The organism is Bradyrhizobium sp. S3.3.6 (assembly GCF_040546905.1).
In the GTDB taxonomy this organism is placed as follows: domain Bacteria; phylum Pseudomonadota; class Alphaproteobacteria; order Rhizobiales; family Xanthobacteraceae; genus Bradyrhizobium; species Bradyrhizobium cytisi.
Map to the genome: position 1 here is coordinate 57,672 of NZ_JBEPOT010000003.1, position 57,671 is coordinate 115,342.

Annotated in this window: 42 protein-coding genes and 4 pseudogenes (1 of these 46 only partly in view); 17 read left to right on the forward strand and 29 right to left on the reverse strand. The window is 62.4% G+C overall.

What is annotated here, in order from left to right; all coding sequences use genetic code 11:
• A protein-coding gene (locus tag ABID59_RS09145; RefSeq protein WP_354083174.1) for an SDR family NAD(P)-dependent oxidoreductase crosses the window boundary here: on the reverse strand, positions 1-626 show its 5' portion. It extends 127 nt beyond the left edge of the window; only the first 626 of its 753 coding nucleotides appear in the window; its start codon is at positions 624-626; its stop codon lies beyond the left edge, outside the window.
• A gap of 202 nt (positions 627-828) precedes the next feature.
• Between ABID59_RS09145 and ABID59_RS09150 the strand changes: the two genes are divergently transcribed.
• Positions 829-1,611: a helix-turn-helix transcriptional regulator gene (locus tag ABID59_RS09150; RefSeq protein ID WP_354083175.1), complete on the forward strand. Its 783-nt coding sequence runs from the start codon at positions 829-831 to the stop codon at positions 1,609-1,611.
• A 148-nt stretch (positions 1,612-1,759) separates the two neighbouring features.
• Here ABID59_RS09150 and ABID59_RS09155 read toward each other — a convergent pair whose 3' ends face one another.
• Together ABID59_RS09155 and ABID59_RS09160 are read right to left on the reverse strand one after the other, a co-directional pair.
• On the reverse strand, positions 1,760-2,098 hold the full coding sequence (locus tag ABID59_RS09155; protein ID WP_354083176.1) for a fumarylacetoacetase: 339 nt from the start codon (positions 2,096-2,098) through the stop codon (positions 1,760-1,762).
• Positions 2,099-2,143: 45 nt separating this feature from the next.
• Positions 2,144-2,389, reverse strand: coding sequence for a fumarylacetoacetate hydrolase family protein (locus ABID59_RS09160; protein WP_354083589.1), 246 nt, complete (start codon positions 2,387-2,389; stop codon positions 2,144-2,146).
• A 651-nt stretch (positions 2,390-3,040) separates the two neighbouring features.
• Between ABID59_RS09160 and hmgA the strand changes: the two genes are divergently transcribed.
• The gene (hmgA, locus tag ABID59_RS09165) at positions 3,041-4,354 is read left to right on the forward strand and encodes a homogentisate 1,2-dioxygenase (protein WP_354083177.1); all 1,314 of its coding nucleotides are present in this window, start codon (positions 3,041-3,043) and stop codon (positions 4,352-4,354) included.
• Positions 4,355-4,821: 467 nt separating this feature from the next.
• On the opposite strand, the gene ABID59_RS09170 is transcribed toward hmgA, so the two are convergent.
• From ABID59_RS09170 to ABID59_RS09190, 5 genes and pseudogenes are all read right to left on the reverse strand, one after another.
• The gene (locus tag ABID59_RS09170; RefSeq protein ID WP_354083178.1) at positions 4,822-6,501 is read right to left on the reverse strand and encodes an FAD-dependent monooxygenase; all 1,680 of its coding nucleotides are present in this window, start codon (positions 6,499-6,501) and stop codon (positions 4,822-4,824) included.
• A 747-nt stretch (positions 6,502-7,248) separates the two neighbouring features.
• Positions 7,249-8,451, reverse strand: a complete 1,203-nt coding sequence (locus ABID59_RS09175) for an MFS transporter (RefSeq protein ID WP_354083179.1) — start codon at positions 8,449-8,451, stop codon at positions 7,249-7,251.
• A gap of 190 nt (positions 8,452-8,641) precedes the next feature.
• Positions 8,642-9,925, reverse strand: a pseudogene (locus tag ABID59_RS09180) (methylase); the annotation flags it as partial.
• 182 nt (positions 9,926-10,107) lie between these two features.
• A complete protein-coding gene (locus ABID59_RS09185; protein ID WP_354083180.1) occupies positions 10,108-12,225 on the reverse strand; it encodes a ParB/RepB/Spo0J family partition protein in 2,118 nt (705 codons plus the stop codon).
• 107 nt (positions 12,226-12,332) lie between these two features.
• Positions 12,333-13,280, reverse strand: a complete 948-nt coding sequence (locus tag ABID59_RS09190) for an ArdC family protein (RefSeq protein ID WP_354083181.1) — start codon at positions 13,278-13,280, stop codon at positions 12,333-12,335.
• 1,366 nt (positions 13,281-14,646) lie between these two features.
• Between ABID59_RS09190 and ABID59_RS09195 the strand changes: the two genes are divergently transcribed.
• On the forward strand, positions 14,647-15,939 hold the full coding sequence (locus ABID59_RS09195; RefSeq protein ID WP_354037479.1) for a hypothetical protein: 1,293 nt from the start codon (positions 14,647-14,649) through the stop codon (positions 15,937-15,939).
• Positions 15,940-15,987: 48 nt separating this feature from the next.
• Here ABID59_RS09195 and ABID59_RS09200 read toward each other — a convergent pair whose 3' ends face one another.
• Positions 15,988-16,770 carry an enoyl-CoA hydratase/isomerase family protein gene (locus tag ABID59_RS09200; protein ID WP_354083182.1) on the reverse strand — a complete coding sequence of 261 codons (783 nt, stop codon included), beginning with the start codon at positions 16,768-16,770 and terminating at the stop codon, positions 15,988-15,990.
• Positions 16,771-16,902: 132 nt separating this feature from the next.
• A complete protein-coding gene (locus ABID59_RS09205) occupies positions 16,903-18,993 on the reverse strand; it encodes a molybdopterin oxidoreductase family protein (protein ID WP_354083183.1) in 2,091 nt (696 codons plus the stop codon).
• A gap of 252 nt (positions 18,994-19,245) precedes the next feature.
• On the opposite strand from ABID59_RS09205, the gene ABID59_RS09210 reads away from it, so the two are divergent.
• Genes ABID59_RS09210 through ABID59_RS09225 form a run of 4 tightly spaced genes read left to right on the forward strand, consistent with a single transcriptional unit; the run spans position 19,246 to position 23,510 of the window.
• On the forward strand, positions 19,246-20,202 hold the full coding sequence (locus ABID59_RS09210) for a tripartite tricarboxylate transporter substrate binding protein (RefSeq protein WP_354083590.1): 957 nt from the start codon (positions 19,246-19,248) through the stop codon (positions 20,200-20,202).
• A gap of 13 nt (positions 20,203-20,215) precedes the next feature.
• On the forward strand, positions 20,216-20,686 hold the full coding sequence (locus tag ABID59_RS09215; protein ID WP_148751191.1) for a (2Fe-2S)-binding protein: 471 nt from the start codon (positions 20,216-20,218) through the stop codon (positions 20,684-20,686).
• A complete protein-coding gene (locus ABID59_RS09220; protein ID WP_354083184.1) occupies positions 20,683-22,815 on the forward strand; it encodes a xanthine dehydrogenase family protein molybdopterin-binding subunit in 2,133 nt (710 codons plus the stop codon). The genes ABID59_RS09215 and ABID59_RS09220 overlap by 4 nt, the downstream gene beginning before the upstream one ends.
• Positions 22,812-23,510, forward strand: a complete 699-nt coding sequence (locus tag ABID59_RS09225) for a molybdate ABC transporter substrate-binding protein (RefSeq protein WP_354083185.1) — start codon at positions 22,812-22,814, stop codon at positions 23,508-23,510. The genes ABID59_RS09220 and ABID59_RS09225 overlap by 4 nt, the downstream gene beginning before the upstream one ends.
• 9 nt (positions 23,511-23,519) lie before the next feature.
• On the opposite strand, the gene ABID59_RS09230 is transcribed toward ABID59_RS09225, so the two are convergent.
• The 10 genes and pseudogenes from ABID59_RS09230 to ABID59_RS09275 all read right to left on the reverse strand — a co-directional run bounded on the left by ABID59_RS09230 (position 23,520) and on the right by ABID59_RS09275 (position 35,523).
• Entirely contained in the window at positions 23,520-24,326 is an 807-nt protein-coding gene (locus tag ABID59_RS09230) for an SDR family NAD(P)-dependent oxidoreductase (RefSeq protein ID WP_354037468.1), read from the reverse strand.
• 85 nt (positions 24,327-24,411) lie between these two features.
• The gene (locus tag ABID59_RS09235) at positions 24,412-25,704 is read right to left on the reverse strand and encodes a TRAP transporter large permease (protein ID WP_354037467.1); all 1,293 of its coding nucleotides are present in this window, start codon (positions 25,702-25,704) and stop codon (positions 24,412-24,414) included.
• On the reverse strand, positions 25,695-26,243 hold the full coding sequence (locus ABID59_RS09240) for a TRAP transporter small permease (protein ID WP_354037465.1): 549 nt from the start codon (positions 26,241-26,243) through the stop codon (positions 25,695-25,697). The genes ABID59_RS09235 and ABID59_RS09240 overlap by 10 nt, the downstream gene beginning before the upstream one ends.
• 64 nt (positions 26,244-26,307) lie before the next feature.
• A complete protein-coding gene (locus ABID59_RS09245) occupies positions 26,308-27,279 on the reverse strand; it encodes a TRAP transporter substrate-binding protein (protein WP_148751185.1) in 972 nt (323 codons plus the stop codon).
• A gap of 575 nt (positions 27,280-27,854) precedes the next feature.
• Positions 27,855-28,583, reverse strand: a complete 729-nt coding sequence (locus ABID59_RS09250; protein WP_148751183.1) for a Crp/Fnr family transcriptional regulator — start codon at positions 28,581-28,583, stop codon at positions 27,855-27,857.
• Between the two features lie 285 nt (positions 28,584-28,868).
• Positions 28,869-29,071: pseudogene (locus ABID59_RS09255) on the reverse strand (hypothetical protein); the annotation flags it as partial.
• 29 nt (positions 29,072-29,100) lie between these two features.
• Positions 29,101-29,505, reverse strand: coding sequence for an IS630 family transposase (locus tag ABID59_RS37400; protein ID WP_502916456.1), 405 nt, complete (start codon positions 29,503-29,505; stop codon positions 29,101-29,103).
• Entirely contained in the window at positions 29,492-29,956 is a 465-nt protein-coding gene (locus tag ABID59_RS37405; RefSeq protein WP_502916455.1) for a hypothetical protein, read from the reverse strand. The genes ABID59_RS37400 and ABID59_RS37405 overlap by 14 nt, the downstream gene beginning before the upstream one ends.
• Before the next feature lie 97 nt (positions 29,957-30,053).
• Positions 30,054-31,136: pseudogene (locus ABID59_RS37410) on the reverse strand (IS630 family transposase).
• A gap of 55 nt (positions 31,137-31,191) precedes the next feature.
• On the reverse strand, positions 31,192-35,523 hold the full coding sequence (locus ABID59_RS09275) for an Ig-like domain-containing protein (protein ID WP_354083186.1): 4,332 nt from the start codon (positions 35,521-35,523) through the stop codon (positions 31,192-31,194).
• Between the two features lie 1,022 nt (positions 35,524-36,545).
• Here ABID59_RS09275 and ABID59_RS09280 point away from each other — a divergent pair.
• Positions 36,546-36,803, forward strand: a pseudogene (locus ABID59_RS09280) (IS630 family transposase); the annotation flags it as partial.
• Here ABID59_RS09280 and ABID59_RS09285 read toward each other — a convergent pair.
• Entirely contained in the window at positions 36,800-37,639 is an 840-nt protein-coding gene (locus tag ABID59_RS09285; protein ID WP_354083187.1) for a universal stress protein, read from the reverse strand. The pseudogene ABID59_RS09280 and the gene ABID59_RS09285 overlap by 4 nt on opposite strands.
• Positions 37,640-37,834: 195 nt before the next feature.
• Here ABID59_RS09285 and ABID59_RS09290 point away from each other — a divergent pair, with 195 nt between their 5' ends.
• Together ABID59_RS09290 and ABID59_RS09295 are read left to right on the forward strand one after the other, a co-directional pair.
• Positions 37,835-39,358: a bifunctional aminoglycoside phosphotransferase/ATP-binding protein gene (locus tag ABID59_RS09290; protein WP_354083188.1), complete on the forward strand. Its 1,524-nt coding sequence runs from the start codon at positions 37,835-37,837 to the stop codon at positions 39,356-39,358.
• Between the two features lie 25 nt (positions 39,359-39,383).
• A complete protein-coding gene (locus ABID59_RS09295) occupies positions 39,384-40,358 on the forward strand; it encodes a CHAD domain-containing protein (RefSeq protein ID WP_354083189.1) in 975 nt (324 codons plus the stop codon).
• An 84-nt stretch (positions 40,359-40,442) separates the two neighbouring features.
• Here the strand turns inward: ABID59_RS09295 and ABID59_RS09300 are convergent, their stop codons facing one another.
• The 3 genes from ABID59_RS09300 to ABID59_RS09310 all read right to left on the reverse strand — a co-directional run bounded on the left by ABID59_RS09300 (position 40,443) and on the right by ABID59_RS09310 (position 43,279).
• Positions 40,443-40,901, reverse strand: coding sequence for a RidA family protein (locus ABID59_RS09300; protein ID WP_502916787.1), 459 nt, complete (start codon positions 40,899-40,901; stop codon positions 40,443-40,445).
• A 21-nt stretch (positions 40,902-40,922) separates the two neighbouring features.
• Entirely contained in the window at positions 40,923-42,614 is a 1,692-nt protein-coding gene (locus ABID59_RS09305) for a benzoate-CoA ligase family protein (RefSeq protein ID WP_354083191.1), read from the reverse strand.
• 146 nt (positions 42,615-42,760) lie between these two features.
• Positions 42,761-43,279 (reverse strand): MarR family winged helix-turn-helix transcriptional regulator, encoded by a 519-nt coding sequence (locus ABID59_RS09310; protein WP_354083192.1) that lies wholly within the window; start codon positions 43,277-43,279, stop codon positions 42,761-42,763.
• A gap of 252 nt (positions 43,280-43,531) precedes the next feature.
• Between ABID59_RS09310 and ABID59_RS09315 the strand changes: the two genes are divergently transcribed.
• The gene (locus ABID59_RS09315) at positions 43,532-44,704 is read left to right on the forward strand and encodes an ABC transporter substrate-binding protein (RefSeq protein WP_354083193.1); all 1,173 of its coding nucleotides are present in this window, start codon (positions 43,532-43,534) and stop codon (positions 44,702-44,704) included.
• 30 nt (positions 44,705-44,734) lie between these two features.
• On the forward strand, positions 44,735-45,193 hold the full coding sequence (locus ABID59_RS09320; protein WP_148752669.1) for a cupin domain-containing protein: 459 nt from the start codon (positions 44,735-44,737) through the stop codon (positions 45,191-45,193).
• 96 nt (positions 45,194-45,289) lie between these two features.
• Here the strand turns inward: ABID59_RS09320 and ABID59_RS09325 are convergent, their stop codons facing one another.
• The 4 genes from ABID59_RS09325 to ABID59_RS09340 all read right to left on the reverse strand — a co-directional run bounded on the left by ABID59_RS09325 (position 45,290) and on the right by ABID59_RS09340 (position 50,674).
• Entirely contained in the window at positions 45,290-46,540 is a 1,251-nt protein-coding gene (locus ABID59_RS09325; RefSeq protein WP_354083194.1) for a flavin-dependent oxidoreductase, read from the reverse strand.
• 53 nt (positions 46,541-46,593) lie between these two features.
• Positions 46,594-48,945 (reverse strand): bifunctional salicylyl-CoA 5-hydroxylase/oxidoreductase, encoded by a 2,352-nt coding sequence (locus ABID59_RS09330; protein ID WP_354083195.1) that lies wholly within the window; start codon positions 48,943-48,945, stop codon positions 46,594-46,596.
• An 87-nt stretch (positions 48,946-49,032) separates the two neighbouring features.
• The gene (locus ABID59_RS09335; RefSeq protein ID WP_354083196.1) at positions 49,033-49,869 is read right to left on the reverse strand and encodes an enoyl-CoA hydratase family protein; all 837 of its coding nucleotides are present in this window, start codon (positions 49,867-49,869) and stop codon (positions 49,033-49,035) included.
• A gap of 43 nt (positions 49,870-49,912) precedes the next feature.
• Positions 49,913-50,674, reverse strand: coding sequence for an SDR family NAD(P)-dependent oxidoreductase (locus tag ABID59_RS09340; RefSeq protein ID WP_354083197.1), 762 nt, complete (start codon positions 50,672-50,674; stop codon positions 49,913-49,915).
• A gap of 198 nt (positions 50,675-50,872) precedes the next feature.
• Between ABID59_RS09340 and ABID59_RS09345 the strand changes: the two genes are divergently transcribed.
• Genes ABID59_RS09345 through ABID59_RS09365 form a run of 5 tightly spaced genes read left to right on the forward strand, consistent with a single transcriptional unit; the run spans position 50,873 to position 56,598 of the window.
• Positions 50,873-51,691, forward strand: a complete 819-nt coding sequence (locus ABID59_RS09345) for an alpha/beta fold hydrolase (RefSeq protein ID WP_354083198.1) — start codon at positions 50,873-50,875, stop codon at positions 51,689-51,691.
• A gap of 7 nt (positions 51,692-51,698) precedes the next feature.
• Positions 51,699-52,988, forward strand: a complete 1,290-nt coding sequence (locus tag ABID59_RS09350; protein WP_148752675.1) for an acyl-CoA dehydrogenase family protein — start codon at positions 51,699-51,701, stop codon at positions 52,986-52,988.
• A 2-nt stretch (positions 52,989-52,990) separates the two neighbouring features.
• Entirely contained in the window at positions 52,991-54,517 is a 1,527-nt protein-coding gene (locus ABID59_RS09355) for a class I adenylate-forming enzyme family protein (RefSeq protein WP_354083199.1), read from the forward strand.
• Entirely contained in the window at positions 54,514-55,602 is a 1,089-nt protein-coding gene (locus tag ABID59_RS09360; protein WP_354083200.1) for an NAD/NADP-dependent octopine/nopaline dehydrogenase family protein, read from the forward strand. The genes ABID59_RS09355 and ABID59_RS09360 overlap by 4 nt, the downstream gene beginning before the upstream one ends.
• Positions 55,603-55,605: 3 nt before the next feature.
• Entirely contained in the window at positions 55,606-56,598 is a 993-nt protein-coding gene (locus ABID59_RS09365) for a 3-hydroxybutyryl-CoA dehydrogenase (protein WP_354083201.1), read from the forward strand.
• Here ABID59_RS09365 and ABID59_RS09370 read toward each other — a convergent pair.
• Positions 56,595-57,641 carry a 2,5-dihydroxypyridine 5,6-dioxygenase NicX family protein gene (locus ABID59_RS09370; RefSeq protein ID WP_354083202.1) on the reverse strand — a complete coding sequence of 349 codons (1,047 nt, stop codon included), beginning with the start codon at positions 57,639-57,641 and terminating at the stop codon, positions 56,595-56,597. The two genes, ABID59_RS09365 and ABID59_RS09370, sit on opposite strands and share 4 nt — an antisense overlap.
• Positions 57,642-57,671 lie beyond the last annotated feature (30 nt).

The following is a 57,671-nucleotide window of genomic DNA, read 5'->3' on the forward strand; positions in this document are numbered from 1 at the left end:
GCGCCCGCCTCGAGAGCGCTGCGATCGCGACCCGGAACGAAGTCGGTTGCAACGGCGCCAGGCGAAACCGCCAGGAGCCTTATTTCCGGGCCGAGCACGCGTGCCAAAGAGGCGGTCATGTTGTCCAGGGCGGCCTTCGATGCGCAGTAGGCGACGTTACTGCCGGACGCGGTGAAGCCCGAGATGGACGAGACGTTGATGACGACGGCGTCACCCGATGCGCGTAGCAAGGGGCGGAGCGCCCGGACAGCGGAGTACGGACCGCACACGTTCGCGATCAGGATGTCCTCGAACAGCTGGTCCGTCAGCGTGTCGAGATCGCCATGCGGTATCGCACGGGTGAAGCCTGCGGAATTGACCAGGATGTCGAGTTTTCCATAGCGGATTCCGAGTTCATCCGCCAAGGCTGCGAACGAGGTCTCGTCCTTCAGTTCCAGGCGCGCTACCGCGTGGTCGGCCGGCGGGAGTGTTTCCAGTAGCTTTCGCGCCCGCTCTTCGCTGCTGTGGTAGCCGATCACGACGTTGGCGCCGAGCATGGCGATTTCACGCACGGCGGCGGCGCCGATACCGTTGCTGCCGCCCGTGATCACAGCGATCCGATCGCGCAGCGGTTTGGCGTCGTTCATCGATGGTTCCACCCTGAATTTGCGACAACGCCGCAAGGCGCTTGTCGCGCGCTGATCCGGGGGGAGGCTAACACGCTGCCACAGGTCGCCCAGTCACATGAATAGGGGACACTATCCAAGCCGAAGCGCCGATTGCCTGCACCCCGAATTTGCCTTTAAGTGGCAGGCGAGCGGACAGAGAGCCGCTGGCCGAGGTTCCGGGATGAAGGCTTACAAGGTGGACCATCCGACCGGCGTCTACGACATGACGCCGGCGCTGATTGGACTGATCGATCTCGCAGGCGCGGAAACGTTTGCCGGCACGCTGTTCAAGATGGTTCATGCGATGACCGGCTGCGGTCACCTTACGGCGTTCGCATTCGACCACGATGCTGATCCACTTGTGCTGATCGCAGAGAACGCCGGGCAACGACCGGTGGCCAGAGACGTCGCGAACCATTACCGCAGCGCCTACTGGCGTCACGACCTGGCCAATCAGGTGCTGGCCGGTACGCCAACATCGGGGAGCGCGACCTGGTGCATCCGCACGCGCGCCTCCGAGATTAAGCATTCCGACTATCGCAGCGCCTGCTACACGTCGGTCGGACTGGGCGACCGCATCTGCATCGCCGGCGCGCCGGCGAACCGGACCATCCGCATCAATCTGTACCGTTCCGGTGGGAACGCGTTTTCGGATTCCGACGAGGCCTTGATCTCGCGTGGCGCCGACATGCTCTTGGCGTTGATCGGGCGCCATGCCCGCGATGCCCGAGCGGCCCAGCGCGGCCCCGCCCAAGACGTTCGCGCGCGATTGCTGCGAGTTGCGCCCGTGTTGTCCACGCGGGAAGCCGATGTCTGTGCCGGCATCATGGAGGGGTTGACCTCGGAAGGCATTGCGCTGCGGCTCGACATCAGCATCAACACGGTGCTGACCTATCGCAAGCGCGCCTATGCCCGCCTCGGCATCTCGTCGCAGAACGAATTGCTCCGCCTTGTCATGGATTAAACCTGCGCGCAGGGAAGCCTCAGACCGCAGGTGTCACCCTCCTCGTGCATTCGCCAAAGCCGATCGTGGCGAAGCCGTCGCGATTGCTCCATCCCGTCACCGAACTTCGTCGCCGTCCGCCAGGAACGATCGGGGCTCGCCGCCGAGATCAAACGGCTTGGTGGCCGCACGCGGTGATCTCGAGCGCGCTGCCGAGACTACCCAGCGTCGTTCCGGAGACGGTGCTGGGTCCAAGCAGGTCGTCGGTCTCTAGATTGCATCCGTTGCTCGTCTGGTGCGCGACGAACTGGGCAGGCGTCCAATACAGGCCGCGGGTGCAGGCGGGGCTGACCGTCAGAGCCGCGGTCATGCCTGCCGCACGTAGAGCACAACGCACGTCGATGTCGATCGCGCCGGACTGCTTATCGGCTTGGGCGTGCAGATGCGGCAAAGGACGCGGGTCTTGTTCGTCACGCGGGAATGCAGTCACGCGGAACGGAAGCAGCACTTCCGCCGTGACGATCCACGGCGAGACATTCGTGCCGAAACTCCTTCAGGGAAACGGACCCAGCGGCTGGTATTCCCACACGTGGCTGTCGCGCCCTGACCGGTCGTTGAGAACGCAGAAGCCGAAGATGTGCTGCCACGCCTCATCGATGGAGACCGGGTGTCCCGAGCTTCGACGGCGTGCCATACATACCCCGAGCTCGGTTTGGTAGTCGAGTGGCGGCTCTCCCGATAGACCGGCGCCGCAGCGCCCTTCTCCGGCACTTGACCGCGCGGCCGGCGGATCTCGCAGCCGCTGACCACGATGCTCGACGTACGGCCGTTATATGCGATGGGCACGTGCTTGTAGTTTGGAAACAGCGGCTCCGTGAGGAGGAACATGCCACGCGTTCAACGCATGATTGATCGATGCGAAGAAGTTCACCAAGTTCGCAATCCGCGCAGTAGTAGAAGTTCCGCATCAGCCATCGCGACCAAGTGCGGCGACAGTTCCTCGCGGGCGGCGACGTTCTGCGTATACAATAGCCGGAAAAACCTGCAGCCGAACTTCAGACCTTGTCCGGTCCCAACGCCATGAACCATTCAGGCTCGATCCGCCTAAGGCGACCGCCCCAGGCCGCGAGGCCAGTGAAATTGGCGGCGCATGTGCTTACATCGAGGATCATGTCGCCGATCGCGATGCCACCTCCGGAGCTTCGGCCGGGTCGGTGCGCCGGAACACGCCGAACGGCAGGTTCTATATTGGAAGGCGCTGCCGGAATTGGCGAACTCCATCAAACTGCGGCGTGAGCCGTCGTGGGTTGCGTTGAATTGACAGAACGGCACCGCCGTCCGGAAGAGAGGCCCTGTCACACGCCGATGGGACGGGGATCGCGGACAGGGCGGCTTATGCTCGTGCCATTGGCAGCGCCACGCGCCAGGCAACGAGCAAGGTTCCTCGAACATGAATACACCGCAATACATGTCTGGATTCGGCAACAGCTTCGAAACGGAGGCGCTCCCCGGCGCGCTGCCGGTCGGGCGGAATTCGCCGCAGCGGGCCACCTACGGGCTATATGCCGAACAGTTGAGTGGCTCGGCGTTCACGGCACCGCGCGGCACCAACGAACGATCGTGGCTTTACCGGATCCGCCCCAGCGTCAAGCACACCGGCCGCTTCACGCCGGTCGAGCCGGGCTTCCTCCGCACCGCGCCCAACACGGGACAATCGAAGCTGCCGATCGGGCAATACCGCTGGCTGCCGGTCGCCATCCCTACCGATGACCTGACCTTCGTCAGCGGACTGCGAACGGTGACGACTGCCGGCGATGCCGAAGCACAAGCCGGCATGGCCGCCCATCTGTCCTTCATCACCCACTCGATGAAAGACGAGTATTTCTGCGACTGCGACGGCGAACTGCTCGTCGTGGCGCAGCATGGCGCGCTGCGCTTCTGTACGGAGTTCGGCATCATTGAAATCGCACCCGGCGAGATCTGCGTGATCCCGCGCGGAATCATCTTCCGCGTGGAGCTTATGGACGGGCCCGCTCGCGCCTATGTATGTGAAAACTACGCAGGGTCGTTCACCCTTCCGGGAAGGGGGCCGATCGGCGCGAACTGCCTGGCCAATTCCCGCGATTTCCTTACGCCGGTCGCAGCCTATGATGACCTTGATTCATCGAGCATCGTGACCTTCAAATGGTGCGGCGAACTGTTCACGACCAAGATCGGGCATTCGCCGCTTGACGTCGTCGCCTGGCACGGCAACTACGCGCCCTACAAGTACGACCTGCGGCACTTCTCGCCGGTCGGCGCAATCGCCTTCGACCACCCGGACCCATCAATCTACACCGTCCTGACCTCGCCGTCGGAAAGTGCGGGCGCCGCCAATATCGACTTCGTCATCTTCCCGGAGCGCTGGGCGGTCGCCGAGAACACGTTTCGGCCGCCTTGGTATCACCGCAACATCATGTCCGAATTCATGGGCCTTGTTTACGGCGTATACGACGCGAAGCCCGAGGGCTTCGTGCCCGGCGGCATGAGCCTCCACAACATGATGCTTCCGCATGGACCGGACGCCGTCGCCTTCGAGAAGGCGAGCACCGTCGAACTGAAACCGCACAAGATCGCCAATACGCTCGCCTTCATGTTCGAGTCGCGCTTTCCGCAAAAGCTGACGCAATATGCGGCCGACTTGGCGGAAAGAGACGACGACTACGCCGAGTGCTGGACCGACCTTGCAAAGAAATTCGATCCTACATCGGCGCCGGTCAGGTGATGCCGGCGGGGACCCTCGCTCAAGCCTCGCTACGCGGTCGAAGGGTCACGCTATGTCCTCGCCGCCTGCGCCGTCGTGAGCCAGGAAATGTTCGGCATGGTCGTAGATACGCCGCAGAAAGCGTTTTAGCTCAATCCGCGCACGTCCAAACCAGGCGCCGGATTTCTAATGGACCGGACGCCCGCAAACTCTGTGAGCGTATTCCTGACCAGCAAGAGGCATCCTCAACGCCGATCTCCATCCCGGAGCGCTTGCGGTCGCAAAATCCACTGTGGATCCAGCCGGCCGCTATTCGCGCACCGACGCAGTGCGGCTGGTAATCAACCGCGAGAAGCAGGCGGTGATCCGCGCAGCGGCAGTGGCGGCAAACCCGACTGTCGCTATGGCGCGGCCAAAGCTTTGCGATCCAGAGGCGCCGCGCTCGCCGCTCCGCCGCTTGCGAAGTCCGCAAGCGACTTGCGTGTCCGTTAGCTCGAGCGAATAGGTGACGAACTGACGTCTTCCCGCAGCGGGCCAAACGATTTCTCAAGCTCTGCCAAGACCGCACCAATCCCATCTAGCGTCGACACAGCCGCGACATATCGATCAGGCCGCACAAGCAGCACCCGACCGGTGAGCGGTCTCAAAAACGCTTCCGCCTCCGGCGAGGCCGGTCTAGCGTGGTGCACACCACTAACTTTCACACGCTGCATTTCATTGAAGCAAATAGACAAAAACCGCGGGCTCAACACTCGCGAATCGGCAAGCAAGAGCAAATCGTTGGTGGGTACAGCGATCCCTACCACCAGGAACCAACCGTCCGAAATCGCATCAATTGACTTCGTGCTACCACCATCCAGGAAAAGCGAAACACGCGGACATGTCCGTCCAACAACGAGTTCCTGCCGCCTGGACCGCACCATGAAGCCGGCCTTAATCCATGGTCGAGGCATATAGCGCATCTCGGCAAAGAAACGCTGGATCGCGGGGATAAGGTTCAATGTCTGGAAGAAGGCGTCCCTCGCCGCAGCAATAATGCGGTTGCGAATGTTTGCCATTCTTCCGATCATCACCGAATATCGAATAATCGCCTCAACCTGCGGCCTCCTTTCTGTCTCGTAGGTCTCAAGGATCGTGGGGTTGAGCCTCCCTTGCAGTACCGCCGCAATCTTCCAGCAAACGTTGTTGGCATCGCGAGCGCCCGTGTTCATGGCCTGCGCGCCGAACGGCGGCATGACGTGCGCTGCGTCGCCGAGCAAGAAGACCCGTTTCGATCCCATTCGCTCGGCGATGCGCTCCGAAAATCCATAGACCACCGACCGGATGATTTTGAGGGGTGTTCCTTTGTACGGAGTATGTCTGTCCACGAGATCACGGATGCTGTCCGCCGTGGCAATCTTATGATGATCTTCGCCTGGGTTGAGCATGAACTCCAGTCTTCGCCCGCCATATGGCGCAGGCACGCTATTGAACGGCCGCTCAGGATTGCAAAAAAAACGCGAGAAGGGGGACCGGTCGGGAAACTCGGCGAGGTCGACCACTAAATGGGGTTGATCAATGCGATTTCCAGCGAAAGAAATATTGACAGCCGAGCGGATGAAACTTCGCGCGCCATCACAGGCGAGTACAAATCGTCCCGTCACTAGATGTTCTCGCCCGGCACGAACGACCTTCAACCTGACGCCATTCTCATCCTGATCTAGGCCTGCGACAGTAGACCGGTACTGCAGATCGACGCAGGGATAGCGCCGTGCGCCATGCAGCAGCTTCTTCTCGAAGACTGGCTGCATCAATCCCGCGCGGTTGCCAAATCCATTCGACGTCAAGAAGGGGTTGACCTTCACCACCGGCTTGCCCCGCATAGAATAAAAGAAAATTCCAAAAGGCGGCGAGAGGTGCTCTTCCATGTCGTCGAGCAAATCCAGGCTATCAAGAAGACGGAGATATTCGTCGTCGATCACGAGTGCTTTGGGCAAGTCCGACGTCAGTTCATTCCGCTCCAGCAAGATTGTGGAAATCCCGAGCGAGCCGAGAATGTTAGCGACCGTCAGGCCGATCGGACCCGCACCAACGACCAAGACATCGGCATCTTTGCTTCCTCGCCCGTCGGGTCCCGAAATCGGCTTGATGAGTTCGCGGATCTGATCAAGCGACAGATGATTATCCATTAACGCCCGCCTTTTCTGATTTGGCAGTTAGTTTCGACCGGCGACCGCCTCAGAGCCAAACTACTAGTGGACTTGATTCGCGTCTGTCCCATGCACGGGTGACGAACAGAAGTTTGAGATCAGCAAATACGGTCCGTTCCGAGAATTCTGCATCATCATCATCATGCCGCCGCCACTGCTTTTCCAGCGTAACCAACTAGACGCAGCCGACGAATCAAACCTAGGTAGCCATCCCCTCAGAGAGGGCGTGTCATGCTTCGGATCGGCGCGGCCGAACACGTGATCGGGGCGCGGCGGCGAGAAAGGTAGAAAGCATCATCACATCCCTGTCCGCTTCCTAGTGATGGGCCGGGCCGGAAGGGCGTTTATGCGAATACAGCTGGCCCTGCCTGTCGCGAAGCTCTGCTACGGCTCTGAGCTTCTGAACGGCGATCTGTCACGCTGCGGCCGACCGAACGCGGATTTGTCGGATCCGACTTCGAGGGCGATGCCAGCCACTCAGCGGTCGTTCTGAGCCGGCCCGCCCGACAGCTGGTAGCTCGAAACTCGCCCCTTGAGGATGTGGCAGACGACGGCTTGACCTGAAGTATGCGCAGAACACCCGGACAGTTCGCTCTTCCACATGTTCGCGGAGCGCTCCCGGGGCGGCCCGATCGGCCGAAGTGACAGCCATCTTGAGCGAAGACCGCCACGCCCGTCCATCGCGCCGACGCGACGCCAATGATGCTTCATGGCTATGCAGTCGAGTTACCATTTGAGTGAGGCTGCGGTATCTCGCCGCTCGCGTAAGGTCGACTCGCGCGCGATGGCGAGGGCGATCAAGGCAAACAATGCCATCGCGGCGGCGACGACGACCAATGCGGGGCGAAGACCGCCGACCGACGCGGCCAGCGGCGCAACGAGCAGTGGGCTCAAGAACTGACCGAAATACAGACCGAAGTATACCTGGCCGGTTGCCTTGCCCATGTGCCAGGGTTTTGCGGCGGCCATCGTCCAGGCCATGACATTGGGAACCAGCATCCCAGCACCAAGTCCATGTACTGCGAGGACGACGAAACTCTCGGCATAGCTGGTGATGCGCGACAGCCACCAAATCCCCACTGCCAGCAGCGCAAAGACCAAGACGTTGATCGATTGCGTATTGAACCGCCTCCGTAAGACGGGCCACAGCAACGTTCCCGCGGTAGCCGAAAGAATTCCGAAAGCGGCCCCCATTCCGATGGCTTGTGTCGACGTTATACCCAGATCTGCGAGCAGAAACGGGTACTGGACCGGCGGTAAGTAGACGGCGATCATGCCAACCAGCATGACTGTAATCTGGGGAAGCAGCGCGGACTTTGGCGGCCGTGTAGCTGCGAACCCCAGCGTATCGGTGCGCGGCGCGTATTGTGGGGGGGGCAGTCGCAGTTGGAAGGGAATCAGGAGCAGCGCGAGACCATAGAGCGCGAACGGCAGCCGCCAGTTCATTTCGCCGAGAGCACCACTGATAAAAAAGAGAACTGTGCCGGCAACGCCGATAAAGCGCATTTGCAGATTAAGATAACGTTCGCGCTCCTGTCCTCTGAAGTGAGTACCGATGATGGACGTGCAGCACGTCATCACGATGGCTTCAGCGGCACCGAAAATGAACCGAGAGACGACGATTTCAGTTATGCCATCGAGCCAGAGCGGAGCGACGCCGGAGACGGCGTATAGCGCTGTGCCCCACACCAAAAATTTGCGGCTTCCCCAACGGTCGATGACTGTGCCGATGAAGGGTGAAGCGATCGCCGTGACGAATGCAGGCGCCATCAGCGCCAACGCCACCAACAATTCGACGTGTTTGACCGAGGCGTAGGCCGCCTGGAACTTGACCAGGATAGGGACCACCAGGATGGATGCCAAGATGGTCATGCAGCTGCCGAACAGCAGAACTATGCCGACGCCGTTCACGCGTTCAATTGTCTTCATGTCGCCCCTCACCCTCACTGCACTTCTTGACTTGACATCGATCCCGCCGATGCTCGCGCGCTGTGGGAACAAGCCGGACCGCAGATATGTTTCCAGGCAGCCGGACCTGCCGCGCGAGCGAAGGTGTCGACCCGCGGCGAACGCCTCTCTTCTGGAAGGTCGACCTTTGCGACAAGGGACAAATCGCCTGTATCGTAGCCATCGCGGCGGACTGCACGAGTTTGGTCGGATGCGTATGCGCGCCCGGAATGCGAATCGCCTGCAGTGCGTATTCCTCATAAAGCGCGTCGGTCAGTCGAGCGCCGTCCGGAGGCGTCCATCCGACCGTCTCGTAGTTGAGCTCAACGCCCTCTGCCCCACCATCTTGCGAAGTGGACGACGGCCGTGGTGCAAAGGCGCCGATCGGCCGCGGCGTCGCGGGGCGCCCGATCGCATCGACCATGACGGGGGTGGCAACAGGCAGCCTCGGAGGCACATGCTGGCTCACCCAGTCGAGCAAGGTGGCGACATCGCCCGCCATGCCGAGCGAGGCCGGAAAGACTTTCGGATCTGCGGCGGACTGCTTGTCGATCACGAGCAGCCTGGTGTCGGTCTGCGTCCCGTGTTTCGCATAGACCGCGCCGTCGATTGCAGCAGAAAACACCACCCGCCCGCGTTCCTGGAGGCGAACGAAGGCGTCTCGCCACGCCGGATTGTCCGGCGCAAGGCTCGCGCCGGTAAAGGCAACCAGACGTCCGCCGTCGCAAAGACGGGCCAAGGCAGAAGCGATGTGCCGGAGCGCCGCATCCGCCATTCGTCGATCGACGTTCGCCAATGCCGAGAACGGCGGGTTCATCAGGACGACGCTCGGTGCGACGCCCGCATAGAGGTGATCATCGATCTGGGCGGCGTCGAACCGCGTGACCTTGACGTTGGGGAAGAGTTGATCGAGCAATGCCGCGCGGGGCTCAGCCAGCTCGTTCAATATCAGCGCCCCGCCGGCGAGCTCGGCAAAGACGGCGAGCAAGCCGGTCCCCGCAGAGGGCTCCAAGACCCGGTCGGACGGCGTGATGCCGGTCGCGGTGCATGCGGCGAGCCCGAGCGGGATCGGCGTCGAGAATTGCTGAAGGGCCTGGCTGTCCTCCGAGCGGCGTGTGTGGGTGGGAAGAAGGTTGGCGATCTTCGCGAGCATCGGCAGCATCGCGGCCGTTGAGCCAGCCTTGGTCCGGATAGCAGGGCCGAACTTGCGAAGAAACAGAATGGTTGCCGCCTCGCAGACGTCATAGGCGCTTTTCCAGTTCCAGACGCCAGCGGCGTCGGAAGCGCCGAAGGCAGCTTCCATGGCGCTACGCAGGACAGCGGCATCGATGCGACGGCTGCGCTCGAGATCAATCACGAGCTGTCGCGCGGCCCGGACGGCGGCGGAGGTGAGACTTGGAGCGGCACGCATCGAGAGCGGTGCGGCGGCAGCGCCGCCGGCGAGAGATTCGGTCATGGCAGGGTTCTTTCGGAGAGCAGGAAGGGGTCGAACCATCAGGCGCTCTCTTTCAGACCCGACGGCTCAAACCATCCCGGCCCAACTCTCCCTCTCTGCCTCCGTCCAAAAGAATGGGGACCGGCGCGGCACACCGGTCCCCAAGCAATTGCCGGACGGCGGGAGCCGTCCCGTTCTACGTGTCACTCAGCGGCGTCGAGCTGTTGCGGATCCTCGTCGCTCGCGTTGTCCCGATCCTCGTCCTCGGCGAGGAATTCGGGCAGCGGGCCCGCTTCACTCTCCTGCTCGCCTGACGCCGCATTGGGATCGACAAGACGCAGTGGCTCCGGTAACCAGCCGGAGCCGTCGAGAAGACGCTCGGCCTCCTTGGCCATGTCGGCCTTTTTCAGGTGGTCGATCAGTTGCGCGGAAGATTCGCCTCTTGCTTCCCGCACTGCCTCCAGGATGCGAGGCTTGGTGACGCGGCCGAGATAGTTGTCGACGGAAGGCCTCCAGCCCGCTCGAACCATGTCGAGGTCGACGGCGCGTGCCAGGACGTCGGCGTGATCGAGTCGGGTGCGGACGCCGTGGGCGGAGACACGGCCCTGATTGTAACGGTTGGCCGGCTCAAAGACGGCGTTGACCGCAAATGAGGCACAGTGCGCGAACAGGGATGCCTGTGCGGCGCCGTCGAGGGCCGTGAGCGCATCCCAGAGATCGTTCTCGCTATTCGGCAACCGTGCCTTCCAGGATTCATGCCGCGCCTCAACGGCCTTCGCGGACGCACTTTCCCTCAAGCCAGGCGCTTGAGCCGGAAAGGCCGGCGTGCGAAGCCCGATCTCAAGGCAGCTTCCGGACGATGCGAACCGGTAAAAGGCCGTCAGCACGAAGTTGTGCAGCACCGCCTGGAACGCGATCGCAGGATCTTCTGCCAGCGCATCCCGCAATGCCAGCGTGCGATGCGCTGTCAGCTCAGTGATCAGCCGATCCGGCAGAGGTTTCGTCGTATCCTCATCATCTTCTTCCGTATCAGTAGCGCCGCCAGTCACCGCGATGACCGTGCGCTGGATGGAAGCACCAGCCGCCTTCCCCTCGGCCGACTGTGTGTCGGCGGACTGTCCGACTTCAGGATCGTCTGCCGGGGCATCATCCTCGGGCCTGACGTAACCCCGATCGACCGAGAGGCGCCCTTCGGAATCAATGCTGACGAAGACGCCAGCGCGGGCGATCTCGGCCGGATCGTAAATCATCGGCCGGTGTTCGAACGCAGCGAGTGCCACCTCGATTTCGCCGAGACGCTGATCGACCTCATCGGGCAACTCGTCGGCATCCTGGTAGTCGAATTCAAGCCTGGCTTGCTCCGCGTTGAGGGCGTCGATGGTGGCCTGATCCTCCGGGGAAACATCGACAGGTTTGCCCTCGATTTCGCGCAGGCCATCCGTGTGGCCGTAGGGGAATGCGACGGCCACCGAAATCCACTTCCAGCCTTCGGCTGCAATCGTCTCGCCTTCGGCCTTGAGCTTTTCCGTCGCGAGACGGTCGAGCAAGGCGACGTCCTGGAGCCAGCCGCCATCATCGTGCTCGAACAGATCCCGCAAAACACCGCCGCCAGCCTGCTCGTAAGAATCCAGTCCAACGAACTGAACGCGGCGATCGGACGCGCGCACGGTATTTTCGGTCAGCATTCGCCGGATCTGATATGGCTCATCATAGCCGGATCGGCTGACGCTCTGCCAGACCTGCTCCTGCCTGGCGTGGTCGGCGGTAACAGAGAAGGCCATGAGCTGCTCGAGGGTCATGCCGTCTTCGGCATAGACGTCGTGAAGCTTTGGCGACACGGACGCCAGCCGAAGTCGTTGCTTCACGACGGCCGGTGTCACGAAGTGACGGGCCGCGATATCCTCGTCGGACATACCGGCGCCACTCAAGGTCTGGAAGGCTCGGAACTGATCGAGCGGATGAAGCCCTACTCGCTCGTCATTTTCTGCAAGCGAGTCGTCTTCAGCGATGCCCCCCTCGCGCACGACACAAGGAACGAGTTGCGTCTTTGCCATACGCTTCTGCTTCACCAGAAGTTCCAGCGCCCGATAACGCCGACCGCCGGCCGGCACCTCGAACATGCCGGTCTCATTGCCTTCGGCGTCCACGACCGCCCGCACATTGAGACTTTGCAGGAGCGTACGCTGCGCGATGCTTTCGGCGAGTTGCTCGATGGAAACGCCCGCCTTCACATATCGGACGTTGGACTGGCTGAGGACCAGTTTGTTGAACGGAATGTCTCGTGAGGGGGACAGCGTGATCTTTTGGACAGCCTTCGTCATATCGATTCTCCACGACGGGCAGCCGAGAGCCTCTCTCTCGGCCTCCAACCCGTCGCGGAAAACGACCCCGCCCTCTCACTCTCATCCTACGGCCACCGAGCAGAGCCTCACGCCGCCTGCTGGTCCTCCGGCATGTCGGCAGCAGCTCCTGGGAGAAAGCCAAGCAGGTAGTCCGCGGCCTTGCTGGCCTGGGAAGCGGCCCGGATGATTGCACGATTGTCCTCGCGCAAGACTTCAAGCCACGAGCCGATATAGTCGGCGTGCCGCACCGTGGGGACGATACCGAGCGAGGCGCAACCGAACGCAGAGGCGATTTCCGCAACCAACTCCTCAAAGGCGTACTTCTTGGTTCCATAGCTGCCCGACAGGTCGCGGTTGAGACGCGATGGGTGGCCGCTGGCATGCGCCAATTCATGCAAGGCCGTTCGATGCCAATTGATCGGCTCGAAATAGACTTGCGGTGGCGGCACCTGCACATAATCTTCCGTCGGCGCATAGAAGGCGCGGTTGCCGCGGATGCGGAAGTCGATGCCGGTCGCCTTGATCAGGTATTCGACCTGCGGTTCGATCAGACCGGGCGGCGGAGGCGGCGCCGTTGTTGCGATCTCGGGAGGCAGGCCGTCGCATTGATCGCTGTTAAAGACAGTGAAGCGCTTGAGGAACGGAATGGCCTGCGCTTCCTCACCGTTCTCGCTCGCGCGGCGCTTTTCGTCGACTGGCACAAAGCGGTCGGCATAGACGACGGTCGTGCCGCGCTCACCCTTGCGGACGTGCCCACCGAGCGACAGGGCCTGACGGAAGGTAAGCCAGCTCTGACCTGTGAATGCGCGCTCAGTGGCTGCTCCCCAGAGAATCAGAACATTGATGCCGCTATACTGACGGCCGGACGCGGCGCTTTTCGGCATGGCCAAAGGCGCCTTCGCCGCCACGCTGCCCCATGGCTGGACCCACGGCACTCGGCCAGCCTCCAGTTCGGCGATGATCTTGCTGGTGATTTCGTCATAAAGGTTCGCCCGGTCCTCACCGGTGTGCGCCCGAGAATATTGTCTGGACATCGCGGATCTCCGCGACGGGCGCCGCGAGCCTCTCTCGCAGCCCATAACCCGTCACGGCAAATCCGCGCGACACTCTGACTCTCGCCTCTACCTGAGAGAATGCGAAATCTGCGACGCAATCCGCCTTGCATCGGGTGTTCACGGGAATTGCGTTGAGCTACCTAGGGCCGCAGGCCCGACCAGGCGTGCGCCAGGGGCGCATCGCCCAACGGAAATGGCACCCGGAGAGCGTGAGCATAGCGACCCGAAGGGGCACGCGGGTCCGAGTGCAGCGACGAGACCGGTTTAATAGCGGCACCCGGGAACGGGGCAGTGATAGCGGTCGCCGTAGGCGAGCCCCTTTTCCGAGTGCCCCCGGCGAGGAGCTCCGCATCCGCTTGCGCGAGGGATCGAAGCCGGATGGCCGAGACGCAAAGCGGCTCGGTCCACGAGAGCCCGGTGCGGCGACAGCCGCACGCGCGCAAGGAGAGTTCACCAGTCGAGGCGCTTGGTTTCCGCTCGCGCAAATCTATTTGCCGCAACTGGTCGCAGGCTAGCAATTCGTGCCCCAAGGCTCCCCTTCTGGTCCGATTCAAAACAAGTTTGTCATTCCGACAATTGAACTTTCAAAGCTTGCCTCCGCGCAGGGTTGAGCGGCAGATTGTCGGAACGAGTGCTGGCAACTAACGGGAATCACATGCCTCTCGATCAGCGGGCAACCACAAGCCTGCCGAAATAGGATGGCCACATTCTCGAACTATCTGAAGTAAGATTTCGGCTGCTTCTTTTTCGAGGCAGCTCTCAAGCTAAGCCTTCCAAATGTTCATCGCGTCTGATCCGGTCACGCGCGTACACCATCCCAATTGCTCTCCACGCCAGCCGATTTCCATACCAGTCATTGCTACCCCTTGTCTCTTCCAGGGTTCCGACCTCAACGTCAGAGAGCTGGTGAACCAAGCACGGGACGCGCAGAGACCACGAGGTACGGATATCGAAAATGGGAACCCTGAAGCGTTGTGTCCACGGGCGATATATCCACTGAAACCCCTACCATCAAGCTAGATGGAACACTTGGAGCGACGGCCTATTGCGGCCGCGGATTGACGTTAATGGCATCCCGCATTGCGCTTCCTGCTCGTTACCCGCCGATCGGCACATGGCCAGCAGTCATGCGGGCCGACATGGTCGCCGCGTACCTGGATTATCGCGACACCGGTGAACTTGCACGCGCGGTGGCCCGCGGCGAGGCTCCTCCGCCAACGGGCTATCGTGGAACTGGTCGCACTCGACAGCCAGTTTGGTCGAAGGCAACCATCGATGACTCGACCGCACCATACAGGGCCGCGAACTCAATCAGGTCAGACGGACAGGATTTGGCCTCTCTTGTATGAAAACACTCCACACCTCGTCTACACTCCCGCGTTACTGTCGGCAAAAGGCGTTGAAGCGTGGTGGCTGGGCATATTTTTTTGAGCCACCCACTTGGGCTCGCAAACAAGGCTGCACCGTCGAATCCGAAGCGCTGGGGGAGGATCTTGCGGCGGCGGTAGACCGAGTCACGAATGTCCTGTTACCCGCCTTTGACAGCTGGCGTTCCGCAGGTCTAACCGACATGGCTCCGGTTTCGACCGCACCTGGCACATTCGATTGGCTCATATTCGTTTTCAAAACACACCAGAAATGGAACGAGATCGACCATAAAACGCAGCGCCTCTACGACCAAGGCTTGGCACTTTTTGCCAATCATGAGCTGAAGGATGCCAGTCGAGCGGGCTCAAAACAGCTTTCTGCCTTCAACAAAGGATTCGTTGACGCCGTTTATGCGAAATTACTCGTCGTGGAACACAAGGAGCCGGATGGTCGCACCGTCAAGCGCGAACGTCGACGCTTCGCGAATGCAGCGATGACCGCTTGCAGGCGCGCCTGGTTTGTCGGCCAGCGCGCTCAAGAAACAAAAGTACCGGCAATCAACCCGTTCTCGCGAATGGGACTAAAGTCCCGCGCTCCTGGTCGACCTGTGCGAGAGACGCCCACGGCGAGCTGGGACGAGCTTGTCGCGTTCAGACTAGCTGCCAAGAAACTTGGATTTTACTCAATTGGCACAGCCGCTTTGCTGAGCTGGGAGTGGCTACAGCGCGAGGAACATGTGTTCGGAGCCTTCGAGATAGCACACTATCGGCCAGAGGAGCGACCAGACAGCGTGAGGATTGTACACCCGAAGAATGGAGAAGAAGCTTGGTGGCCTCTCTTCGACGAAACGGGCGCGCCTCTTTTCCCCGAGTTGATGGCGGAACTCGATTCGATCAAAGAGAGATTCGTTTCCGGATTGGCCTTTCGACGTGACCATCCTCATCGAAGATCATGCATTGCACTTCCATGGATTACTCCCCGCAAAGATCTGCGCTACCTCCGATCGGTCGTAAAGAAAATTATCGTCACAGCCGGACTCCGAAACGAGCTTTCATTTACATCATTTCGCCACGGCGGGTTCACGGAAGGTGCTGACAGCGACCTCACGGACGCTGAGTTACGGACCGCCGGCCGTCATCGCTCCAGACATCAATTGCCAACGTATGCAAAGCGTACACAGAAGCAGCTAATCGCTGCCTCTCAAAAGCGCCGGCTCCAGCGCTCTAGAACCGCTTCTTCAGAAGATCAGCTCGCGGCACCAACAAATTGAGGTATTTTTCTTGGCTTTCTGATATTCCAAACTCCCGAACATTTACGCCTACCGTCCCGTCCAGACCGGCTTCCTCTTCTCGCCGAATGCTTTCAGCCCCTCCTTGGCGTCCTCGGTCATCGCGAGCAGTGCGATCTGGCTTTCGGTGTAGGCTATGCTCTCGTCGAACGACATCGAGGCGATGGCGCGCATCGCGTATTTGCCGCGGCGGATCGCGGTCGGGGATTTGTCGGCGATGCGGCCGATCAGCCAGTCGACCTTGGCATCAAGCTCGGCCGTGGGCACGATGTAGTTGAGCAGGCCCGCATCCTTTGCGGCCTTCGCATCGAACGGCTCGCCGGTGAGCGCCCATTCGTTGACGAGGCGTCGCGGTGCGATCTCCTGCAACAGGCTCAGCACCTGCATCGGAAACACGCCGACCTTCACCTCCGGCAGGCCGAAGATGACATGATCCGCCGCGACCGCCATGTCGGTCATGCAAAGAAGCCCCATACCTCCGGCCATGCAGACGCCGCCGACGCGCGCGATCGCGGGTTTGGTGGCGTTCTGCGACAGCCGCAGCAGATCGGCATAATCGACGTTCGGCCTGGAATGATCCATCGCGAAAGCCGCACCGGAATTCTGCAAATCGGCGCCGGCGCAGAACGCCTTGTCGCCCGCACCGGTCAACACGATGACGCGGACGTCCTTGTCGTCATGCGCGTCGCGATAGCCACGTGTGATGCCGGCAATGACGTCGCCGTTCAGCGCGTTGCGCTTTTCCGGCCGGCTGATGGTGATCCAGAACGCCTGCCCGCGCTTCTCGGTGATGACGCCTGCGGTGTCGGTCATGACGCTATATCCTTGCTCCCGTTTTGCAGCCATTTGCGGCAGCCTCGGCGTGAAGTGCAAGGGCAAACTGCCATGCGGCGCCGCTTTAGCGCCTCGACGCAAATCTGCACGCGATCAAAGCGCGAGCGCAGCTCAGGCCGCGGCCGCTTTCCTGATCCAGACCTTGTTGTCGTGAAACGCTGCGCCGCCGATCGGGGCAATCGTGTCCGCACCGGTCAGCATGTTGATGCCGCGGCCACCGATATGATTCTTGTTCGGATGCACGGATTCCGCAATCAGCACGCCGCGCCGCACGCCCTCGAACAGCACGGCAATCAGCGTGGTCTCGCCGCGGGGGTTGCCGAGCGTCACCGCATCGCCGTCGGCGATGTCGAGCGCAGCCGCATCCAGCGGATGGATCATCACGCTCGCCTTGCCCTCGCGCGCCTGCGAGGACGGGGTCTCGTTGAAGGTGGTGTTGAGGAAGCTGCGCGACGGGCTGGTTGCAAGCCGGAACGGATGGGCCTGGTCGGTGTGCTCGATCACGGCCCAATGGTCCGGCAGCGACGGCATCTTGTCGAAATCGCCCATGGTCTGGCCGAACGGCGGATGCGCCCAGTCGGCCCTGAAATGGAATTTTTTGTCGAGATGAGCAAAGCCATCTAGATAATGCGAGGTACGGAAGTCCGGCTGCAGATCGCGCCAGATGTCGGCTTCGAGGCCGGCGATGTCGCCGTGATCGCTGAGCTTCAGCGTCGTGTCGATCAATTCGCGCGGCGTCATCTCGAAGCCGCGATGCTTCGCGCCGAGCCGCGGCGCCAGCGCCTGCATCACCTGGTGGTTGGAGCGGCATTCGCCGGGCGGGTCGATCAGCTTGGGACCGACCGAGATATGCTGATGGCCGCCGCCGTAATAGAGATCGTCATGCTCCATGAACATGGTCGCCGGCAGCACGATATCGGCAATCTGCGCCGTCTCGGTCATGAACTGCTCGTGCACCGCGACGAACAGATCCTCGCGCGCAAAGCCCTGCCGTACCAGCGCCTGCTCCGGAGCCACTGTCATCGGATTGGTGTTCTGGATCAGCATCGCCTTGACCGGGCCCTTGCGGAGCAGGGCCTCGGCATCGCCGGTGAGGATGCGACCAATCTGCGACTGGTCGAGCGCGCGGATCGACTTGTCGATCGCATCATGGCCTTCGATGACGGCTTCGTTGAAGTGCCACAGCGCGTAATTGTTGAAGAAGGCGCCGCCGCCCTCGTACTGCCAGGCGCCGGTCACCGCGGGAATGCAGTTCGCCGCATGCATCTGCGTCGCGCCGTTGCGCGAACGGGTGAAGCCGTAGCCGAGACGGAAGAAGGTCCGTTTGGTCTCGCCGACAGCCTTGGCAAAGGCCTCGATCTCCGCCACCGGCACGCCAGAGATCGCGGAAGCCCATTCCGGCGTGCGCGTCTTCAGATGCGCCTCGAGTTCAGCCGGGCAGTCGGTGTACTTGTCCATGTAGGCGCGATCGGCATAACCGTCGCGGAAGAGAACATGCATCACGCCGCAGGCGAACGCGCCATCGGTGCCGGGCCGCAGCAGGATCTTGATATCAGCCTGCTTCATGGTCTCGTTATTGTAGACGTCGACAGCAGCGATTTTGGCGCCGCGCTCCTTCCGCGCACGCGCAGCGTGCGTCATCACGTTGACCTGCGTGTTGACCGGATTGGTGCCCCAGATCACCACGAGATCGGACAGCGCCATCTCGCGCGGATCGACGCCCGCGATCTTGCCGGTGCCGATCGCAAATCCGATGCGCCCGACATTGGCGCAGATGGTCTGGTAGAAGCGCGAATATTTTTTCACATGCGTGAGACGGTTGAGGCCGTCGCGCATCACCAGCCCCATCGTGCCGGCGTAGTAATACGGCCAGATCGACTCCGCGCCGAACTCGCGCTCTGCCCGGTTGAAGCGATCGGCGATCTCGTCGAGCGCCTCGTCCCAGGAAATCCGCGCAAACTGGCCGGAGCCTTTCGCACCCGTCCGGCGCATCGGAAACATCACCCGCTCCGGGTGATGGATGCGCTCGGCGTAGCGTGCGACCTTGGCGCAGACGACGCCGGCCGTGTAGGTCTGCTTTTTCGAACCGCGGACGCGGCCGATGCTGCGACCCTCGACCACCTCGATATCGAGCGCACAGGCCGACGGGCAATCGTGCGGACAAGTGGAGTGACGGATCTCGATCTTGGCGTGCTGGTTCATGACCAATTTCGTAACACCAAAATACCGGGCAGCCGAGGGCATTTATCCGGCAACGCCCATGCAAAATGCTCAAGCCATGCGCGTGCCCTGTTCCTCCCGCGACCGCGAAAGGCCCCGCCGCCACACCGAAAACGGTCCGATATTCCGGCCGAAATCGACTTTATGAGGCGTCGACAGCCCGCGCGCCCTGTCGCTACAGTGCCGGCCAACAAAAACGAGTTCAGGGAGGTGGGCGTGACGGCTCGACAATTGATGCTGGCGCTCGCCGCCGGCCTGCTCACCGCATGCTCCGCAACTCCGTCCCTGGCGCAAGGCTATCCCGCGCACGGGGTCCGCATCGTCGTGCCCTTCGGCGCCGGCGGGCCGGCCGACGTCGCGGCGCGGCTGATCGGCAACGCCCTCCAGGAGCGGTTTGGCCAGCCCTTCGTGGTCGAGAACCGTACCGGCGCGGGCGGCGTCATCGGCACGGTCGAGGCGGCGAAGTCGGCGGCCGACGGCTACACCCTGCTGATGATGTCCAACACCCAGACCGCAAATGAATCGCTGCTGACGCCGGAGCAGCGCAAATACGATCTGATGCGTGACCTCGCACCGATTGCGCCCGTGAACTATTCCGATCTCGTGATCGTGGTGAACCCGCAAGTTCCGGCGAAGACGCTGCAGGAGTTCATCGCGCTCGCCAAGGCGCAGCCGGGCAAATTGAACTACGCCTCTTCCGGCCAGGGCACGCCCTATCACATGGCCGGCGAGCTGTTCAAAGCGATGGCCGGCATCGAAATCGTCCACGTCCCCTACCGCAACAGCGGCGAGGCGCGCAGCGGCGTGATCGGCGGCCAGGTGCAGATGATGATCGACGCGGTGCCGGCGATGGCGCCGAACATCGGAGAAAACCAGGTCCGCGCCCTCGCGACCACCGGCCAGCAGCGGTCCGCGGTGCTGCCCAATGTGCCGACTGCCGGCGAGGCCGGCGTTCCCGGCTACGAGGCGACGATCTGGCTCGGCCTGATGGCGCCAGTGGGCACGCCAAAACTTGTCATCGACAAGCTCAACTCGGCCGTGAACGCGATGGTGAAGCGGCCCGACATCGTAAAACTCTGGACTGAGCAGGGTGCCGTGCCCATGTCGATGACGCCGGAGGAGTTCGACAAGTTCCTCCAGGGCGACATCGCGAAATGGGCCGAAATCGTCAAGAAGTTCGATAAATCCTGAGGCCGCGCCGATCATGCCCACCATTCGATTCCAGCTCAACGGCGCGACGGTGGCGGTGGATGCCGATCCCGATCAAACGCTGCTCGACGTGCTGCGCGGCCAGCTCGGCACCACCAGTCCCCATTTCGGCTGCGGGGCCGGTGAATGCGGCGCCTGTTACGTGATGGTCGACAACCGCGCGATGGCGTCCTGCGACATGCCGATGTGGTCGGTGGCGGACAAGGAAATCGTCACACTGGAGGGCCTCGGCACCGCCGAGCAACCGCATCCGCTGCAACGCGCCTTCATCGCCGAACAGGCGATGCAATGCGGCTATTGCGTCTCGGGGATCCTGATCAGCGCGGCGGCGCTGCTGAAGCGCAATCCATCGCCATCGGAAGCCGAGGTCAGGGCGGCGCTCGACCGCAATCTGTGCCGCTGTGGATCGCACAACCGCATGGTCCGCGCCGTGCTCCGGGCGGCATCGGAGATCGCAACATCATGAGTGCGTCGCCCCCTGCCCCGAAACTGCCGATTAGCCTCGCAGCCAATCCAAGACTGTCGTCCTGGGTGAAGTTCACCGGCGAAGGCCGCGTGGCGGTCTCGCCCGGCAAGGTCGAGATCGGCCAGGGCATCGTCACGGCGCTGGCACAGATCGCGGCGGACGAGCTCGACATCGAGATCGGCCGCATCGACATGATCCGCGCCTCGACGGCTGCGAGCCCGAATGAGGGTGTCACTTCCGGCAGCCTGTCGATCCAGCAGTCCGGCCGCGCACTGCGCCACGTCTGCTCTGAGGTGCGCCAGCGCTTCCTCGCGGCAGCATCCGAACGTCTTGGCGTCGATGCGGCGCTGCTCGGTGTCGAGGACGGCACGATCTCGGGTCCCGGCAATATCAGGACCAGCTACTGGGAGCTGGCTGGCGACGTCTCGCTGGATCGCGATGCGACCGCAGGCGCTTCGGCGAAGACTGCCGCCCAGCGCGCGGTCGCCGGGCATGCGATCCAGCGCGTCGACATTCCCGACAAGGTGTTCGCGCGGCCGCGGTTCATCCATGACTGCGCGTTGCCGGGGCTGGTGCATGGACGCGTGCTGCGGCCGGACGTCTCGGGTGCGCGGCTGATCGCGCTCGATGAAGCGGCCGTACGCGGCGTTTCCGGGCTCATCGGCATCGTCCGCGACGGCAGTTTTGCAGGCGTCGTGGCCGACAGTGAGGTCGCGGCGGAAGCCGCGCTGAAGGCCCTGCGCAAGGATGCGACCTGGTCGGCCGGCGAGCCGCTTCCTGACGAAGACGATCTGGCTGACTTCCTGAGAAGCCAGCCAGTCGAGACCACAGTCATCGACACCCGGGTAGCCGCCGCGACAGAACAAGCTGCACGCACGCTCCGCCGGCAATACACGCGGCCCTACATCGCACATGCCTCGATCGCGCCGTCCTGCGCAATGGCGCGATGGGATGGCGACCGGGTCCATGTCTGGACGCACAGCCAGGGCGTCTATCTGCTGCGCGCCGATCTCGCGATCGTGCTTAAGCTGCCGGCCGAAAATATCGTCGTCGAGCATATGGAAGGCGCAGGCTGCTACGGGCACAACGCGGCTGACGATGTCGCGCTCGATGCCGTGCTGCTGGCGAAGGCGGCCGACGGCCGCCCGGTGCGGGTGCAATGGTCGCGCCACGACGAGATGTCCCACGCGCCGTTTGGTGCCGCGATGGCCATCGAGATCGAGGCCGATCTCGACGCGGGTAACGAGATCATTGGCTGGCGCCATGCGATCTGGAGCAACGGCCACGCGGCGCGGCCCGGGCGTGCGGCGCAGCCCGCGCTGCTGGCGGCAAGCGAGATCGCAAATCCCTATCCGCGCATGATCTCGACGAATCCGCCCGCGGCCAATGGCGGCGGAGGAGACCGCAATTCCGTTCCGCTCTACGACTTCCCGGCCTGGACGATCACGAGCCATCGCCTCCTGACCATGCCGGTGCGCACATCGGCGCTGCGAAGCCTCGGCGCGCAGGGCAATGTGTTCGCGATCGAATCTCTGGTCGACGAGATCGCCGCCTTGCGCGGCGAAGACCCGATCGCGTTTCGCCTGCAGCATCTCCGCGACGAGCGGGCACGCGAGGTGATCCGCGCAGCGGCGCGACGCGCGGCCTGGAAGCCCGAGCGGCGATCCGGCATCGGCTACGGCGTCGGCTTTGCCCGCTACAAGAACACCGGCGCCCATTGTGCAGGGATCGCCGAGATCGAAGGCACCGACGAGATCCGCGTGAGACGGCTGACGCTTGCGGTCGATGTCGGCGAAGCCATCAATCCGGACGGCGTCATCAACCAGATCGAGGGCGGCGCGATCCAGGCGACGAGCTGGGTGCTGAAGGAGCGCGTCCGCTTCGATCCGTTGCGCATCACATCGACCTCGTGGACGGACTATCCGATCCTGACATTCAGCGCGGTGCCAATGGTCGATGTGGAGATCATCCAGCGGCCGGAGATCGAGCCGGTCGGGGCCGGCGAGGCCGCGCACGGCCCTGTGACGGCGGCCATCGCGAATGCGGTCCATGATTGCCTTGGCGTGCGCATACGCGACCTGCCGATCACACGCGACAGAATCATCGCAGCCATGGAGCTTGCATCGTGACCACAGTGAACATTTTGAGCGGCGGCGCGGCGCAAGGCCTGGTGCGCGGCCTCAGCGAGGCCTTCAAGTCGCAGACCGGTTTCGGTATCGACGGCGAATTCGGCGCGGTCGGTGTGATGGCGGACAAGCTGCGCGCGGCCACGCCGGCGGATCTCGTGATCCTGACGCAGGCTCTGCTGGCAAAACTTGCCGCGGAGAAGCTTCTCGTCGCCTCCTCGATAGCCGATGTCGGCCGGGTCGAGACCGCGCTGGCGGTCCGCAGCCGCGATCCCAGGGTAACCGTAAACACGGAGGCCGATCTGCGCGAGGTCCTGCGCTCCGCGGACGCCATCTACGTTCCCGACACCAAGGCCTCGACCGCGGGCCAGCACGTCGCAAAAGTGCTGGATCAGCTCGGCATCGCCTATGAGGTCACATCGCGGCTGAAGATCTTTCCGAACGGCGCAACAGCGATGCGCGAGCTGGCGGCGTCCACCGCGACGCGGCCGATCGGATGCACGCAGGCGACCGAGATCATCGCAACCGACGGCATCGCACTATCGGGTTCGCTGCCGCCGGGCTGCGAGCTGGTGACGATGTATACCGCCGGCGTGACCACGCAAGCGGCACATCCGAACGAAGCCGCCGCGCTGATCGCACTGCTGACTGGCGCAGATCACAGGGACCTGCGCCAGCGCGCGGGCTTTGCCGGCTAGATGCGAACCTTATGTGTGCAGCTGGGTAAGGCCGGTCGGCGGACCGTCGACCCCGGTCCAGCCGCCATCGACGAACAGCGTGCTGCCGCTGACATAGCTCGCGGCGTCCGACGCGAGATAGGCCACCGCCGTCGCGACCTCGTCGGCGCTGCTCCAGCGGTTGAACACGGTGTGGCCGGCGTAGAGATTGTAGATGTCGGGACGCTGCTTGAACGGGCTGGTCAGCGCGGTCTCGGCGATGCTCGGCGCGATCGCGTTGACGCGAACGCCGGAGAGGCCGACCTCGGAGGCAAAGCCCTTCACCAGCAGACCAATCGCGGCCTTGGTCGATCCATAGACGCCGAGGCCCGGCTCAATGGTCACCGCACGCACCGAGGAGCAGGCGATGATGCTGCCGCCCTTTTGCTCGACCATGATGCGGCCAAAGGCCTGGAAGAACCAGACCGTTCCCTTGACGTTGAGGTTCAGGACGCGGTCGAGATCCTCCTCGGTGTAGTCGAGGATGGTCTTGCGGATGTTGAGCCCGGGCGTGGTCACGGCGATGTCGAGCCGCGAAAACTTCTGCATCACGGTTTTGGCGAGCGCGTTGACGTCGGCAGCGCTCGCGGCATCGCATGCGGCCGCTTCGGCCCAACCGCCCTTGTCGCGAATGCCCGCGGCCGTCGCCTCTGCCGCGTCAAGCGCGCGATCGGCGCAGACGACGCGGGCGCCAAGTCCGGCCAGCGCCTCGGCCGACGATTTGCCGATGCCCGATGCGGCGCCGAGCACCACGGCCGTCTTGCCGGTCAGATCGAAGAGCTTGCGATAGTCAGTCACGGACAGATTCTCCCTGTTGCTGTGACGCAAACTATCGCAAGCGCGGTTCGCCGGCCAATGCCGGCGAACGCACGACTGCTATCCCTTATCCCTTATATCCCATCAGCAGACGGGGCAGCCACAGCGAGAAGGCCGGGACATAGGTCACGAACATCAGCGCCGCGATCAGGGCCGCGTAGAACGGCATGATGGTGCGCATCACCGCGCCGACCGAGATGCCGCCAATGGCGCAACCCACAAACTGCGTCGTGCCGACCGGCGGGGTGTTCAGCCCGAGGGCGCAGTTGATCAGCATCAGCATGCCGAACTGCACCGGATCCATGCCCGCCTTCATCGCGATCGGCAGGAAGATCGGGGTGCAGATCAGGATGGTCGCCGCCATGTCCATGAACGTGCCGAGCAAGAACAGGATGACGTTGATGAGCAGGAAGATCATCCAGGGCTGCGTCGAGACCTTGCTCATGAGGTCGCCAGCGAAGTCGGCGACCTCATAGAGGCCCATCAGATACTGGAACATGGTGGAGACGCCGATCAGCAGCAACACCACGCCCGTCGTCTTCACCGCCTTCGCTGCGGCGCGCAGGAAGTTCGACAAGGTCATGGTGCGGTAGATGAAGAACGTCAGCAGGATCGTATAGGTAACCGCGACGGCAGCGGACTCAGTTGCCGTGAAGACACCGGACAGGATGCCGGACAGAATGATGCCGACGATCAGAAGGCCGGGCAGCGCGGCTGTGAACGAGCGAAACACCTCGGCCCAGCCCGGGAACTTGCCGGCCGGATAGCCGCGCTTCACCGCCACCGCGTAGGCGGCGGCCAGCATGCACACCATCAGCACCATCGCCGGCAGGAGGCCGGCGGCGATCAGTGCGCCGATCGAGACCTTGCCGCCGGCGGCGAGCGCATAGATGATCATGTTGTGGCTGGTCGGCATCAGCGCTCCGACCAGCGAGGCATGGGTGGTGACATTGACGGCGTAGTCGGTGTCGAACCCTTCCTTTTTCATCATCGGGATCATCACCGCGCCCATCGCCGATACGTCGGCCACGGGCGAGCCGGAGACGCCGCCGAACAGCGTGCAGGCGACCACGTTCGACATGCCGAGGCCGCCGCGGATGTGTCCGACGAGATTCTTGGCGAGCTGCACGATCTTGTCGGCGACGCCGCCATGCAGCATCAGCTCACCGCTGAAGACGAAGAACGGAATGGCCAGGAACGAGAAGATGTTCATCCCCGACATCATCTGCTGGAAGATGACGGCGACCGGCAGGCCTTCGTAAAGGATGGTGCAAATCGCCGACAGCCCGATCGCGAAGGCGACCGGTACGCCGAGGACAAGGAAGCCGAAGAAGGTGGCGCCGAGAATAATCAGTTCCATGAGGGGACGACCTCTTCGCCACGCAGGAGAGCAATGATGTGCTCGATTGAGAAGGAGACGATCAGAACGCCGGAGGCGATCAGTGGCACGTAACGGACGACCTCGGGAAGGCCGAGATTGGGGATCTTCACGGTTCCGACCGACGCGCCGAGGATCCAGCCGTTGTAGACCATCGCAACGCCGAAGATCGCCACCAGGACGTGGATCACGAGCTCGATCTTCTCGCGTACATGATCCGGAAGCATCACCAGCAAGCTGTCCATGCCGATATGTCCGGCATCGCGTACGCCGACGGCGGCGCCGATCAGCGTGACGTAGAGGATCAGCACCAGTGCGAGATTCTCCGTCCAGGTCGGGCTGGAATTGAGCACGTAACGCCCGAACACCTGGTAGAACACGATGGTGACGATGACGAGCAGGCCGGTCACGGACAGATACATGCCGAGCCGGGCGATGACGGCATTGATCCGCGACAGCAAGCCGGTGGACGGTCGCCCCTCTACCTCCTGCTCGTGGCTTGCAACGTGAGGGTCTGTCATCATCGTCTCCTAGCAAGGGCCCGGTGCCGCCTCGCGGCGACGCCGGACCGAATGCGCTGTAGTGCTACTTCGTGGCCTGAATGCGCTTGACGAGGCTCTGCAGCTTGTCGTCACCGGCGAACTTGGCGTAGACCGGCTTCATCGCATCGACGAACTCCTGCTTGTTCGCGATCGTGACGACCTGAACGCCGGCTGCCTCGACGGTTTTGCGCGAAGCCTGCTCACGCTCGTCCCAGAGCTTGCGCATGACGGGCACCGATTCCTTGGCCGCCTTGCGGATCATCGCCTGATCCTCCTTGCTGAGCGTGTCCCAGACCTTCTTCGACATCACCAGGACTTCGGGCGCCAGCGAGTGCTCGGTGACATTGTAGAACTTGGCGGCCTCGAAGTGGCGCGAGGACTCGTAGGAAGGCCAATTGTTCTCGGCGGCGTCCACCAGACCGGTCTTGAGGGCGGTGTAGACCTCGCCATACGGCATCGGCGTCGGGTTGGCGCCGAGGCTCTCGATCATGCCGACCCACAGATCAGACTGCTGGACGCGGATCTTCAGGCCCTTGACGTCTGCAAGCGACTTGATCGGTGCCTTGACGGTGTAAATCGAACGGGCGCCGCTGTCGTAATAGGCGAGGCCGATCAGGCCGGCCGGCTCCATGGCGGCCAGGATCTCGTCGCCAATCGGCCCGTCGAGAACGTTGCGCATATGCTGGGTGTCGCGGAACACGAAGGGCAGGCAAAGCGCGACGGTCTCAGGCACGAAATTGTTGAGCGGCGATGAGTTGATCCGCATCATGTCGAGCGCGCCGATCTTGAGCTGCTCGATGGTGTCCTTCTCGGAGCCCAGAGCTCCGTTCGGAAATACCTTCACGCCAAGCTTGCCGCCGCTCGCTGTCGCAAGCTGCTTGCCCAAGAACTTGACGGCTTCGACGGTCGGATAGTCGGCCGGATGGACGTCGGCGGAGCGGAAATCGCGTGCGGTTGCGAGCGGCGCCGACACCGCCAATGCAGCGGCTGCGATGATACCGATTAATGTCTTCATCTGGGGTTTCCTCCTGAGTTGATTATGTCGTCGTTGGGCACGTGCTGCGGGCCGCCTTGGGTCGCTCCACTTCGGGTGTGAAGTCAAGCGCTGCAACTGCACCACCTTCGTAGGGTTGCGTAGCGGAGTCGAGGGGATTTGGCTCGTTGGTAGTGTCTGCCCGGGACAGTGCGACGCTCATCGCGCCCGCTCCTACGGGGGACCTGCGCGGCAAGTGCCGGCTCCCCGGCAATCGGGCCGCGTCACCGGCCAATGCCGGATGCGCGGTAGCGATGCTCATCGTATCCATGGACATTCCTCTGGTGTTGTGCTCGACCGCTATTGATTGCGGCTTGAGGTTCGGGCGAGACGATCGCCTCATCCTGTACGAACGCGCCGCACCGGCGCGATATCGCCAGCGTCGTCCCTAGGGCGGGCGGCATTCTGAGTCCAAGCCAAATGCGGCATTGATCGATGCTGGAGTTGCATCGATCAACCACGCGGTGCCCCCGCGGGACAATCGGCAGAAAGTTCAATTTTTCCGAATACAGACACGAGGGAGCGTTACGTGGGCAGAGTCCCCCACCGCGAGAAGCTCACTCGCCCTCGAGGCCACTCTCGGCGAGCGCGCGCAGCGCATCGGTATCAAGCACGACGATGGCGCCATGCTCGAGGCGCACCCAGTTGCGTCCGGACCATGCGCGCAATTGCTTGTTGATGCTCTCGCGCGTCATCCCCACCATCTCGCTGATCTCCTGCTGGGTGATCGCGAGTGTGCCGCTGCCCGAGTCGAACTTGCGCTCCTCGGTGAGGCCGAGCAGCGCGCTCGCCAACCGGCCCGGCAGATTCTGCAAGATCACCTGCTCGACCTGCTGGCTGGTCCAGCGCAGCCGCGCACAGAGCAGTTCGATGAATTTCATCGCGAGCGCCGGCTGACTCTTCACGAACGGCAGAAAGTCGCGGCGGTCGATGATGTAGAGTTCGCAATTGGTATTGGCGGTCGCGTCCGCCGACCGCGGTGCACCATCGAGTACGGCGATCTCGCCGAAGATTTCTCCGGGACCGATCAGATTGAGAATGGCGTTCCGGCCGTCGGGCGACGAGGAGGAAATTTTTACTGTTCCGGAGATCACCGCGAACAGATTGTTGCCGGGGTCGCCCTTGGCGGCGATGGTCGAGCCACGCTTGACCGTGGTGTGCTTGGCATAGCGGCAGAGCTGATCAAGCGCGTCCGGTTCCAGATCTGCGAAGATCGGGTGCTTGCGCAGGACTGAGAGTTTGTTGCCCGACGACTGTCGGGGGTCGCCGGTCTTGTCCTGAGGCACGCCGGGACTCCTAAGACTGCGAGGCATTGGAGTTCCTGCGTAGTCAGTGTTGCCGGGCTTTTCAACCGGAAAGCACAGGCACAGTTTTAGTCAAATGTCGTTAAAATGCCGCGGTCGCGTCATGAAAGCGCATCCGCAGGGTGCGTCGATGCATTTCCGACCATGCAGAGTTGCAGAGACGGCAAGTCTCAGCCGAACTCGTGGCACATCGGAACGGCGGGCACGGCCGGGGCGCCTCCGCGTGCCGCGGACGATTCAGGCCGCAGCCGGGGCCTCGACCCGTGCTCAGAGCTTTAGCCGGACGTCGCAGATATCAGGCTCCGTAGGATCCGGCTTGATCTCGAATCCGAGCAGCCGACACATCTCGATCATCACAACGTTCTCCTTGAGCACGTCGCCCGAGATGGTCCTTAGCCTTTCCGACCTGGCGTAGTCGATGATCAGCTCCATCAGGGCCTATCGAGCCCCCTGCCCTTGAGAAACGCCCTAGGTCAGCGTTTTCGTGGTTCGAATCATATCAGGCCGCCTCAGCGAGCTTGTAGGACCAAGTGTGGACAACCGGATGCCGATTGACATCGTCGATGCCGGCCATGATGCGCTCTTTGAGCTCGTGTTTTGAGGTCACCCGGATGTGGCGCAAGACGGAGCGAGCAAACTTGGAGAAGAAGCCCTCGATGAGGTTGAGCCAGGAGCCGTGCTTGGGTGTGAACGTAAATGCGAAACGGCCTACGGGTCGTGCATCGAGCCAGGCTCTGGTTTCCTTCGAGATATGTGCGGAATGATTGTCGAGGACCAATTTGATCGTGGTCCCGGCCGGATAAGCGGCATCGAGAAGTTTGAGGAATTCGATGAACTCGCGGCTGCGGTGGCGGTCTTTGACGAGCGCGTGAATCTTCCCGGTCAGCAAATCAATTCGTGCCATGGCGTCGATACTCAAAATCGCGAGCAAAGGCCGGGTAAATGCCCGGCACGGGCGGCAAATCCGGCGCCGTCGTCGCGATGGCTTGGATCCCCGGCTTTTCGTCGTAGGAGACGATCGTCACCGGCTTGCCCGATTTCTTCGACTTGACTTTCTTCGACTTGGCTGCGGCTTTTTTCAGGATCTGGACCTCGCGATAGATACCCAGGACCTCCGCCATTTTCTGCTCGAACTCGGCATCGCGACGCTCCAGGTAGTAGCGCACCTTGTGCGGCTTGATTTCCTCTTGGCCGAGAATCTTGCACACCGTGCCCTGGACCAGATGGGCAAGGCACCGGTGCCCCGCCGATGGGCCGTGCTCGCGCGCATGGCGTGCCAGCAGCCGCGTCGTCCACAGCTCATGCGGATAGCCGTTTTCTCCCGGCTCATCGCCAACTCGACTGCTTGCCGCCATGTTGCCATGATACCCATCCTCGTTCGAACAGACTCAAACGAGGAATCCACGAACACACTTCCAGTTCCGTGCATGCCGGTTTCATGGAATCGGTCGTCTAGTGGCCGGAACCGGATGTTTTCAACTTCGTGCCGTGCTCTGCTGGGGTATTGTATCGGCAGAATCGCTCGATGGAAGCAAGGATGTCATCAGTGGAGGACCTGTCCCATCGGAACGGTTTGGGATCGGCTTTGTGTCGGTCGATGAACGATTTGATGTCAGCTCTGAGGGCGGCGACGCTGCGACAGACGCCGCGCCCAATCTTCTTATCGGTAAGGAGCGCGAAGAAGCGCTCGACTTGGTTGAACTATGACGAACTGGTCGGGGTCAGGTGCGCGTGCCAACCAGGCTTTTTAGCCAGCCATCTTCGGACCAGGGTGGTTTTATGCGCGACGTAATTGTCCATGACGAGATCGACGTCGAGTTCGCGCGGCATGGCGGCCTCGATCTCGTCGAGCAACCTGCGGAACTCGGCAGAAAGGTGGCATCCATAGCACTTGCCGATGACCCGTCCGGTCGCAATAACGAGGGCAGCAATAGCGACGTGGTGCCGTGCCTCGTGTAGTCATGGCTTCTTTGAGCCGGCTGGCCGGGACGCATCGGCAGCATCGGCTGACTGAGGTCCCGCGCCTGGATTTGGGACTTCTCGTCCACACATAGAACGATAGCGTGCTCCGGCGGATAAACGTGCACTCACACGTGGCGCAGTTTGGCCACGAAGTTTGGATCCGTGGAAAGCTTGAATGTCTCCAATCTATGCGGCTGGAGCCCGAAAGCCCGCCAGATGCGTTGCACCGTCGACACCGACAGGCTGCGCGCCGGAACTCCAATGGGTGGCGTTCTCAGGGCAACTTTCCAGTGTCCTCACGACCGCAGCTTCGATACGAACATCGTCAATAGTGCGCGACGCTCGGAGCGCTCCTCGTGATGCTGCCCGTCCAACCGCCGCTCCATAGACCGTCGCCGCCACTTACCGACCGTCGCCTAGTGCAGGCCCAGCTTGGCCGCACTTCCTTGTTCTGACTGCCTTCCGCGCAGGTCAGCACGATTCGGACTCTTAGAGCCAACTCCGGCCCTGACTTCGCGGCATGGTCAGCGACTTTAGTTCGGCGAGCTCGTCATCGCTCAATATCAAGGGCATTCGAGCGCTGACGCGGAAAGGGGGCAACTGGCGGGACATCATGCCAGCGCACACCTCAGCTAACGAGATGCCAATCGGCTGCTGCATTGATTGTTCCGATTTGAGCCTTGGCTTCGACCTGTGTGCCGTTCATCTCCCAGACCGACAACGCATGGGTGGTATTGTTCTCGAACAGAAGATCAGTCTTGCCATCGCCGTTGTAGTCGCCCTTGCCGACGTACTGGAAGCCGGGGTCCATGACGCCGATCTGCGGGTTGGCTGTGAGCTGGGTGCCGTTCATCTGCCAAATCGCGACGCCGCCGTTCGTGTTGTTGAGCAACAGCAGGTCGGTCTTGCCGTCGCCGTTAAAGTCGCCGATGTCGGCGAAGTGCCAGCCGGCCGCGGCATTGATGGTACCGATTTGTGGGTTGGCCATGACCTGGGTGCCGTTCATCTCCCAGATCGCAACTCCATTGGTGGTTGGATTGAGAAGCAGAAGGTCGGTCTTGCCGTCACCGTTGAAGTCGCCGGTGCCCTCGAATTGCCAGCCGGCAGCGGCATTGATGGTACCGATCTGCGGATTGGCCATGACCTGGGTTCCGTTCATCTCCCAGATCGCTACGCCATGCGTAGTTGAGTTGAGAAGCAGCAGGTCGGTCCTGCCGTCACCGTTGAAGTCACCAGTGTCGGCGAAGTGCCAGCCGGAAGCGGTATTGATGGTACCGATTTGCGGGTTGGCCATGACCTGGGTTCCGTTCATCTCCCAGACCGCAACGCCATCCGTGTTGTCATTGAAGAGAAGCAGGTCGGTCTTGCCGTCACCGTTGAAATCACCGGTGCCCTCGAATTGCCAGCCGGCAGCGGCATTAATGGTGCCGACCGTGGTGTTCGCGATCACCTGCGTGCCGTTCATTTCCCAGATCGTAACGGCATGGGTCGTGTCGTTGACAAACAGTAAGTCGGATTTGCCGTCAGCGTTGAAGTCTCCCGTGGCGGCGAGTTCGGACCCTGACGGCGCGGTCCCGATCTGGGGATTCGCCACCACCGTTGTTCCATTCATTTCCCAAACCGCAATGCCATGGCTGGTGTCGTTCTGGAGCAGCAAGTTGGACATGCCGCCAGACGTACCAAAATTGACGTCCGTCTGATCGAGCGTGAAGGTGATGCTGGCACTGGCCGTGTTGCCGGCAGTATCGGTATCGGTCACAAGCACGGAGTGGCTGCCGTCCATCATCGGCGCGACGTAGCTCGCCGATGGCGTCCCGCCGTCCACTGAGTAGGTGCGGGTAACATCGCCGGCCGCCGCGCTGATGGTCAGCGCGTCATCCCGTGTGGTGTGGTCGGTGTTCGAGATGCCGGTGTCATCGGTCAGCGCCACGGTCGGCGTCGCGATCGTGGTGTCGAGCGTGATCATCAGCGCCGCGGTTGTCGATGAATTTCCGGCGGCATCGTCAAAGAATGTGGTGATCGACTTCGTGCCGTCCGCGCCAAGATCGCCGGCCGTCGCGGTCAAATGGACGGATCCGGCTGCCACGTCGCCTGCGGTGATGGTGTGCAGGACGGGATGCGACAGCGATGCGCCACCGAGTTTCAACTCGATGGTATCGCCCGCCCGCACGGTTGGATTGAGCGACACCTGGAACGTCGGCGCGGTAGCCTTGGTGATATTATCCGTGCTCGACGAACCGGTATCGGAAGCCGCGATGAGATCCGGCGTGCCGCCCGTCGGCGCCGTGGTGTCCTCTGTCACCGCAAGGACCACGGACGCCGTGCCGCTATTCCCCGCCGCATCGGTCGCTTTCGCGGTGATATTGTGCGTCCCTTCAGCCAGCGCCGATGTCATGATACTGAACGCGCCAGTCGTCAGGTCCGCAGTGCCCGTGCCAAGTACTGTGGTGCCGTTCGTATCATACAGCTTCACCGTGCTGCCGCGCTCGGCCGTGCCGTCGACCTTGACCTGCGCAAAGTTGGTGATGCGATCGCCGATCGTACCGCTGTCCGTCGTCGCGTCGAGCGACAGACCGGTTGGCGGGACCGGCGGCGTGGTGTCCTCCGTCACGACAAGGATGGCAGACGCAGTGCTCGTATTCCCCCACGCATCGGTCGCTTTCGCGGTGATATTGTGCGTCCCATCAGCCAGCGCCGATGTCGTAATACTGAACGCACCGGTCGTCAGATCCGCAATGCCCGTGCCGAGCACGGTCGTGCCGTTGCTATCATACAGCGTCACTGCGCTGCCGAGCTCGGCCGTGCCGTCGATCTTGACATGCGCAAAGTTGGTAGTGTGATCGCCGATCGTACCGCTGTCCGTCGTCGCGTCGAGGGACAGCCCGGTCGGCGCGACCGGCGCCGCCGTATCCGGATGGACGCTGACCTGAGCTACCGCCGTTTGCCACCATCCGTTGGCGATATATTCATTCGATATCCAGAACCCGTTCGGGTTGTTCGGATCGGCGATAGCGGTCGAATAGGTGCCCCAGCGCTGGTCGTTCAGAGCGCCTGAATCGAAAAACGTGGTGCTCGCCTGGTAAAGCGTCGGCGCGGTGAAGTCGGAAGCGCCTGCGCCGAGCACCGTATAATAGTCGGAAGGGTACATGTTCGGCCCGGAGGCCGAAAAATTGATGAGCACGTCGCCGTTCTGGTCGACCGCAATCGAAGGGGTGAACACGGCCACACCCGTGCCGATGGAGGCGCCGGAAATGACGTTCCCGATGACATATTGCGGATTCGTGGGATCGGTGACATCGAGCTTGAACCACTCGATTTGCGCGAGCCCCCCCGCACTCGGCGTGGCTTCGCTCACGCCATAGACGTAGTTGTGTCCTCCCGAGGAAGTGTAGGCAAGGCCTTGGATGCGCCCGTCGCCAATGCCGAGCGTCTTGGTCGTGCCTAACTGCGCGGCGGTGTTGTTGCTTCCGCCCACATCGGCGTCACCGAGGTAGAGCGTTTGGGTCCCGCTGAAGCCATGCGTCGGATCGTACGTTTGATATGTGAGCGCGGTCTCCCTGGCGGTCGAATGGGCGCTCAAATAGTAGGTCACCCCGTTGTCGCCGGCGATATTGCGCATGATGCCGCCGGACCCTGACACGATAGTGCTGGCGTCAGGCGTGATCGCGGTGTTTGCAGCGGCTATGACGCTGCTTTCGTTGACGACGAATTCGCCGTTGTTGTAGCCGCCTCCCGCGTCGATAAATTCGGGCGCCGAGATGTAGATCTTGCCGTTGCTGACCGACAGATAGGGCATGTCCGATTGGGTCGTGGCGCCGTTGGACGTGTCGATCGAAGCCAAATACCAGCCGTCGTTCGGATTGCTATCTATCGACACGGCGATATCGATATTGGTGGCGAAGTTCCCGGTTCCCGGTTGAAAATTATCCGCGATGACCACGTAGTGGCCGGTCGAACTGTCATAGGTGGCGCGCGCGTCGAGAAGGTTGTTGTCGAGCGTGGCACCAAGCGGCGAGAACAAGCTGTACAATGATCCGTTGGATACGATCGGATGGCCGCTAAGGTCGGTTATCTCGTAGTGCGTGGTCTCCGCGGTGAAAATGTAATTCGGCCCTACCGCCAACGCATTTTGGGGCGGAGTGTTGGTCAGGTCGGACAATCCGGAAAATGACAGGGTGACCGAGGTGGACGACGTCGGTGGCGTCGCCGAATAGAAGTTGAGCGCCGGTACGCCGGCGCTGGCGCCGATCGCCGCAGCGCCGTAAAGGCTTTCGATCGTGGCAAGCAGGGAATAGGGGTCAGCCGGCGAGTCGTTGACGGCCCCTGCCGGGACGCCTCCGCCGACGACGATCGCTGCAACGTGATTGGGGTAGGTCACCGCTGGATTGGTGTTGTTTTCGTCGAAGGTGACGATCAGCAGCGAATTGTTGGCCTCCGCCCAGGCAGCGTAGGCGGAGAGATTGGTCTGGATCCAGGCATCGCCCGCCGGAATCCCGCCGCCATTGTCGCTCGTCGGCGTCATGTTGTGGGTGTCGTCGGGCGAAACAAAGGAGACGGTCGGAAGGTTGGCGAAGCCGGCCGCGGTCTGAGGAAAAGTGCTGAAATCGTGTCCGTCATTGGCCGAATTGGCGAAGTGGATCCAAGGTTGGCGTTCGGGGACCGCCGTGTTTTCGGCGTAACCGCCGAAGGTGTAACCGCTAGCGGCGAGCGTGCTCGCCAGCGTCGGTACGCTGGCCGGAAGCTGGGGAAAGCTGCCATTGGTGTTGATGCCCTGCGTCGAGCCAGAAAACAGGGCAATGTAATTGGGCTGGCTCGGATGGGTCACACCGTAGTCGTTGGTGAGCAGCATTCCCTGAGCGACCAGCGAGTTCAGGTAAGGCGCTTGGGGATTACCTATGATGTCGGAGTAGTTCTCGTTTTCCAGGGAAAGGACGACAATGTGGCTCGGAGTCGTGGTCATGGTCGTCAGCCCTCCATTGCGGTTCGATGCGCGCAGCCTTTTTCATCAAGGTGCGCTGCTCTTTGCGTTCGCCTCTGCGGCGGCCCCAGAAGGCGGACGGGACAGACGAAGCGTGGGAGATCGCGGTGCCTGTTGGTCGAGAGAGCAGGTTCCAAGACGACCGCTGCTACAGTCTCGGAACGCGGGCTACTTGGCGTCCGCATGAATTCCCCTCCGGAGTGCGGCAATAGAGATTTAGGCGCGCCGCTGCCGCGGTCCGCTCGGCCTCTTCAGAACAGCTGACGACAGAAAGCCCCGACTCGCTGAATCCGAGACGCGACGAACTGCGATTTGTCTCGATACTCGCTGAGTTCACCTATCGAGCCAACGGCTCGGAGGGGGTACCTCATTCAATCACATGAGGGCGCGACGTGTTGAGAACCCAATAGCCATTTCGGTCATCAGCGCTCACCAAAGGTCTGCTTGCGACCGACGACGAAGCTTGGAGCTGCAACAAAGAAAGCGATCCAGCTCACCATTCGTGCAGGAGCATTTCTTGATCCTGCGCGCTATCGAACGCGGAGGGATCGAGGAAAGGACGGCGTAGGCGCCAAGTGTTAACGTCCACCCGATCGAGCGCCCTAGAAAGATGCTGAGAGACAATACCAGCAGGCCATCGGCGCAATCTGTCGCCGAAAATAATATCCGGCACCCTCCCAGCGGCGTATGCCGACCACCTCACCGCAACGGACGACCGGCTGCGACCCTGACCCCGGAGATTATCATTTGGGACGCGCTTTGGAGAGTTCCGATGTGACCAGTGCCGCCCATTGTCGCAAGCCGTAGCTTGGACCGTAGCTCAATAAGAGACTTGCGGCGCGTACCCCCGATTCAGCGCAAGGGGGAATTAAAGAAAACCATTTCGGGTACTGAGCTGAAGTTTAGCGAAGTTCGCCTGCAAGATCGGGCTTGAGGGCATGGTCTCAAAATTCCGCGACAGCGTCTAGAACCAGGTGAACCTGTTGCTCTTCCAAAGATCGCTGGCTTCGTCATGGCTCAACCAAGTCGAGCACTTGTTCGCGCCCCTTACCGATAAGAAGATCAGGCGCGGCGTCTATCGCAGCGTCGCGGCCTTCAGGGCAGATATCACATCGTTCATCGACCTACACAACGCCGATGCCAAACCGTTCCGATGGACCAAGTCCGCCGATGACATCCTTGCTTCCATCGAGCGCTTCTGCCGATATAATGCCCCAGCAGAACACGACGCGATGTTGCGAACTTCCGGTTCAGGACGCTAGTGCGACATCATCACCCAGCACGGTGGCTGGCCGATGACGGTCTTGGTCACGCCGCCCCAAACGACCTCATTCAGACGCGAATGGTGGTAGGCGCCCATGACGATGGCGTCGACGGCGTGGGCCTGTGCCCAGCTCCCCAGCACCTTGCCGATCGAGCTGCCGCTTTCCTTCACGGTCTCGAAGGACGCATAGATCCCGTGTTCCCTGAGATGATCGACGAGGCTGGTGCCGGATTGCGTGATCGCGTCGTCTTTGTCATCTGCCGCCGTGATCACGCGCACCACAGCAGCGGCTTGTAGGATTGGCAATGCGTCGCCGACCGCACGCGCGGCGCGGGCCGAAGAGTCCCAGGCAATCACGACGCTCTCGAATTCCGGTCGCAGCGCCTCCACATGCTGCTCCGGACAAAGCAGCAGCGGCCGGCCGGATTGGAACAGGAAGGTCTCAACGATGTTTTCGGTTCGGCTGTCGTGCGGCTTCACTGGAATCAGGGTGAGGTCACTGAAGCGCGCATGTTCAGCCAGAGTCGATGCGATCTGGTCCGCCGGGACCCTCCCCGATCGGCTTTGGGCCCGAATGCCGGCACGCGAGGCCGCATTGGTGAATGCATTCAGGAGCTGCTGCATGTCGCCCACCTCGCGCACAACGCTGAGTTCGGCGGATTCCGGGTCATCAGGAAACACCACTTTCGGCCGAACAAAACCATCGTCCTCGAGCGCGAGCCCGGTCACCCTGGCACCGAGATCGGCCGCAACGGCTATGCACTTCTCGATCGCGGCCAACGTGGGGGCACGCGGCTCGCCAAAGAGCGGCAGAAACACGTCCTTGATAGGCATGGGATTCTCCTTGCCGGCCAAAATGGGCCGCCTTTGGTCCGGGCGCTTGATCCTCCTCAAGCCGGGAAAGCTCCGCATCGCCAACCGACGACAGGCCTTGACGGAAGTCAAGGACTGGTCGCCGTCCCGACTTAAGCGTTACCCTGGTTTGCGGCCGGACCGCTTGGCGCCCTCATCTGCAATAAGCCGGCAGGGATGATAGACAATACTGCGACCCAGGAACGGATCTTCGCGACACTGACTGCACGTCCCGGCGTGAAGCGGATCGACACGCACGCGGCTTCAGTTTTCCTTGACGGGACGTGCACGCTGAAGATCAAGCGGGCGGTCAAATATCCGTTTCTCGATTATTCGACACTCGAGAAACGCAAGGCAGCCTGTGAGGAGGAGGTCAGGATCAACCGGCCGCATGCGCCGCAGATCTATCATCGCGTCGTGGCCATTACAGAAGAGCCGGACGGATCAGTGAAGGTCGACGGCCGCGGCCGCCCGATCGAATATGCCGTCGACATGTCACGTTTCGACGAGAGCCGGACGCTGGATCATCTGGCGAAGGCCGGACAGTTCGATGCGGACTTTGCGTCGGCCGTCGCCGACGCGATCACAGCTTCGCATGCTGCGGCGACGCGCGCTGACGGCAAGGCCTGGACGTCCTCCATCCCCGCCCTGATCGACGGCAACAGCAATGGCCTGCGGAGCGGCAATCATTTCCCGGCCGCGGCGATAGAGCAGCTTGCACAAGTCTCGCACGTGGCATTCACGCGCGCCCGTCCCTTGCTTGAAGAACGCGGCCGCCAGGGTTTTGTGCGCCGCTGCCACGGCGATCTGCATCTTGCGAATATCGTGCTGATCGGGCAGCAGCCCGTGCTGTTCGACGCCATCGAGTTCGACGCGCAGATGGCGACTGTCGACGTGCTCTACGACCTCGCCTTCACCCTGATGGATCTGCTGCGCCACAATCAGCCGCTGGCAGCCAACACCGTTCTGAACCGGTATCTTGCCGCGACGCCGCTGGAAAACCTCGACGCCCTCGGCGCACTGCCGCTATTCATGTCGGTTCGCGCCGCGATCCGGGCCCAGGTGGCGCTGGCGCGGCTGAAGTCTCCGCATTCCGACGATGCCGGCATTCTCGACGAGGCGCGCCGCAATTTCGACCTTGCCCGGGCGCTGATCCAGCCTCCCGCGCCCCGTTTGATCGCGGTGGGTGGACTATCCGGCACCGGCAAGACAGTTTTAGCACGCGCGCTCGCGCCGACCGTCGCTCCGCAGCCGGGCGCCGTCGTGCTGCGCAGCGACGTCATTCGCAAGCAGATGTTTGGTGTCGCCGACACGGAGCGGCTGCCGCCATCCGCATACACGCCCGAGCTCGCAGCGCGGGTCTACGGGACGTTGGCCGCGCATGCCCGGCGTGTGCTGACCCAAAGCCATTCCGCGATCGTCGATGGCGTGTTTGCCCGCGATGTCGAGCGAGACGCCTTCGCCACACTGGCTCGGGATTGTAACGTGCCTCTCACCGGCCTCTTCCTCGTCGCGGATCTGGCGACCCGGCAGGCCCGCATCGGCGGTCGCCGCGGCGACGCATCCGATGCGACGCAAGAGGTTGCGGCGTTGCAAGAGCACTATAATATCGGCCACATCGGTTGGGCGACCATCGATGCATCCGGGACACCAGCGCAGACGCTCCAGAGCTGCCGGGACGCAATCGCTAAGGGCAGATAGGGCAATCTGATTGGCGCGGGCTAGGATGGCGCGACCCACCACGAACTCGACGGCGACCGCCCGCGCCAGGCCGGCCGCGAGCCGGAATACGCTGCCCGGTCGCCTCAGCCCCGGCATGGCCTGCGACACCGCCTTTCGGATCATCGCCCGCCGTCACCTCGCCGCCGTCCTCGCCCAGCATGACGGGACCTGTCGTGGCGATCCGGAGGCGTTGCATCAGATACGAATCGCGCTGACCCATCTGCGGACCGCCATTCGCTTCTTTTCGCCCATGGTCGACGATGCGCTGCGCCCCAAAGTCTGGGCCGAGTTGAAATGGCTGAACAGCCAGCTTGGCATGGTGCGGGACCTCGACGTCGCCATCGAACGCGTCGTCGCCGAGACCGGCGACGAGCTCGCGGTGATCGCCGAGCTCCAGCACTGGGACGAGAAGCGGGCCGAAAGCCATCGCCTCTTGGCCCGCGCGCTGCAGTCGGCGCGATATCGTCGTCTGGTCGAACAGACATCGAGCTGGATCGAGAGCGGCCCCTGGTCGACCAGGCCCAGCAAGGAGGCCATCAGGCTGCGCCGCTGCCCGCTCGCCGACCACGCGACGGAGCAACTGACCGAATGGGAGAAGACGCTGCTCAGGAAGGCCAGGAAGCTGCGCAAGCTCGACGTCGAGAAACGGCACAAGCTGCGGATTCTCAACAAGCGACTGACCTATTCGATCGAGTCGCTGCAGGACTTGTTTGCTGACGACTCGCTGATGAAGCAGAAGTCGATCCTCAAGCAATTGCGCAGGGCGCAAAAGTCGCTTGGACAGTTAAATGATGATGCGCGCGGTCAAACGCTGGCCGCGTCGTTGAACGAGGCCGTTCCCGAGGCCGGCATTCGCTTTCTCGATCGCAAGCGAGAAAAGAAGCTGTTGCGAACGGCTTCGACGGCCTATCGCAAGCTCGACAAGGCCAAACCATTCCGCTCCTCCGACCTGACGCCGAATTCGGAGCCGAAGGACTAACTCTACGCTGGGTCGACACCATGTCCGACGTCTATCTGAACTCACCCGAGGACGACGATCTCACCAAAGCGAGCTGAGCGTAGTTCAGCGTGGAATGACGGCGGTGGCTTCGATCTCGACGCGCGCCGCCTTCTCGACAAGGCGGACGACCTGGACAAGCGCCATCGCGGGATAGTGCGCACCGAAGACGGTACGGTAGATCTTGCCGAGCTCCTTCAGGTTCGTCAGGTATTCGTCCATATCGACGACGTACCAGGTCAGGCGCACGAGGTGCTCGGGCCGCGCGCCGGCTTCGCCAAGGATCTCCGCAATGTTGCTCAGGGTCTGGCGCACCTGCGCGACAAAGCCGTCCGCGAGACGCTCCTCGGCGTCCCAGCCGATCACGCCTCCGGTGACGACGATACGCCCTTCGGCAGCCATGCCGTTGGCATAGCCCTTCGGCATCAGCCAGCCGGACGGCTGGAGCACCTGTGCCCCAGGGCTGGTGTCGTCCTCGGCGGCACCTGGCAGCACCGCGAGTTGTGGGCCTTTCGGCGTCATCACGGACAAATCTTGATCCTCATCTCATTCTGCCGCGACGCCCGAAGACGTCGCCGCCGCCTGCGCCAATTGCCGCAAAGCAAAGCGCTTCAATTTCCCGGTCTCGGTCTTCGGCAGTTGGGTCACGAACTCAATTGCGCGCGGATATTTGTACGGCGCGATCTCGCGTTTGACGTGCTCCTGCAACTCGGCTGCGAGCTTTGCATCCGGCGTCACGCCGGCTGCGACAATGACATAGGCCTTTACAATCATCCCGCGCGCCTCGTCCGGCGCACCAACGACGCCACACTCGGCAACCGACGGATGCGTGAGCAGCGCTGCTTCCACATCCGTGCCTGCGATATTGTACCCGGATGACACGATCATGTCGTCCGAGCGCGACTGGTACCAGAAGTAGCCGTCGCTATCCATCAGATAGGTGTCGCCGGTGATGTTCCAGCCGTTCTGGACGTATTTCCGCTGCCGCTCGTCGGCGAGATAACGGCAGCCGGTCGGTCCTCGCACCGCGAGCTTCCCCATCGTGCCCGGCGGCAACTCATTGCCGTCATCGTCGACGATCTTCGCTTCATAGCCGGGTACGGGCTTGCCGGTCGCGCCGGGACGAATTTCGTCCTCGCTCGCGCTGATGAAGATGTGCAGCAGCTCAGTCGAGCCAATCCCGTCCATCAGCTTGATGCCGGTGGCCTTCAGCCAGGCATCGAATGTCGGCTTGGGCAGCGTCTCGCCCGCGGAGACGCATTTTCGCAGAGAGGAAATGTCACGGCCTGGAAGCTTGCCGATCATGGCGCGATACGCGGTCGGCGCCGTAAAGCAGACGGTGGTCTTGTACTGCTCGACAGCTGAGAGGATATCATCAGGAGTCGTCTTCTCCAGCACGACGAAGGAAGCGCCGATGTGCATGGGGAACAGCACGCCGCCGAAGCCAAAAGTGAAGGCAAGCGGTGCCGAGCCGACGAAACGGTCTTTCTGCTCGGCCCGCAAAATGTTGCGTGCGTAGCCGTCACACACCGCCAGCATGTCCCGATGGAAATGCATGGTGCCCTTGGGATCGCCGGTCGTTCCCGACGTGAAGGCGATCAGGCAGATGTCGTCAGAGGCGGTATCGACCGCCCTGAACTCCGGACTTGCATCCGCAATCAGCGCCTCGAGCGAGTCGGCCGCGCCATTGCCCCAATAGACCACGTGCTTGAGACCGGGCGCAGCCAGCTTCGCCTTCTCCATCTCATCAGAGAGTTTTCCGTCGCAGAGCGCGAGCGTGATCTCCGCCTTCTGGATCGGATAGGACAGCTCCTTGGCGCGCAGCAACGGCATCGTCGCCACGCAAATGCCGCCGGCCTTGATGACCGCGAGATAGGTCGCAACCATCATTGGGCTGTTGGCGGAACGCAACAGCACGCGCCCACCGGTGACAAGACCAAGCTTGCCGACCAGCACGTTGGCGATGCGGTTCACCAGCGCCTGCAGTTCGCGATAGGTGTAGCTGACAGCGGGACTGATGACGCAAGGTGCGTCACCGTGCCCCTGCTCGACCCAGCGATCGAGGAAATAGCTGACGCAATTCAATCGTGACGGATAGCGCAGCTCTGGCCGCGTGAAGATGAACTCCGGCCAGAGCTCAGGGGGCGGCAGATGCTGCCGCGCGAATGTGTCGACATGGGCCGTCGCAGCGTTGCCGTTATGCGAGCCCGAGACTTGAACCTTGGCGGCGTTGGCCATCGCACGCTCCTTTGCGCATGGAAAGCACCCGGCAGCACTAACTCGGCAAACATTTTAGGCTTAAAACAATTTGGCGCAATAGCGGATTTAGGCATCCCCTGCATTTTCGTGCGGCAAGATGGGATTAACGGGCGCGTCGGCCCTGCTTAGGGCCGGTGACGCGCGGCTGATTTGTGCGCCGACGCCTTGGTTTTGGCCAGCAACCGCATCAGCTCGCGCACATCCTTCGGCGTCAAATCGCCAAAGAGATCGGCGATCCAGATTTCGTGTTCCGAGGCCATTCTGCGAAACTCGGCACGGCCGAGTTTCGTGAGGCGGATCACCTGGACGCGGCGGTCGGTCTCCGAGGTGCGGCGGTCGAGATGACCGGATTCCACCAGGCGCTCGACGAGGCCAGTGACGTTGCCGTTGGACACCATCATGCGCTTGGAGACGTCCGACAGCGTCATGCCATCGGGCGCCTTGTCGAGCTGCGCCATCAGATCAAAACGCGGCAGCGTAACATCGAAGCGCTGCCGCAGCCGGCCGCGAACTTCTCCCTCGATCAAGGTCGTGCAGGTGAGCAGGCGCAACCACAGCCGAAGCTCTTCGGCATGGTCCTCCGGCGTTTCGACGGCCTTGGTCTCGGAATCGAGCATCTCGATGCAATCACTCACGGCCGGCATTCGCGCCGGCACCGGATTCCCAACGTTTTGAGCTTCAAATAAATCGATGCCGACCGCAAGCCCAAAGCTGCAACAATCGACCGCACGCCAATTTCTTTAGGCTTCAAATAATTGGCGCGCCGCTTGCATGCACCGTTGCCCACACGATGGTGGCGCCTTGAGCTTGGCTTGCCGCGAGCGCCGTCATCGGCATAAGCTTGGATCGGTGTACGCGGCTTGCTGTGCAGGCCCGATCGACACGGGGGACGGATCATGAAGACGCAACTGACCTTGGCCGCAACTGCCTTGCTGCTCGGCACCGCGATGAGTCCTGCCCTCGCCCAGGAGAAGCTCAAGGTGGGCGTGATTGTAACCCTATCGGGGCCCGCCGCCGCGCTCGGCCAGCAAGTCCGCGACGGCTTTGCGCTCGCGGTGAAGGATCTCGGCGGCAAGATGGGTGGCCGCGATGTCGAGGTCGTCGTGGTCGACGACGAGTTGAAGCCCGACGTGGCGGTGACGAAGGTCAAGGGGCTACTCGAACGCGACAAGGTCGATTTCGTAGTCGGGCCGATCTTCTCCAACATCCTCCAGGCTATCCACCGGCCGGTCACGGAATCGAAGACCTTCCTGATCAGCCCCAATGCCGGCCCGTCGACATTTGCCGGCAAGGACTGCAACCCGTTCTTCTATGTGACGTCGTACCAGAACGATCAGGTCCACGAGATCCTCGGCAAGGTGGCGCAGGATCGCGGCTACAAGCGGATGTATCTCATGGTGCCGAACTATCAGGCCGGCAAGGACTCGGTCGCCGGCTTCAAGCTCGACTACAAGGGCGAGATCGTCGAAGAGTCCTACATGCCGCTCAACACGCTGGACTTCCAGCCGGAGCTTTCCAAGATTTCGGCGCAGAAGCCCGATGCGCTGTTCACGTTTATGCCGGGCGGCCTCGGCGTCAACTTGGTCAAGCAGTACAAGCAGGCCGGTCTCGCCGACAGCATTCCGGTTCTCTCAGCCTTCACGGTCGATGAATCGACCCTGCCGGCACAGCAAGACGCGGCCGTCGGCATGTTCGGCGGCGCAAACTGGGCACCCAATCTCGATAATCCCCAGAACAAGAAGTTCGTTGCCGCCTATGAGGCCGCCTACAGCGGCGTGCCCGGCACCTACGCCTTCCAGGCCTATGATGCCGCAATGCTGATTGACAGTGCGGTCAAGGGTGTGAAGGGCGACCTCTCCAACAAGGACGCCGTTGCCGCAGCCCTGAAGAAGGCGGACTTCACGTCGTTGCGTGGTTCGTTCAAGTTCAACACCAACGGCTATCCGATCCAGGATTTTTACCTGACCAAGGTTGCCAAGCGTCCGGACGGAAAATTCCAGACCGAGATCGTCCAGAAGGTTTTCGAGAATTACGGCGACCGCTATGCCAAGGACTGCAAGGCGAACTAAGGCGGCGCGGCGCGTTAAGGGAGGACTGCAATGAAGAGCGAAATCACCGGCATCACGCGGGCCAACGAGGGAATCCAGGGCATTTCCTGGAACATCCTTGGCCAGACCTATGTGCCGAAGAGCAACACCGAGAACAGTTTCTCCTGGCACGCCACGCTACCGCCGGGCACGTTCGTGCCGCCGCACATTCATCCGGATCAGGACGAATATCTCTACATGCTGGAGGGCAAGCTCGACTTCATGCTCGGCAATTCGGAAGCGCAGGCAACCCCCGGCGATCTGATCCGGCTCGGCATGGGCGTGCCGCACGGCATCTTCAACAAGTCGGACCAGACCGCAAAAGTGCTGTTCTGGGTCTCGCCGACCAAAAAGCTGTTCGACCTGTTCTGGGGCCTTCACAACATGAAGGAACAGAAGCCGGAGGATGTTGTGGCGATGGCCGCCGAGTTCAACATCCACTTCCTGCCGCCGCCTCCCGGCGCGGGCTAGCGGCATGACCCCGGAAAAGTGCGCAGCGGTTTTCCGAAAGGGTCGTGCTCAATCAAAATTGGAGGCCGATGATCATTCATCGGCCTTCAGCTCACATCAAGCGCGCACCGCCGCGAGTCCCGGCACCGCGGCGAATCCGGCCTTGGTGGCGTAGCCGCGCACGATCGCCTCGCGCTGAGAATAGCTCAGCACATTGTCGACATTGTCGAAACCGTCGGGCGCGAGCTGCTCGACGGCGTCGATGACGCCCTCGGGGCCGCCGCGGCGGTTGGAGCGGACGATGTCCGCCGTCATCGGCAAGCGCTTCTTCTCATATTCCATCAGCGCTTGACGCGGATGCTCGGCGCGCACCAGCGCGTCCGCAAGACAGCGCGCATCGAGGATCGCCTGCGAAGCGCCATTGGAGCCAACCGGATACATCGGATGTGCGGCATCACCGAGCAGGGTGACACGCCCGGACGACCAATAGGGCAACGGATCGCGATCACAGGTGGGATATTCGTAAAACTCCGGCGTCGCCGAAATCAGGCTCTTCACGTCGATATAGGGCACCGAGAAGCGCGCGACATGCGGCATCAGCTCCTCGCGCCGGCCCGGGCGTGACCAGTCTTCCTTCCGCGGCGGCGGCGCGTTGCCCTCGCCTACTTTCACCAGCACCGCCCAATTGGTGAGACGGCTAGCCGGGCTCGATCCCTCCGCGATCGGATAGATCACCACCTTGGCGTTGAGGCCACCGGCGACGATCATCGACTTGCCGGTGAGGAACAGCGGCCAGTCGCGCGCGCCGCGCCACAGCATCAGGCCGTTCCAGCACGGCGGCCCCTCGTTCGGGAATAGCGTGTCGCGGACACGCGAATGGATGCCATCGGCGCCAATCAGAATATCGCCGCGCGCGGTATGGACATGCGAACCAGTGCGATCGAAGAAGTAAGCGGTGACGCCGCCCTCGTCCTGCGTGAAGGCGCCAAGCCGGCAGCCGGTGTGGATTGCATCCACTCCAAGCCGCTCTTCGACAGCGCGATGGATGACGCCCTGGAGGCGGCCGCGATGGATCGAGAACTGCGGCACGTCGTGACCGGCGTCCACGCCGCGGGCTTCGCGCCAGACCTCCTGGCCATGGCGGTTGAGGTAGTAGAGCTGGTCGGTCCGGATCGCGACGTCGTCGAGCTTCTGCAGCAGGCCGAGGCTGGCAAGCTCACGCATGGCGTGCGGCAGCGTGTTGATACCGACGCCGAGCTCGCGGATCGTATCGGACTGCTCGAAAATCTCGCAGCCGATGCCGCGGGCCCGCAGCATCAATGCCGTCGTGAGACCACCGATACCGCCGCCGACGATAATCGCCTTCATCGCCCTTAACTCCACTCAATACACAGGCAACGAGGTTAACGTCGCACGGGCGGTCACTCCGCCGCAAGCGGCTTTGTCGCCTCCGCCTTGAGCTCAGCCCGGGTCTTGGGCTTAGCCTTAATTCTCAGCTCCTCGAGATCCTGTCGGTCGCGCACGCTGTTGCGGAAAATCTGATCTTTTCCGGGCAGGTATTGCGGCGGGCAGAACGCATCATTCGCCCCGTACCAGGCCGCCGCCTTCATGGTGAAGAATGGGTCGACCAGATGCGGCCGCCCGAGCGCGACGAGGTCAGCCCGGCCGGCGGCCAAAATGGTGTTGGCCTGGTCCGCGGTCGTGATGTTGCCGACGCACATGGTCGCCACACGCGCCTCATTGCGGACCTGGTCAGAGAACGGCGTCTGGAACATGCGGCCATAGACCGGCTGCCCATCGCGAACCGTCTGGCCCGTCGAGACGTCGACCAGATCGACACCGGCCTCGGCGAACGCACGCGCAATGGCCACCGCATCATCGCCGGTGATGCCGCCATCCGCCCAATCGGTCGCGGAAATGCGCACCGACATCGGCTTGTGCTTCGGCCACGAAGCCCGCAGGGCCTCAAATATCTCAAGCGGGAAGCGCAGCCGGTTTTCGAGCGAACCGCCATATTCGTCCGTACGGCTGTTCGTCAGCGGCGAGATGAAGCTCGCTAGCAGATAGCCGTGCGCGCAGTGCAATTCGAGCATGTCGAAGCCACAGCGCTCGCCGCGCGCGGCCGCCGCGACAAACGAATCTCTCACCGCGTTCATGCCGGCGCGGTCAAGCTCGCGCGGCACCTGGCTGTCGGGAAAGTAAGGCAGCGGCGATGCCGAAACCACGTCCCAGCCGCCTTCGTCCAGCGGGCGGTCCATGCCGTCCCACATAAGTCTGGTCGCCCCCTTGCGGCCGGAGTGCCCGAGTTGCAGGCAGATTTTTGCAGCCGAGTTGCCGTGGACGAAATCCACGATGTGCCGCCACGCCGTCTCCTGCTCGTCATTCCACAATCCGGCGCAGCCGGGTGTGATTCGCGCATCGCGGCTGACGCAGGTCATCTCGGTGAAGATCAGGCCAGCGCCACCGATTGCGCGCGAGCCGTAGTGCACGAGGTGGAAATCACCGGGGACGCCCTCCTTCGCCGAATACATGCACATCGGCGACATCACGGCACGGTTGGCTATCTCCATCTCGCGAAGTCGAAACGGCTGGAACAGCGGCACCATCGGCTTGTCGGTGCTGACGTCGAAGCCTTTGCTGCGCACCTGCCTGGCGAATGACTTCTCGACTTCGGCGACGAAATCGGGCGCGCGGAGCTTCAGATTGTCATAGGTGATCGCCTTCGAGCGCGTCATTACGCCGAAAGCGAACTGCACGGGATCGAAATCCCAGAAGCGGTCGACATGCTCGAACCAGACCAGCGAGACATCAGCCGCGTGCTGGGTCTTCTCGACCTCTTCGCGGCGACCGTGCTCATAGACATCCAGTGCAGCTTGGATGTCGGGTGCCTTTGCCATGGCGTCAGCCAACGCGATCGCATCTTCCATCGCGAGCTTGGTGCCAGATCCGATCGAGAAATGCGCGGTCGCCTTGGCGTCCCCGAGCAGCACCATGTTGTCCTTGACCCAACGCTTGCTGCGGATCATCGGGAAATTACGCCACATCGAGCGGTTGGTAAGCAGCTTGTGCCCATCGAGGAACCAGCCGAAGATGTCGGCCATCCGTGCAGCGGACTGGGTCTCATTCAGTCCCGACAGGCCCGCGCGCTCGAACGTCTCCGGATCGGTCTCGAAAATCCAGGTCGAGTGACCGGCTTCATATTGGTAGGCGTGGGCGATGAAAGGTCCCCACTCCGTCTCCTGAAAGATGAAGGTGAAGGCATCGAGCGGCCTGGTCGAGCCCATCCAGGCAAACTTGTTAGTGCGGAGGTCGACTTCCGGCTCGAAGTGATCGACGTGCTTCTCCCGAAAACGGCTGTTGATCCCGTCTGCAAACAAAACAAGATCGGCACCGGCGAAGCGCGACTCGTCATCGATATCCACTTCGAAATGGAGGCTGACACCGAGCTCGCGCGCACGCTCCTGCAGGATCAGCAACAATTTTTGCCGCGAGCAGCCGCAAAAGCCGTTACCTCCGACCCGATGCACCGTGCCGCGAAAATGCACGGCGATATCGTCCCAATAGGCGAACTCCTGGGTGATGCGGCGGTAGCTCGGAAGATCGTGCTTTTCGAAATTGTCGAGCGTGGCGTCCGAGAATACCACGCCGAAGCCGAACGTGTCGTCGGCGCGGTTGCGCTCATACACGGTGATATCGGCGCTTGGCCGCTGCTTCTTGAGCAGGATTGCAGCGTAAAGACCCGCAGGTCCGCCACCGATGATCGCGACTTTCATGGGAGCCTCGCCAATTCACCCGGTCATGAAAACTATTTTAAGCCTAAAATAATTTCTGGCAAGTCCCCCATTCCAGGAAAAGGCCGCTCAGTCGCCCCTGAAGACCGGCTTGACCTTGTTGGCGAAGGCCTCGAAAGCGCGCTCGAAATCAGCCGTCGTCATGCACAGGGCTTGGGCAACGGCCTCCGCTTCGATCGCTTCCTCCACCGACATCGCCCATTCCATGGCCAGCATCCGCTTGGTCATGGTGTTGCCGAACGTCGGCCCTTCCGCGATCTGCTTTGCCAGCAGTTGCGCCTGGGCCAGCACCTGGTCCGGCGTGACGATGCGGCTGAAGAAGCCCCAGCGCTCGCCCTCCTCCGCGGTCATGAACCGGCCGGTGTACAGAAGCTCGGAGGCGCGGGACTGACCGATGATCCGCGGCAGGATCGCGCATGCGCCCATGTCACAGCCGCCAAGGCCCACCTTGTTGAACAGGAATGCGACCTTGGCCCCACTCGCGGCGAGCCGCATGTCGGACGCCATGGCGATGATCGCGCCGGCACCGGCGCAGATGCCCTCGACCGCGGCCACGATCGGCTGCGGGCAGGCCCGCATCGCCTTGACGAGATCGCCGGTCATCCGCGTGAACGCCGTCAGCCCCTTGGTGTCCATCTTCACCAGCGGGCCGATGATCTCGAACACGTCGCCGCCGGACGAGAAATTGCCGCCGGCACCGGTGACGACGATCGACTTGACCGCGTCGTCGAACGCGCATGCACGGAAGAAGTCGGTCAGCTCGCGGTAGCTCTCGAACGTCAGCGGATTCTTTCGTTCCGGACGGTTGAGCGTCACGGTGGCAACGCCGTCGACCGCGGCCAGCAGGAAATGTTGCGGCGAATAGTCTGCGAGCGGCACGGTGACGGGATTGGCTGGTCTACTCATGCGATCTCCTTAGTTTCCTTGTTCCGCGCCGCGGCCACGCACGCTAGATTTCGCCACCGGCGACCGCAATCGCCTGCCCGGTGATCGCACCAGCGTTCTCACTGCACAACCACAGCACGGTATTGGCCACTTCCTGAGGCGTGATCAGACGTCCCTGCGGATTGTGCTTCGCGAGTTCGGCAATTGCCTGCTCGCGAGTCCGCCCGGTCTTTTTCATGATGTTGTCGATGCTGCCGGCGACCAGATCGGTGTCAGTGAAGCCGGGGCAGACCGCATTCACGGTCACGTTGCTACCGGCCATCTCCAGTGCAAGAGAACGCACGAGACCGACCACGGCGTGCTTCGCCGCCGTGTACGCGCTCACGTAAGCGTAGCCCTTGAGCCCGGCCGTCGATGCAATCGCGACGATGCGCCCGTAGGGGCGATCCTTCATCCCCGGCAACACTGCGCGGACAGCATGAACAACCCCCATGAAATTGACGTCCATCATGCGCGCAAAAAGGGCGCTGTCCGATTTCGCAAACGGCGCGGATTCGGCGCTGCCGGCGTTGGCGATCAGGATATCGATCGGCTTTCGCGCATGCGCTGCGGCGATCGCTGCCCTTAGTGCAGCTTCGTCCGAGACGTCGGCAACCGCCGCATAATGTGCGGCGCCTGCACTCACCGCCTCTTCGAGAGTAGCCGCGTTCCGCCCGAGCACCGTCACGGTGGCACCAGCGCCGACAAGGGACGCAGCGATCGAGCGGCCGATGCCGCGACCACCACCGGTCACCAGCGCGTGCGGCGAATGCGGCAATGCGGACATGCGCGGGCTCCCTCAAGGTCTGCTGTCGTTCCTCCGATATATTTTAACCTTCAAAGTTTTGCAACGAAAGCGCGGATCGAGGCCGCAAACGTGTGCGCGCGCGAGAGAGCGGCCTGAAAATTGCTTTAAGTATAAAATTATCTCTTCCCATCCCCCACAGGCCTGTTAGCATCACCGGGCAAAGCAAAAGGATGTCGCGTGTCGCAGCCTGCGCCAATGATAACAAGGGACGGACGCTTCGCCTATGAAGCTGCGGGCGATCCGGGTGCGATGCCCCTGATTTTCCTGCATGGCATTGGCGGCGCGGCGCGGGCCTGGGGGCAGCAGCTTGCCACATTCAGCAATCGTTTCCGCGCGATCGCGTGGGACATGCCGGGCTATGGCGGATCAGTGCCACTCGCCAGCGTCAGCATCGCTGCCCTGGCCGATGCACTCCAGCAATTCATCGAGCAGATCGGGGCGGCAAGCCCCATTCTGGTCGGGCATTCGATCGGCGGCATGATCGTCCAGAAATGGCTGGTGCAATCGCCGAAACGGGCGCGTGCGGTCGTCCTCGCGCAAACCAGCCCGGCCTTTGGCAAGTCTGACGGCGACTGGCAAAAATCGTTCATCGCGGCACGCCTGGGTCCACTCGATCGCGGCGAGACCATGAAATCGCTGGCACCGTCCCTCGTGAAAGAGCTCGTCGGCGACGATCCTGATCCCAAGGGCATGGAGCTTGCGCGCGAGTGCATGGGGAGTGTACCCGAAGCGAGCTATCGCGCAATGATGCTGGCGTTGATCGGGTTCGACCAACGCAGCACGCTCAAGGACATTTTCGTGCCGACGCTGCTGCTGTCTGGTTCCAAAGACAACAACGCGCCTGCGCCAATGATGGCGAGAACGGCATCCTATATTCCCGCGGCCGAATATGTCGAACTCCCCGGCGTCGGCCATCTCGCAAACCTTGAGCGGCCTGGTGCCTTCGACAAGGCTCTCGGCAGCTTCGTCGATTCCGTCGCTGCAAAACACGGATGACTGCGCCATGACCATGCAAGTCAGCAAGACCATTGGCACGAGCGACAAGGTCGCGTTGGACGCGCCAATCTTCGATCCCGTCGCGTTCCGCTTGAGCGACGAACAAGCCGGGATCGTCGCGCGGGCGCGCGAGATCGGCCAAAGCGTGTTCGCGGGTCGTGCGGCCACCTACGATCGCGAGGCGGTCTTCCCGACCGAGAATTATCGCGACCTGCACCGCGTCGGCTTGCTCGGCATCGCCGTGCCGAAGAAGCACGGCGGGCTGGGAGCGAACTACCAGACCTACGCCTTGGCAGCGGCGGAGATCGGCCGCTATTGCGGCGCGACCGCGCTGACCTGGAACATGCATGTCTGTTCGACGCTGTGGTCGGGGCCTTTGGCTGATGATCTCGACATGGATGCGGAGACCCGCGCGGAACACGAAAAGCGCCGGGCCGTCCACTACAAGCGCATCGTCGAGGACGGTGCGATCTATTCGCAACCTTTTTCCGAGGGCGGCGCGGCGGCCGCGGGTGGCGTTGCCTTCGGCACGCAAGCAAAGCCTGTCGAAGGCGGCTGGATCGTCAACGGCAAGAAGATCTTTGCATCGCTGTCCGGCCACGCCGACTATTACGGCGTGCTCTGCACGGAGATCGAGGAAGGCGAAAAGGCCTCGCGCCGCAATACGCTTTACCTCGCGATCCCAGCGAAATCGCAAGGCGTTTCCGTCGTCGGCGACTGGGATCCGCTCGGTATGCGCGGCACAGTCTCGCGAACGCTGCTGTTCAAGGACGTCTTCGTGCCGGAAGATTCTGCGCTAATGCCGCGCGGCGTCTACTTTCAGGCGGCGATGCGCTGGCCGCATATGTTCCTGACGCTGTCGCCCACCTATATGGGGCTCGCGCAAGCCTCTTACGATTTCACGGTGCGCTATTTGCGCGGCGAGGTGCCGGGCATGCCTCCGGTCAAGCGCCGGATGTACCCGACCAAGCAGATCGCGGTCGCGCAGATGCAAATCAAGCTGGAGCAGATCAAGGCGATCTGGTTCCAGGCCGTTACCGACGCGCGCGCTAATCCGAGCAAGGAGCAGGTGCTGCGGGCCTACGCCGCGCAATATTCGGTGATGGAAGGCGCCAATGAGCTCGCCACGCTCGCGATCCGCACCTGCGGGGGACAGGCGATGCTCCGCTCGCTGCCGCTGGAGCGCATCTATCGCGACAGCCGCTGCGGCTCGCTGATGCTGCCCTGGACGGCCGAGCTCTGCCTCGACCGAATCGGTCGCGAGGCGCTGTACGAGGCAAGCGAAACGGACGACTGACGGTGGACCTCTGCAGTCTGATTGATCGCAACGCGGCGCTTTCGCCAGACAAGACCGCCATCGCCTTTGAAGGGGAGCGGCTGAGCTACGCGACGCTCGCCGAGCGCATCGAACGGATCGCAACAGGCTTGAAGCAGGAGTTCGGTGTCGGCCGTGGCGACCGCGTCGCGATCCTGAGCCTGAATCGACCCGACTATCTGGTCCTGCTCTATGCATGCGCGCGGCTCGGCGCGATGCTGGTGCCGCTGAACTGGCGGTTGGCTGTCGCCGAGCAGATCTTCATCCTCACCGACGCCAGCGTCAAGGTGCTGGTGCTCGAGCACGCATTTGAGGGAGTCCTTCCCGAACTCGCGCCGGGGACCACTGTCGTCGGCCTCGATTTTACGCCGCCGCACGGCATGACTTTCGAAAGCCTGCTGGCGCGTAAAGGAAGCAGCGGACGCAATCCGCACACCGACCTCTCCTGCCCGCTGCTCATCGTCTACACGTCAGGAACAACCGGGCGGCCGAAAGGTGCTGTGCTGCGCCAGGAGGCGCTGTTCTGGAACGGCGTCATGAGCCAGCACATGCACAACATGACGTCCGACGATCATGTGCTGACGGTGTTGCCGTTCTTCCACGTCGGCGGGCTCAACATCCAGACGACCGCGGCACTGCAGCTCGGCGCGACCGTCACAATCCACCCTCGTTTCACCCCGGATACGGCGCTTGAGGCGATCGAACGCGATCGGCCGACCCTGACGGTCATGGTGCCGGCGATCATCCAGGCCGTCAGCGAGCACCCTGCCTGGGCCACGACTGATCTCTCATCGCTGAAGGCCGTCGCGACCGGCTCGACCATCGTGCCGCCGCATCTGATCGATCGCTTCGTCGCGCGCGGCGTGCCAGTGCTCCAGGTTTATGGCTCGACGGAAACCTGCCCCATCGCAGTCTATACTCGCCTCGGCGGCGACCTGTCGCGCACGGGATCAACCGGGCTTGCCGGCCTGTGCTGCGAAGCAAAAGTGATCGATCAGGCCGGCAACGAGGTCCCGGCGGGCACGCCAGGCGAGATCGCGGTCCGTGGCCCCAACGTCTTCTTCGAATATTGGGGCAATGCGGACGCCACGCGCGATGCGCTGCACGACGGCTGGTATCGTACCGGCGATATCGGCCTGTGCGACGCGGACGGCTACTTCTGGGTCCGCGACCGCAAGAAGAACATGATCATATCCGGCGGCGAGAACGTCTATCCGGCCGAGGTCGAACGGGTGCTGCTCGAACATCCAGACGTCAGCGAATGCGCCGTGATCGGCAGGCCGGACCCGCGCTGGGACGAGGTACCTATCGCCTACGTGATTCCGCGATCCGGCTGCCGTCTCGAAGCAGACGAGCTAAGAGCACACGTTCAGGCGCAGCTCGCCCGCTACAAGGTTCCACGCGACATTGTCTTCGTCGCCGACATGCCGCGCACCGCGCTTGGCAAGGTTCAGCATTTCCTGCTGAAGCAGCTTGATGCGCAATCGCGCGCACAAGGAGAAGCATCTTGAAAATTGCGGTTCTAGGTGGGGGAAACGGCTCTTTCGCGGCCGCGGGCGATTTCGCGCTATCAGGGCATGAGGTCCGGCTGTGGCGCCGTGACACAGAACAGGTCGAAGCACATCGTGCCGCCGGCTCCCGCATCCTCGTCAAGGACCATAATGGCCAGCACGACGTGAAGCTGGCGCTGGTGACCACCAACATCGCCGAAGCCGTCAGCGATGCCGAGCTGATCCTGTGCCCTGCTCCCGCCTTCGCTCAGCAGGATATCGCGCGGCTCCTCGCCCCGCATCTGCGGGATGGCCAGGTCGTGTTTCTGCCGCCCGCGACATTCGGCTCGATGATCTTCGCGCAGGCTGCGCGAGATGCAGGCAATCGCGCCAAGGCAAGCTTCGCTGAGACCGGCACGCTGCCATGGCTCACCCGCAAGCATGGGTCATTCGAGGTCGCAATCACCATCCGCGCCAAGCGGCTGCCGGTCGGCGTGTTCCCGCTTGACCTGGCACCACATGCGCTCGAGGTGATTGGACGGGCTTTCCCCGATGCGATCGAGCCGTGCGGCGACGCGCTATCCGGCGCGCTGATGAACGCGGGCTGCATCATTCATCCGCCGCTGATCGTGATGAACGCAGGCCCAATCGAACATTTCGAGCGGTGGGATATCCATAAGGAGGGAACGCAAGCCGCAATCCGGCGGGTGACCGACGCGCTCGACGCCGAGCGGATCGCCGTGCGCGAGGCGCTTGGATATGGCGCACCGCATTTTCCACTCGCGCACCATTACGCCAAGGACGGCGAGATCTGGATGTATGGCCGCGGCTCGCATGATCGCCTGACGGATTCCGGCGACTGGCGCGAGCGGATCGTGCTGACCGAACACCGCTACATGCGCGAGGATCTGCGGCTTGGGTTGTCGTTGCTGGTGTCCGTCGCCGCGTTGGCGGGCGTGGCCACACCGCTCGCCAAGGCTTTGCTGGCCGTCGGCGGCGCAATCTGCGGCGAGGATTTTGCGCAAGGCGGCCGGACGTTGGAGACGCTGGGGCTTGGCAAGCTTCACAAGGCCGAATTGCAGATGCTGCTTCGTGAGGGATTCTGACCGATGACCCGTCGCGCCAACATTGCCTGTCTCGGGGCCGGACGCATGGGCCGCGGTATCGCCGTCGCGTTCGCCTATGCGGGGCACACGGTCACGATGATCGACGTCAAGGTCCGTTCAGCGGACGATTTCACCAGGCTGGAGGCGGACGCGCTTGGCGAGGTCAGGAAGACCTTTGCCAGCCTCTCGAAGCTGGGGTTGCTGGCCGAGACCGACGTTGATCCGCTGATCGCGCGGGTTTCGGTGGTGCCGGCCAGCCAAAGCGGCGCCGCGTTGTCCGAAGCCGGAATGGTGTTCGAGGGCGTTCCCGAGGTCGTCGAGCTCAAGCGCGAGGTGCTAGGGACGGCTTCAAAACAGGTCGGCCCCGACACCATCATTGCATCGACCACTTCGACCATCCTCGTTGACGATCTCTCGGTCGCGGTCGTCAATCCCCGCCGCTTCCTCAACGTGCACTGGCTTAACCCGGCCTATCTAATCCCACTGGTAGAGATTTCGCCCGGCAAAGCCACCGGTTCCGGCATCATCGACCAGGTCAAGGCGCTGCTCGAAGGCATCGGCAAGGTCCCTGTGGTCTGCGCGGCGACGCCAGGCTTCATCGTTCCGCGCATTCAGGCGCTCGCGATGAATGAGGCCGCGCGAATGGTCGAGGAAGGCGTCGCCAGCGCGGAGGAGATCGACAAGGCGATCCGCTACGGCTTTGGCTTTCGCTATGCGGTGCTTGGATTGCTCGAATTCATCGACTGGGGCGGCGGGGATATTCTGTACTACGCCAGCCGGTATCTGGAGGGCGCACTCCGCAGCGACCGCTACCGCGCGCCGGACGTCATTTCACGCAACATGCACGAAGGCCGGATCGGCCTGCGCACGGGAGCCGGCTTCCTCGATTATTCAGGCATGGACGTTGACGCCTATCGCGCAAAGCGCCTCCAGGCCATGGTCGACCTGCTCCGGCACTTCGACCTCGCCCGGCCGCCGGTGCTCGACCGCAGCTAGCCAAAAACGTCCTGGAGCACGCCTTCCCGCACCACCGCAACACCATCGAGCTCGATGGTCGTTCCCATCATCGGCAGGTCGAAATGGCCTGCGGTATAACGGCCGGCAAATTCATTGGCACCGGTCGAGAACAGAAAATTGCCGGAGACGGCGCGGATCTCAGTGCCGTTGGTGTCGCGCTGATCATACATTGACAGTGCCTCGTAGCGCGCACCCGGGTTCATGCCGAAACCAACATGCGACACAGCATAAGCCTCCCGATCGCCCCAGGCGGCGAGATAGGCGCGCATCATTGCGGCATCGGTGCCCTCGCCTTCCAGCTCGACCACGTAATCGTCCTTCAACGTCATCTTCACCGGCGACGTCAGGTAGCGCTTGAAGGTGAGATTGATGTCGCCCGGGGCCATCGCCAGCGTGCCATTGATCGTCCCGCTCTTGGGAAAGCTGACGACGATGCCGCCCGGCCAATGCGCCAGCGTGCCGGGCTTGTCGGTCCAGCCCCACACGCCGACCGTGGACGCTCCGACCATGTCGACGTCAAGCGCCGTACCGGCCTTCGAGGTGACCCGCATCCGCTTCGTCCCACGCAGCATCTTTGCCGCAGCGCGAACGCGCTTCTCTAGTGCCGGATCCGGCACCATCCGCTCCAGCGCCTCGGGATGCTCGTTTGAGATCACCAGGATCCGCGCGCCGGCCTTCAGGATCTCGGGCGTCTCGACCGCATGCATCAGGCCTTCGATGGTGCAATCCACCACGAAGCCCGCTTGCTGAAGCGCAGTGATGACCGGCCCAAGCTTCTGGATGGCTTCGCTAGCGCCAGTTGAGCGGACCGGAACGATATTCCGATTGCGTGGCGTCGGCATGACGACATGAAAAGGCTTCGCCCCCATGCGCAACAGCGCAAGCTCTGCCAGATGTACATTCAGCGCGCGCGACTGCGTCTCCGACAGGATCGCCGCGGTATCGCCGGCCTTAACGGCGCAACGCTCAAAGACCTCGCAAAACGCGTCGATCCATTTTGCCTCGATGCGGTCTGCCAGCATGGTTTGCTCCCGATCTTCTGGTTTCTTGTT

Bases quoted from the DNA above. Each gene is read 5' to 3' on its own strand.
- ABID59_RS37405 (WP_502916455.1), bottom strand. From the start codon at position 29,956: ATGGCGGCAAGCAGTCGAGTTGGCGATGAGCCGGGAGAAAACGGCTAT.
- ABID59_RS09175 (WP_354083179.1), bottom strand. From the start codon at position 8,451: ATGAAGACAATTGAACGCGTGAACGGCGTCGGCATAGTTCTGCTGTTC.
- ABID59_RS09335 (WP_354083196.1), bottom strand. From the start codon at position 49,869: ATGAGTAGACCAGCCAATCCCGTCACCGTGCCGCTCGCAGACTATTCG.
- ABID59_RS09205 (WP_354083183.1), bottom strand. From the start codon at position 18,993: ATGAACCAGCACGCCAAGATCGAGATCCGTCACTCCACTTGTCCGCAC.
- ABID59_RS09240 (WP_354037465.1), bottom strand. From the start codon at position 26,243: ATGACAGACCCTCACGTTGCAAGCCACGAGCAGGAGGTAGAGGGGCGA.
- ABID59_RS09340 (WP_354083197.1), bottom strand. From the start codon at position 50,674: ATGTCCGCATTGCCGCATTCGCCGCACGCGCTGGTGACCGGTGGTGGT.
- ABID59_RS09215 (WP_148751191.1), top strand. From the start codon at position 20,216: ATGCCCACCATTCGATTCCAGCTCAACGGCGCGACGGTGGCGGTGGAT.
- ABID59_RS09350 (WP_148752675.1), top strand. From the start codon at position 51,699: ATGACCATGCAAGTCAGCAAGACCATTGGCACGAGCGACAAGGTCGCG.
- ABID59_RS09305 (WP_354083191.1), bottom strand. From the start codon at position 42,614: ATGGCCAACGCCGCCAAGGTTCAAGTCTCGGGCTCGCATAACGGCAAC.
- ABID59_RS09325 (WP_354083194.1), bottom strand. From the start codon at position 46,540: ATGAAGGCGATTATCGTCGGCGGCGGTATCGGTGGTCTCACGACGGCA.
- ABID59_RS09185 (WP_354083180.1), bottom strand. From the start codon at position 12,225: ATGACGAAGGCTGTCCAAAAGATCACGCTGTCCCCCTCACGAGACATT.
- ABID59_RS09275 (WP_354083186.1), bottom strand. From the start codon at position 35,523: ATGACCACGACTCCGAGCCACATTGTCGTCCTTTCCCTGGAAAACGAG.
- ABID59_RS09290 (WP_354083188.1), top strand. From the start codon at position 37,835: ATGATAGACAATACTGCGACCCAGGAACGGATCTTCGCGACACTGACT.
- ABID59_RS09285 (WP_354083187.1), bottom strand. From the start codon at position 37,639: ATGCCTATCAAGGACGTGTTTCTGCCGCTCTTTGGCGAGCCGCGTGCC.
- ABID59_RS09190 (WP_354083181.1), bottom strand. From the start codon at position 13,280: ATGTCCAGACAATATTCTCGGGCGCACACCGGTGAGGACCGGGCGAAC.
- ABID59_RS09150 (WP_354083175.1), top strand. From the start codon at position 829: ATGAAGGCTTACAAGGTGGACCATCCGACCGGCGTCTACGACATGACG.
- ABID59_RS09370 (WP_354083202.1), bottom strand. From the start codon at position 57,641: ATGCTGGCAGACCGCATCGAGGCAAAATGGATCGACGCGTTTTGCGAG.
- ABID59_RS09210 (WP_354083590.1), top strand. From the start codon at position 19,246: ATGCTGGCGCTCGCCGCCGGCCTGCTCACCGCATGCTCCGCAACTCCG.
- ABID59_RS09365 (WP_354083201.1), top strand. From the start codon at position 55,606: ATGACCCGTCGCGCCAACATTGCCTGTCTCGGGGCCGGACGCATGGGC.
- ABID59_RS09295 (WP_354083189.1), top strand. From the start codon at position 39,384: ATGGCGCGACCCACCACGAACTCGACGGCGACCGCCCGCGCCAGGCCG.
- ABID59_RS09320 (WP_148752669.1), top strand. From the start codon at position 44,735: ATGAAGAGCGAAATCACCGGCATCACGCGGGCCAACGAGGGAATCCAG.
- ABID59_RS09170 (WP_354083178.1), bottom strand. From the start codon at position 6,501: ATGGATAATCATCTGTCGCTTGATCAGATCCGCGAACTCATCAAGCCG.
- ABID59_RS37400 (WP_502916456.1), bottom strand. From the start codon at position 29,505: ATGGCACGAATTGATTTGCTGACCGGGAAGATTCACGCGCTCGTCAAA.
- ABID59_RS09245 (WP_148751185.1), bottom strand. From the start codon at position 27,279: ATGAAGACATTAATCGGTATCATCGCAGCCGCTGCATTGGCGGTGTCG.
- hmgA (WP_354083177.1), top strand. From the start codon at position 3,041: ATGAATACACCGCAATACATGTCTGGATTCGGCAACAGCTTCGAAACG.
- ABID59_RS09315 (WP_354083193.1), top strand. From the start codon at position 43,532: ATGAAGACGCAACTGACCTTGGCCGCAACTGCCTTGCTGCTCGGCACC.
- ABID59_RS09195 (WP_354037479.1), top strand. From the start codon at position 14,647: ATGAAAACACTCCACACCTCGTCTACACTCCCGCGTTACTGTCGGCAA.
- ABID59_RS09220 (WP_354083184.1), top strand. From the start codon at position 20,683: ATGAGTGCGTCGCCCCCTGCCCCGAAACTGCCGATTAGCCTCGCAGCC.
- ABID59_RS09310 (WP_354083192.1), bottom strand. From the start codon at position 43,279: ATGCCGGCCGTGAGTGATTGCATCGAGATGCTCGATTCCGAGACCAAG.
- ABID59_RS09235 (WP_354037467.1), bottom strand. From the start codon at position 25,704: ATGGAACTGATTATTCTCGGCGCCACCTTCTTCGGCTTCCTTGTCCTC.
- ABID59_RS09330 (WP_354083195.1), bottom strand. From the start codon at position 48,945: ATGAAAGTCGCGATCATCGGTGGCGGACCTGCGGGTCTTTACGCTGCA.
- ABID59_RS09200 (WP_354083182.1), bottom strand. From the start codon at position 16,770: ATGACCGACACCGCAGGCGTCATCACCGAGAAGCGCGGGCAGGCGTTC.